We start from the raw sequence: 53,812 nt of genomic DNA on the forward strand, positions 1-53,812 counted from the left end.
GGTGATGCCGGGCGACAACATCGCCATCGAGGTGGAGCTCATCACCCCGGTGGCCATGGAGAAGGAGCTGCGCTTCGCGGTTCGCGAGGGTGGCCGCACGGTGGGCGCCGGCGTCGTGGCGGAAGTCGTCGAGTAGCCGAGACCCCCAACGGCTCCCTGGGTCCCCAGATGGGGAATTTTCAGGGAGCCGATGGGAATCCAGTTGCACACCCTGGGGCGGGATGGTAGACACCGCGCCCCTTCGTTCTGAAGAAACGGCTCTGTGAAATCCAGGGGATGTCGGTCGTAACGCCCTCCCGCGGCAGAGGCAGAGTTCGTCCAAAGAGGTTCTTGCGAATGGCGACACAGAAGATCCGCATCCGGCTGAAGGCGTACGACTCGAAGCTCCTGGACCAGAGTGCGGGTGAGATCGTCGAGACGGCCAAGCGCACGGGCGCGAAGGTGGCCGGTCCGATCCCCCTTCCCACGCGCATCAACAAGTTCACGGTGCTGCGGTCTCCGCACGTGGACAAGAAGAGCCGTGAGCAGTTCGAGATCCGCACGCACAAGCGCCTGCTCGATATCCTCGAGCCCACGCAGCAGACGCTGGATGCGCTGATGAAGCTGGATCTGTCGGCTGGCGTTGACGTCGAGATCAAGTCCTAGGAAGCGGGTGGGCGTTCGAGTGGTTTCACTCCGACCCCCGCGAGGAAAGTGCCATGGCGAAGTTTGACGTAGTCGACCTGGATTTGAAGAAGGTGTCGGAGATTGAGCTCTCCGACGATGTCTTCGGCACCGAGCCGAACGCCCACCTGTTCTACGAGGTGGCGAAGATGCAGCAGATCAACCGGCGCCGCGGCACGGTCGGGGTGAAGAACACCTCGCTGGTCAGTGGCGGCGGCAAGAAGCCCTGGAAGCAGAAGGGCACCGGCCGCGCTCGTCAGGGCTCCATCCGCGCTTCCCACTGGGTGGGCGGCGGCAAGGCGATGGCTCCCAAGGCGCGCGACTACTTCTACCGCCCGCCCCGCAAGGTGCGCCGCGGCGCCCTGAAGTCCGCGTTGTCCCTGCGGGCCCAGGAGAAGACGCTCATCATCCTGGACGGCTTCTCCCTGGATGCTCCGAAGAGCAAGCAGGCCTTCGAGGTCCTCACCAAGCGTCTGAAGCTCCAGAACGCCCTGGTGATTGACGACAAGGGCAACACCAACCTGCACCGCAGCGTGCGCAACCTGGCGAAGTTCGACGTGCTGCCGCCCGAGGGCCTGAACCTCGAGGCCGTTCTCCGGCACTCGCACCTCGTGCTCACGTCCGCGGCCGCGAAGACCCTCGAGGGGGCGCTGTCATGAATCTGAACGACGTCATCAAGGGCCCGCTCATCACGGAGAAGCTGGACAAGGCCCGCGAGAAGTTCCGCCAGTACTCGTTCATCGTCGACCGCAAGGCGACGAAGCACGACGTGGCCCGGGCGGTGGAGACGCTCTTCAAGGTCACCGTCGAGGGCGTGAACACCAACATCGTCCGCGGCAAGATCAAGCGGGTGGGTCGTAGCATCGGCAAGCGGCCCAACTTCAAGAAGGCGGTTGTGACGCTGAAGCAGGGCGACTCGATCGAACTCTTCGAGGGAGGGGCGGCCTGACGCCACGGCGTCGAGCCAGCCTGAGGAACACACCATGGGCATCAAGAAGTACAAGCCGACTAGCGCCGCCCGCCGTCTGATGACGGTGTCCGACTTCGCGGACATCACCAAGGACTCGCCCGAGAAGAGCCTCACCGAGCCGCTCAAGCGCTCCGGTGGTCGCAACGTTCACGGGCACATCACCCGCCGGCACCAGGGCGGCGGCCACAAGCGCCGCTACCGTGTCATCGACTTCAAGCGCCGGGACAAGGATGGCGTCCCCGCGAAGGTCGTGGCCGTCGAGTACGACCCGAACCGCACCGCCAACATCGCGCTGCTGCACTACGCGGACGGCGACAAGCGTTACATCCTCGCTCCGGTGGGTCTGAGCGTGGGTGACACGCTGTTCGCTGGCGAGGGCTCGGACATCCGGCCTGGCAACAGCCTGCCGCTGCAGAACATCCCGGTGGGTACGGTCATCCACAACGTGGAGCTGAAGCCGGGCCGTGGCGCCCAGGTCATCCGCTCCGCCGGCACGTCCGGACAGCTGATGGCGAAGGAGGAACGTTACGCGCAGGTGCGTATGCCCTCCGGCACCGTCCGCAAGGTCCTCATCGAGTGCCGCGCCACCGTGGGCCAGGTGGGCAACATCGAGCACGAAATCATCCGTATCGGCAAGGCGGGTAAGAGCCGCTGGCTGGGCATCCGTCCCACCGTCCGCGGTCTGGCGATGAACCCGGTCGACCACCCGCACGGCGGTGGTGAAGGCAAGTCCGGTCAGGGTAACCCGCACCCTGTGTCCCCGTGGGGCAAGAAGACCAAGGGACTCACCACGCGCACCAACAAGCGCACTGACAAGTTCATCGTCTCCGGCCGCCGCCAGGGCGCGCGCAGCCAGTAAGAGGATTCCATGGCTCGTTCGATCAAGAAGGGTCCGTTCGTAGACGACTTCCTCGTGAAGAAAATCGAGGACATGATCACGACGAACAAGAAGTCGGTCGTAAAGACGTGGTCCCGCCGCTCCACGATTCTTCCGGAGTTCGTGGGCCACACCTTCGCGGTGCACAACGGGAAGAAGTTCATCCCGGTGTTCGTCACGGAGAACATGGTTGGCCACAAGCTCGGCGAGTTCGCCCCGACGCGTACGTTCGGCGGTCACTCGGCGGAGAAGAAGGTCGCCAAGGCCCCGGGCAAGTAGCCTGGCGCATTGCCTGAGAGCCTGAGGAGAAGACCATGGAGTCGACTGCACATCTGCGTTTTCTGCGCATGAGCCCCCGCAAGATTTCTACCGTTGCGGAGCTCATCCGGGGCAAGCCTGTCGAGGCGGCCCTCAACATCCTGAAGTTCACCAAGCGCGCCGCGGCCAAGCCGGTGGAGATGCTCATCAAGAGCGCCGTGGCCAACGCGACTGACAAGTCCAAGGGCCAGGTCGACGTGGACACGCTCTACGTGAAGACCATCTCCGTGGACCAGGGTCCCACCCAGCGCCGGTTCATGCCGCGCGCCATGGGCCGGGCCACCCCCATCAAGAAGAAGACGGCCCACGTCCACGTGGTGCTCGCCGAGGCGAAGAAGTAGGACAGGACCCGTCGGGCCCTGCCCGGACGCTTCAAGGAGAATCACGTTGGGACAGAAAGTTCATCCGATCGGGTTCCGGCTTGGTGTCATCAAGACCTGGGACTCCAAGTGGTTCGAGCACAAGAACTACGCGCAGTGGCTCCACGAGGACATCCGCATCCGCGAGTTCGTGAAGAAGTCGCTGAATCACGCGGGCGTGTCGAAGGTGGAGATCGAGCGCGCGGCCAACAAGGTCAAGGTCAACGTGCACACCGCGCGGCCGGGCATCGTCATCGGCAAGCGTGGTGCGGGCATCGAGACGGTGAAGAAGGACCTCCAGCAGTTCACGAAGAACGAGGTCTTCCTCAACATCGTCGAGGTCCGCAAGGCGGAGACTGACGCGCAGCTGGTGGCGGAGAACATCGCCACGCAGCTCGAGCGCCGCATTGCCTTCCGCCGCGCCATGAAGAAGGCGCTGCAGACGGCGATGAAGTTCGGCGCCAAGGGCATCCGCGTGGCCTGCTCGGGCCGCCTCGGTGGCGCGGAGATGGCGCGCTACGAGTGGTACCGCGAGGGCCGCGTGCCCCTGCACACCCTGCGCGCGGACATTGACTACGGTTTCGCCGAGGCGAAGACGACCTACGGCAAGATCGGCTGCAAGGTCTGGGTCTGCAAGGGCGAGGTCCTCCCGGGCAAGGGTGGCCAGGCCCCCATGCCCTCCAACCGGTAACCAGCCCACCCGCGCCGGGCGCTCCCCCAAGGGGCGCCCGGGGCAGGGCGGCGAAGGACAGCGACGATGCTTCAGCCTGCTCGTACGAAGTACCGCAAGATGCACAAGGGCCGCATGCCTGGCAGTGCCCACCGGGGTAGCGACATGACCTACGGTGAGTACGGCCTGATGAGCCTCCAGCCGGGGTGGATCACCTCTCGGCAGATCGAGGCGGCTCGTATCGCGATGACGCGTCACGTGAAGCGTGGCGGCAAGATCTGGATCCGTATCTTCCCGGACAAGCCCATCACCAAGAAGCCCGCTGAGACCCGAATGGGTACCGGTAAGGGTGGCGTGGAGTACTACGTCGCGGTGGTGAAGCCCGGCCGCATCCTCTACGAGATGGAGGGGATGACGCCGGAAGTGGCCACTGGGGCGCTGAAGCTGGCGCAGGCGAAGCTGCCGGTGCTCACGAAGATCGTGACCCGCGCGGACCTGAGCCTCTAGGCACCGAGCGGCGGGGGCCGGTCCGTTGGACGGCTCCCTCTCGCATGGAGAGTGAAATGGCGACTGCGAAGGAATTGAAGGAACTGTCAGCGGACGACCTGAAGCAGCGCGCGGCCGAACTGCGTGCGACGCTGTTCCAGGACCAGCTGAAGCGGCGGACCGGTTCGCTGGACAACCCGGCTGAGCGCACCCAGCACCGGCGCGACCTGGCGCGGATCCTGACCGTGCTGACCCAGAAGACGAAGGCCCAGGGCTGAACACCCACGACTCCAAGCGCGCTCAGCTGATAGAGGAGCGCGTGCGGCCATCCGGGCACCAATGCCCGGGTGCATGAGAGACAGTGAGAGAGAAGATGGCTGAAGCGACCGAGACGCAGGCTGCCGAGACCTCCACCCGTGGCCGTCCCAAGACGCGCGTGGGGATTGTCACCTCCAACAAGATGCAGAAGACGGTGGTCGTCACCGTCCAGCGCCGGGCTCCGCACCCGAAGTACGGGAAGATCATGAGCCTGCGCGAGAAGTACAAGGCGCACGTGGAGGACCACGACTACCCCAAGAAGATCACCATCAACGAGGGTGATCGGGTCCGGATCGCCGAGACCAAGCCCGCTTCGAAGGACAAGCGTTGGCGCGTGGTCGAGGTGCTGGAGAAGAGCAAGAACGTCTAGCACGCATGTCCCTTCCGCGCGGCCGTGAGGCGGCGCGGGATGGTCACCGGCGACAGGAGATTTCCAGATGATTCAGATGACGAGCGTGCTCGACGTGGCGGACAACTCGGGCGCGAAGAAGGTGTTCTGCATCAAGGTGCTCGGCGGCTCGAAGCGCAAGTATGCGTCCATCGGCGACGTGATTGTCGTCTCGGTGCGCGAGGCGCTGCCCAACTCGAAGGTGAAGAAGGGTGACGTGGCCAAGGCCGTCATCGTTCGCACCAGGCGCGAGGTGGGTCGTCCGGACGGCAGCTACATCAAGTTCGATGGCAACTCCGCGGTCCTCATCAACAAGGACATGGAGCCCATTGGTACGCGTATCTTCGGGCCGGTGGCCCGTGAGCTCCGCGCCCGCAAGTTCATGAAGATCATCTCGCTGGCGCCCGAAGTCCTCTGAGAGGACAGCAGGCCGGACGGCGAGCAGCCAGAGAGAGGAAGCCATGCAGAAGCTGAAGGTGGGAGACACGGTCCAGGTCATGGCCGGGGCCGAGGCCTCCGAGAAGAACCCGGCGACCAAGCGCGGCAAGGTGCTGAAGATCGATCGCGAGGCTGAGCGCGTGACGGTCGAGGGCCTGCGCCTGGTCAAGCGTCACATGAAGAAGACGCCCCAGAGCCCTGAAGGCGGCATCGTCGAGAAGCCGGGCACGATCGCGCTGGCGAACGTGCAGGTGGTTTGCGTCAAGTGCGACAAGCCGACCCGGGTGGGCATCCGTACTGAAGGTGAAGAGGGCAAGAAGAAGCGGTTCTGCAAGAACTGCGACGCCCTGATTGACTAGGTGTCCGCGTTGGTGCATGTATGCGCGCCCTTTGCCCACCTCCGTGGTGGCGAAGGGCGGGTGTGCAGGCATGGAGGGCCCGTGGAGCAACAGGGGCCCTCGCGGTGTTTCCAGGTTCCAAACGAAGGACTGATCGGGCGTGCTGGGTCCACGACGGCGCCCCGAAGCAGAGGACAGGACGATGGCTGACGAGAAGAAGGCCGAGCAGAAGGAAAAGAAGGCGAAGCGGGGCAAGAAGGAAGAGGCCAAGAAGGTTGGCTTCGCCGCCAATATCGAGGAAGGCCTGGAGTCCAAGCCGGCCCGTCTGAAGGTGCGTTTCTTCAAGGAAGGTGTTCCGTCCCTCCTGAAGGAGCTGAGCCTGAAGAACCCGATGCAGGTTCCCCGGCTGGAGAAGATCGTCGTCAACATGGGTCTGGGCGAGGCGCTCGCCAACAACAAGATCCTGGAGTCGGCGGTGGACCAGCTCGCGGCGATCACCGGCCAGAAGCCGATCGTCACGCGCGCCCGGAAGTCCATCGCGAACTTCAAGCTGCGTCAGGGGCAGGCCATCGGTGCCGCCGTCACGCTGCGCGGCGACCGCATGTACGAATTCATGGACCGCCTCATCACCGTGGCGCTGCCGCGCGTGCGTGACTTCAAGGGCGTGTCCCCCAAGGCGTTCGACGGGAAGGGCAACTACACGCTCGGCGTGCGCGAGCAGATCATCTTCCCTGAGATCAACTACGACCAGATCGAGAAGGTGAAGGGGCTCAACATCAGCTTCGTCACCACTGCGGCCAACGACGAGCAGGGGCTGGCGCTGATGCGTCACTTCGGCATGCCGTTCCGTCAGTAAGCCCTCGAGCCAAGGACCCGACGAAACATGGCCAAGCTCTCCAAGATCGCCCAGGCAAAGCGCAAGCCGAAGTTCTCGGTGCGCCAGTACAACCGCTGCCCGCTGTGTGGCCGGCCGCGCGCGTTCCTGCGCAAGTTCAAGATGTGCCGTATCTGCCTCCGCAATCGCGCCCTCCGCGGCGAGATCACCGGCGTTACCAAGTCGTCCTGGTAGTCGGAAGGGCAGGGTGCCTGGCGGGCCTCACCGGCCGGCCAGGCACATCGAAGCAGGAAGTTCGTAGTGGCGGTCAACGCGAACCCCCGGGATGGGCCCGGCAGGCGCGGTGGCCGCGAACGCGAGGCGCTCGGTACGAGGCCTCGGTTTGGAAGGTACTCCATGCCGGTCAATGATCCCGTCGGCGACATGCTGACCCGCCTGCGCAACGCTTCGCGCGCGCGTCACGACAAGGTCGTCATCCCCCACTCGAAGCTCAAGCTCGAGATCATCAAGGTCCTCAAGGACGAGGGCTACATCGGCGAGTTCGTGGTGCACGAGCAGACGGTGCAGAACAAGCGCACGGTGTTCCCGGAGATCTCCGTGCAGCTGAAGTACGGTCCGGACCGCGCGCCTGCCATCACCGGTATCCGTCGCGTGTCGAAGCCGGGCCTGCGCCGCTACGCCGCCGTGCGTGAGATTCCGCAGGTGCTGGGTGGTCTGGGTATCTCCATCCTCTCCACCTCGCGTGGCATCATGGTGGATTCCGAGGCCCGCAAGCAGAAGGTCGGCGGCGAGCTGCTCTGCACCGTCTACTAGCCAGCCGCCCGGGTGCGGCGCCCCGTGAGGGAGCGCGCCCCAGGCACACAGGACCGAGGCAACCATGAGTCGGATTGGAAAACTGGCGATCAAGCTCGGCGACAAGACGAAGGCCGTCATCGCCGGCGAGCAGGTGAACTTCGAGGGCCCCAAGGGCAAGCTGTCCGTGAAGCTGCCTGGCAAGGTCAAGGTCGAGATCAAGGACGGCGAGATGACCGTGCAGCGCGAGGATGACTCGCGTGAGGCGCGCAGTCTGCACGGCCTGACCCGGACCATCCTCGCGAACGCGGCGAAGGGTGTGAGCACGGGCTTCGAGAAGAAGCTGGACATCCGCGGCGTTGGCTTCCGCGCCGAGGTGAAGGGCAAGGCCATTCACTTCGCGCTGGGCTACTCGCACCCGGTGGTCTTCAACCTGCCCGAGGGCGTGACCGCTGAAGTCGACAAGGCGCCGCGCAACGAGGACAGCCTGCCCACCGTGGGCCTGACGCTCCGTTCTTCGGACAAGGAAGTGCTGGGCGCGACGGCGGTGAACATCCGCTCGCTGCGTCCGCCGGAGCCCTACAAGGGCAAGGGCATCAAGTACTCCGAGGAGCGCATCCGCCGCAAGGAGGGCAAGACCGGTACGACCTAGTCGTCCCGTCTTTCCTGAGTGTTCCAAACTCCACCGGGTCCGCTGGACCTGGTGGCATCATCCGGCGGCGGAAGGCCGCATCGCCTCCGGACGGAAAAGGAAGCAGCCATGCCTACGAAGATCGAAGCCCGTCTCAAGAGGAAGAACCGCATCCGCAAGAAGCTGTCGGGCACGACAGAGCGGCCGCGGCTCACCGTCTACAAGAGCCTCAAGCACATCTACGCGCAGGTGGTGGACGACACCACGGGCAAGACGCTTGCGTTTGCTTCGTCGCTGTCCAAGGACCTGAAAGGTCAGGACGAGGGCGACAAGAAGGCGGACGCGAAGCGTGTTGGTTCCCTGATTGCGCAGAAGTGCAAGGCCGCCAACGTCGAAGCGGTGGTGTTCGACCGCAACGGCTTCCCTTATCACGGGCGCATCGCCGCCGTGGCCGACGCCGCGCGCGAGGCCGGGCTGAAGTTCTAAGAATTCGAAAGGAATCCCCCAAGTGGCAACTCCGATCAATCCGAACGATCTGGACCTCACCGACCGCGTGGTGAATATCAACCGCGTGGCCAAGGTCGTGAAGGGCGGCCGCCGTTTCTCGTTCGCCGCCCTGGTGGTGGTGGGGGACGGCGCCGGACACGTGGGCGTCGGCCTGGGTAAGGCCAACGAAGTCCCCGAGGCCATCCGCAAGGGTGGTGAGAACGCGAAGAAGAACCTGTTCCGCGTCCCGCTCGTGGGTCACACCATTCCGCACGAGGTGCTCGGGCACTTCGGCGCTGGCTGGGTGCTGCTGAAGCCGGCCAGCCAGGGTACGGGCGTCATCGCCGGCGGCGCGGTTCGCGCGGTGCTGGAGGCGGCGGGCATCCGGAACATCCTGACCAAGAGCCAGGGTTCACGGAACCCGCACAACGTGCTGAAGGCCACTGTCGCGGGCCTGAAGTTGCTGCGCAGCGCGGAGCAGGTTTCGCGTCTCCGTGGCAAGGACGTCGAGCCGGCGAAGCTCGCCGGGGAGCAGAGGGGCTAGCCCATGGCGCTCAAGGTAAAGCTGGTGAAGAGCTTTTCGGGGTCGTCCAGAGAGATGCTGGACACCATCCGTGGGCTGGGCCTGAAGAAGTTCGGTGACGAGCGGCTCCTCAAGGACACGCCTGCGATTCGCGGGATGGCGTTCAAGGTGAAGCACCTGGTCACCCTGGAAACCGTTTCCGACGAGGCACCGGCGCCCAAGCGCCGTAAGCCCGCCAAGATTGCCCTGCGGGAGCGGGCGATCGCGTATCAGGCCAAGCAGCACAAGGCCTGAGTCACGAGAGGATCGAGACGATGAGCACTCTGAACAAACTGCAGCGTCCGGCGCGCTCGTGGCACCGCAAGAAGCGCGTGGGCCGCGGCCAGGGTAGTGGTCTTGGCAAGACGGCCGGCCGCGGTGGTAAGGGCCAGAAGGCCCGCAGCGGCAACATGCGGTTCGAAGGCTTCGAGGGCGGCCAGAGCCCCCTGCAGCGGCGCCTGCCGAAGTTTGGCTTCACGCCGCCGAACCGGACCGTCTATGCGGTCGTCAACCTGTCGGACCTCGAGCAGCACTTCGATGCCGGCGCCACGGCGGACGTGGAGACGCTGCGCAAGGTCGGTCTGGTCAAGGGCCGCTACCACGGCGTGAAGCTGCTGGCCCGCGGCGAACTGACCAAGAAGGTCACCGTGGTCGTGCACAAGGCTTCTGAGGCGGCGAAGGCTGCCATCCAGAAGGCGGGCGGTGCCGTGGAAGAAATTCCGCTGGTGGCCCACAAGCCGGAGTCCGCGGCCAAGGCGCACGCTGGCAAGGGCGTCAAGGCTCCCCGGCAGCCCAAGGCCTGAGCGTGTCTGGCGCGCATCACTTGCTAGTGGTGCGCGCAGTTTCGCTTGTGTAGGCTTCTGCGCCCCTTTCCCGCTCGTGGAACAGGGGCGTTTTGTCGTCCTGGCAGAACCCTCTCGAAGAGGATGGCTACCCCGTGGCTCTGAACGCCTTCGCCAACGTCTTCCGTATCGCTGAGCTGCGCAGTCGGCTCGCGTATACGCTCGCGCTGCTCGCCGTCTATCGCATCGGCATCTTCATCAACACGCCAGGCGTGGACCGTTCGGCGATGAACGCGTTCATGGACGCCCAGAAGCAGTCGGGCGGCCTCGTCTCGCTGTTCAACCTCTTCTCCGGCGGCGCGCTGGAGCAGATGTCCATCTTCGGATTGGGCATCATGCCGTACGTCAGCGCCTCCATCATCATGCAGCTGCTCGCCGTCGTGGTACCCAGCCTGGAGCGGCTGCAGAAGGAGGGCGCCGGCGGCCGGCAGAAGATCAACCAGTACACCCGCTACGGCACGATCGCGCTGTCCATCGTGCAGGGCATTGGCATCTCGCGGTGGCTGGCGTCGCTGGGCCGCTCCGACGGTGGCCAGAGCGGCTTCAACCAGGTGGTCGTCCCCGACGATAGCGTCTGGTTCACCTTCATGACGGTGGTCAGCCTCACGGCTGGCACGGCCTTCATCATGTGGCTGGGTGAGCGCATCACCGAGCGCGGCATCGGCAACGGTATCTCGCTCATCATCTTCGCCGGTATCGTGGCGGGTCTGCTCCCGGGCGCGAAGCAGTTGATGGACCTGACCCGTCAGGACGTCATCTCGGTGGCCGAGGTGGTCGCGCTGGTCTTCTTCATGCTCGTCATCATCGCCGCGGTCGTCTATGTGGAGCGCGGCATGCGGCGCATCCCCATCCAGTACGCCAAGCGGATGGCGGGACGCCGGATGTTCGCCGGCCAGGCGACCTACTTCCCGATGAAGGTGAACACCTCGGGCGTGATTCCGCCCATCTTCGCGGGCGCCGTGTTGTCGTTCCCGGCCACGCTGGGGACCTGGTTCCCGTTCCTGCAGGGCTTCCAGCGCGCCATCGAAGGCAACCTGTGGATCTACAACGGGTTGTTCGTCGTGATGGTCATCTTCTTCGCCTACTTCTACACGGCGCTGACGTTCCGGCCGGACGACGTGGCGGACAACATCAAGAAGCAGGGTGGCTACATCCCGGGCATCCGTCCGGGCCGCCAGACGGCGGAGTTCATCGAGCGCGTGCTCAACCGGCTCACGTTTGGTGGCGCCATCTATCTGTCGGTCGTCTGCGTGATTCCGTCGGTCATCAGCGGCCTGCTGGGGGTGCGGTTCACCTTCGGCGGCACGGCGCTGCTGATTGTCGTGGGCGTGGCGCTGGATACGGTGCAGCAGATTGAGGGGCACCTCATCAGTCGTAACTACGAGGGCTTCGCCGGCCCTCGCGGCCCGCGCATCCGGGGCCGGGTGCGCGTGGCGGCCTGAGCCTCCGCGCGGGCGTTCCGGGCGCCTCTCCCCGTCGCGGGGAGGGGCGCCTCGTCGTTCCCAGGCTAGGTGTTGTTCAAGGATATTCGCTGGTGCACACGGAGCGCGCTCGGAGGTTTGAGTCCTACGACTTCCGTGCCTTCCTTCGGAGCTGAGAGGACACATGAACCTGATCCTGTTGGGGCCGCCGAACGCGGGGAAGGGGACGCAGGCGAAGCGACTGTTCGCCGACTTCCAAATCCCCCAGATCTCCACCGGGGACATCCTCCGCAAGGCAGTCGCGGAGGGCACGGAGCTGGGCAAGGTGGCCGGCCCGCTGATGGCGGCCGGGCAGTACGTCCCAGACGACGTCGTGATTGGTATCGTCGAAGAGCGCCTCAAGGAGGCGGACGTGGCCAAGGGCTTCGTCCTGGATGGCTTCCCACGCACGCCGGGACAGGCGGACGCGCTGGACAAGATGCTGAACCGCCTGGGCAAGCAGCTGAGCGCCGTCATCTCGCTCGAGGTGCCGCACGCGAAGCTGGTGGAGCGGGGCTCCGGACGGCGGGTCTGCCCGGCGGACGGCAGCGTCTACCACGTCTACCAGAGCCCCCCGAAGCGGGCGGGGTACTGTGACAAGTGCAACACCGGGCTCGTCCAGCGCCCGGATGACATGCCCGAGGTCATCGAAAAGCGGCTCCAGAAGTATGATTCGGAGACGGCGCCGCTGAAGGCCTTCTATGAGAAGAAGGGCCTGCTCAAGAGCGTGGACGGCGTGGGAACGCCCGAGGGAATCTACGAGGAGATCAGGGCCGCGGCGGGCAAGTCCTGATCCGCCTGGCGGTCAGGGGAGGGCCTGGTGGGGGCCCTCTCACCGGCTTGCCGTTCCAGGGGCGGAGCTTGCTCCTCCCGGGCACGGGGAGCTCCGACCTGGGGAGACCTGGACTCCCGTGAGGCTCGGGCGCAAGTTCACACCGCAGTCGGCAGCCAGGGGACTCGACCCAGGGATGACCCTTGACGGGGCTGACAGGAAGAGTTGATTTTTCCGTGACTGCGGGTGAAATAGACCGCCGTTATGTAGGGTTGGTAGGAATCCAAGTTTTGCAGTCGCGCGACGCTTGCCACTTGCGGACCAAAGTGCTATCCCGCCGCGCTTCCAAGAGGTTCGTGGTCCGGGGAAGAGAGTCTGACGCTTGCCGAAGGATGATTCCATCGAAGTTGAGGGGACCGTGATGGAGCCCCTCCCGAACGCGATGTTCCGCGTGGTGCTGGACAACGGCCACAAGGTGCTCGCGCACATCTCGGGCAAGATGAGGATGCACTTCATCCGCATCCTCCCGGGTGACAAAGTGAAGGTCGAGCTGTCTCCATACGACCTGACGCGCGGTCGGATCACGTACCGGGCGAAGTAGTAGGGTGTTCCCGCCTGGGAATGGTGGGCCGCTCGCTGGGCTTTTCTTTTGCTGAGGAAGGAAGTTCGCTCCAATGAAGGTTCGGGCGTCCGTCAAGAAGATTTGCGACAAGTGCAAGGTTGTTCGCCGTAAGGGAATCGTGCGCATCATTTGCGCCTCCAACCCCCGGCACAAGCAGCGCCAGGGCTAACGGCCAACCGGCCGTTGGCTTCAGACCAACTCCACTTAAGAAGGAAGACCGAAGATGGCTCGTATCGCCGGCATCGATCTGCCGCCCAACAAGCGCGCGGTGATCTCGCTCCAGTACATCTACGGGATCGGCAACAAGTCCGCGCAAGACATCATTGCCGCGGCGGGCATCGATCCCACGACCCGGACCAAGGACCTCACCGAGGAGCAGGCCCGTAAGATCCGCGAGATCATCGAGGCCAGCTACAAGGTGGAGGGCGACCTCCGGCGTGAAGTCACCATGAACATCAAGCGGCTGATGGACCTGGGTTGCTACCGGGGTCTTCGTCACCGCAAGGGCCTGCCGGTTCGTGGCCAGCGGACCCACACCAACGCGCGTACCCGCAAGGGTCCGAAGCGGGGCATCGTCCGGGCGAAGCCGGCGGCGGGCCGCTAAACGCAGCGCCGGTCCCATGAGGTACCGGCGTCGATCACCTCCTCTCAGGAGCAGCAATCCACATGGCTGACGAGATCAATACTTCGGCTGCGGCGCCCACGGGCACCGAGGGCGAGGCCCCTGCCGCGAAGAAGTCGAAGCGCAAGGGCAAGAAGAGCATCCTCAACGGCGTGGTCCACATCCAGTCCACGTTCAACAACACCATCATCACGATCACGGACGTGTCCGGGAACGTGATCTCCTGGTCGTCCGCCGGGGCGCGTGGCTTCAAGGGAAGCCGCAAGTCCACCCCGTTCGCGGCGCAGGTGGCCGCTGGCGACGCCGCGGCGAAGGCGATGGAGCACGGCCTGAAGAACGTGTCCGTGTTCGTGAAGGGCCCGGGCGCGGGCCGCGAGTCGGCGCTGCGCGCGCTGGCCGCCGCCGGTCTGAAGATCAACCTCATCCGCGACGTGACGCCCATCCCGCACAACGGGTGCCGTCAGCCCAAGCGTCGCCGCGTCTAACCCCTTCGTCAGGGCTGCCCTCACGCCCTGGTGTGTGGGCGGCTCCAGATCACCTCTAAGGACCCCTCAATGGCTCGTTACACTGCCAGCGTCTGCCGCATCTGCCGGCGCGAAAACCTGAAGATGTACCTCAAGGGCGACCGTTGCTACACGGACAAGTGCGCCATTGAGCGTCGCCCCTATCCCCCGGGTCAGCACGGCCAGGGCCGCGTGAAGTTCTCCGGCTACGGCGTGCAGCTGCGCGAGAAGCAGAAGGTCAAGCGCATGTACGGCCTGCTGGAGAACCAGTTCCGCGGCTACTACCACCGCGCGTCCGCCGCCAAGGGCAAGACGGGTGAGAACCTCCTGCAGCAGCTGGAGCTCCGTCTGGACAACGTGGTGTTCCGCATGGGCTTCGCGGACACGCGCAACGAGGCGCGCCAGCTGGTGCGTCACGGCCACTTCCAGGTGAACGGCCGCAAGGTGAACATTCCCTCGTTCGCCGTGAAGCCGGGTACCGCGGTGGAGGTGGTGGAGAAGAGCCGTAAGGTGCTCCGCATCTCCGAGGCGCTGGAGACGGTGGACCGCCGTGGCGTTCCGCAGTGGATCTCCCTGGACAAGAAGGCGTTCAAGGGCACGGTCACCACGGTTCCGAACCGTGAGGACCTGACGATGCCCATCTCCGAGCAGCTCATCGTCGAGCTCTACTCGAAGTAGGCACGCTGGATGTCGCAGTGGACGCCCTGGCCGAAAAGGCCGGGGCGTCTTGCTTTCAAGCAGTCGCAGTCCCCGCGTGCGCATCCTCCCGCCAGGCCGGTGGGTAAGTCGGTGGTGCGGCACGACTTGAGGAGCGGTACACCATGGCTGATACGTTTGTTGCGAAGAACTGGCGTGACCTGATCAAGCCCCGTCGCATGGAGGTGGATCAGGACAGTGCGACCCCCACCTACGGCAAGTTCGTCGCGGAGCCGCTCGAGCGCGGTTTCGGTACGACGCTGGGCAACTCGCTCCGCCGGGTGCTGCTGTCGTCGCTGCAGGGCGCCGCCATCACCTCCGTGAAGATTGAAGGCGTGGACCACGAGTTCACCACCATCCCCGAGGTGTCCGAGGACGTCACGGACGTCGTGCTGAACCTGAAGGAAGTCCTCCTTCGGATGCACACGAACGAGACGAAGACGCTCCGCATCGAGGCGGAGGGCCCCAAGGAGGTCAAGGCCGGTGACATCATCACCGACCCGGACACGGAGATCCTCAACCCGGGCCACCACATCTGCACCATCTCCGAGGGCGGCAAGCTCCGCATGGAGCTGACGTGCCGCCGCGGCCGTGGCTACACGCCGGCCAACGTGAACAAGGTGGCGGGTGCGCCCATCGGCACCATCCCCATCGACTCGCTGTTCTCGCCCATCCGCAAGGTGAACTACCAGGTCACCAACGCGCGCGTCGGCCAGGTCACCGATTTCGACAAGCTGGCGCTCGAGGTCTGGACGGACGGCTCCGTGTCGCCGCAGGACGCGGTGGCGTACGCGGCGAAGATCATCAAGGAGCAGCTCACCGTCTTCGTGAACTTCGACGAGACGGAGGAGCCCGTCGTCGCCGAGGCGCCGAAGGAAGAGGCGAAGCTGAACGAGAACCTGTTCCGTTCGGTGGATGAGCTCGAGCTGTCGGTCCGCTCGGCGAACTGCCTGCAGCAGGCGAACATCAAGTCCATCGGCGACCTCGTGCAGCGCACCGAGGCCGAGATGCTCAAGACGAAGAACTTCGGCCGCAAGTCTCTGAAGGAGATCAAGGAGATCCTCGCGGAGATGGGCCTGTCGCTGGGCATGAAGCTGGAGAACTGGCCGCCGAAGCAGGCGCCGGCTCCCGCGCAGCCGAAGGCGTAGTAGGGTTCACTCAGGGCCTCCCCACGCGGCCGCGGGTACGGCAGTCAGCGGCGCGAGGGGAGGGGGCTGGGACGTCTTCCGGTCCGAATGACAGCGGTGGGCCCCGTGCCGGGTCCTCCCATCCCACCCGGTACCTGACACGGCCGGAGTGGTGGAGTCCCACAAGGACTCTGGAGCACGACGATGCGCCACAAGGTCGGACAGAGGAAGCTTCACCGCACCACGAGCCACCGGCTCGCGATGCTCAACAATATGGTGACCTCACTGCTGGAGCACCAGGCCATCCGCACCACGCTTCCCAAGGCCAAGGAGGCCCGGAAGATCGCGGAGCGGATCATCACCCTGGGCAAGCGTGGCGGCCTCGCCAACGTTCGCCTGGCGGCGCGTACGGTCAAGGACCGCGACGTGCTGCAGAAGGTGTTCAGCGAGTACAAGGACCGGTACGCCACCCGTCCCGGTGGCTACACCCGCATCGTTCGGCTCGGCTTCCGCCGGGGCGACGCCGCGGAGATGGCCCTCCTGGAGCTCGTGGACCGGCCGGAGAAGGCCGCTCCTGTCGACACCGAGGCGGCGGCTGAGCCTGCGGAAGAGACGAAGGCGGAGTAGTCCCGTACGGACGGCATCCCTGGCCCCTTCGTGAGGAGGGGCCTGGAGCAACGCGAGGGCGCGCTTCCGAGAGGAAGGGCGCCCTTCGTGTGTCCACGGCGGACTACCGCTGCGGCTTGCGAAGGCGCTCCCAGGCGGCGTTGAGGTCCTCGGTCAGGTCCGCGCTGTCATCCCGGCTGCGCATCTGGATGGACTGGAAGCGGAGGTCCGCGGGCGCGGCGCCGCTGGAGCCCATCAGCTGCTTGGGGGTGATGGTGATGAACTCACCCGGGGCCACCGTCAGCACCGCCGCCTGGTACTGCCCATTGACGGTGAGGGTGACGTCGTACCAGGGCTCCTTGCTCTCGTTCCAGATGGTGACCGAGGGCCGGTCCAACCTGTCACTGAGCACCAGGCGCGCGTCCATGTCCCCCTTGCGCACTGTGCTGCCTGGGCACGCAATGGCCAGGCTCATCACCGTCATCATCAGCCAGCCGGCGATGATGGACGCCTTGTACTTGAAGAAGCGGTCGCTCTGGCGGAAGTCCGCGACCAGCTCTTTGAGGATGGAGAGGCCGTTGAGGAGGTGGTTCGAGGCATCCCCCGCCAGCCGCTTCCCCAGCGGACCGTCTGGCTTCTCCTTCTGGAGGGGCTCGGCGCGCGCGGCGGACATCACCCGCAGATTGGACTGGCTGGGTGCGCGCGGCATGCCGGGGTTCGTCGGCGTGCGCGGCTGAGAGCCAGACGGAGACGCCGCCCGAGGAGGCTGCGTTCCAGGCGGAGGGGGCTTGCGACCGTCGCTCATCGGGCAATGAGTGTAGAGGGCTGGGCCCGTGGATGGCTACTGTGCCTTGAGTTGCTGAAGCGCACGGGACGCCACCGCGTTTTCAGGCTGGGTCTCCAGCACCTTCATCAGCCAGCGCTCGGCCTCGCTGGCCGCCGTCTTCCGCGCCTCTGCACGCGAGGCCTTCATCGCCTGCTCGGTGTAGAGCAGCCCCAAGCGCAGGCTGAACTCCATGTTCTCCGGGTCCTTTTCGACCACGCGGCGCAGCTCGCGCTCGGCGGCGGCGAAGTCGCCCTCCAGTTGGTACACGAGCGCCAGCTTGCCTCGCGTCGCCACGGCCTCCGGTGCCAGGGAGGTGGCCACGGTGAAGGACTCGCGGGCGGCCGTGAGGTCCCTGCGTTCCAGGTGGAGGTCTCCCAGGTGGAACCAGGCGGTCTCGAGCAGTGGGTGGAGCGCCACGGCTTTTTCGAAGGAGGCGCGGGCCGCGTCGGGACGCTGGCGCGCCAGGTAGAGCTCGCCCAGGTAGAAGTGGTTCTTGCCGTCGCGGGGGGCGCGCTCGATGGCCTGCTTGAACTCATCCACCGCGCGTCCCGCGTCATCCAGGCGTTGGTAGGCCAGGCCCAGCAACGCATGCACCACCGCGACGTCCGGGTAGTCGAGCAGGATCTCCTCGAAGGCGAGGATGGCGTGCTGGGGCGCATCCAGGTCCTTGAGGTAGCGCATGCCTTCTTCCAGCTTCGCCTCGGCGGCCTTGGGGAAGCCGGAGAACGGGTCCGCGATCTGCTCCATCAGCGCCCGCGCGGTGGTGACTTCGGCCGGCGTGGGCTGGCCCCGCACCACCGTGCCGAGCGCCTCCACGGCCCCGGGCGCGTCTCCCGTGCGGTGCAGCGCCTTGGCCAGCGGCAGGCGCCAGGCGGTGCGGTCCGGCGCCAACGCCGTGGCGCGCCGCAGGGGCCCGAGCGCCTCCGGGTACTGTTCGGACTCCAGCCGCGCGAGCCCCAGCCGGTAGTGGAACTCCGCGGTGTCCGGTGCCAACGCCGTGGCGCGCTCGAAGGCGGCGACGCTGGGGGCCCCCGCGTCGCGAGCGCGTGAGAAGAGGGCGAGGCCCAGCATGTACTGGTCGCTCGCGCGCTCACCCGCCGCGATTCGCTTCTGGAGCTCCGCGATCCACGCGTCCGTCTGCCCCGCCTTCACGTAGGCCTCGGTGAGCGAGCGCGCCACGTCCAGGTCGTCCGGCGACTGCCGGTGCAGGTCCGTCAGCAGCCCCAGCGCCTTCGTGGGCTGATGCTCGTCCAGGTAGGCCCGCGCCTGGGAAAGCGGATCGGTGGGGCGCGTCTTGGCGGAGTGGGTGGAGGTGGTGCTGCAGCCAGCCAGGAGGCCTACGCCGAGCACCGCGGCGCGAATCCAGGGACGGGAACGGAGGTGGCGGATGGTCATCTCGGAGAGGCTTCTCAGGAGGAGGAGACTGCGCGGGCGCGCGTGCCGCTGACGCCCTCGACGCCCGCGGCGGCCACGGCGTCATCCACGTCGCCGCCCTTGCCCCCGAGGGACAGGCTGTCCGCGATGATGACGGCGCGGACGGCTCGGGCCAGGCCTTCGCGGTCGCCTTCGGCGAACGTGGTCGTGTCGATGGGCTTGCCAATCTTCACGCGGATGGGACCGGGGGTGATGTTCCAGGTGGACTTGGGCATCAGGTTGCCGGAGCCCTCGATGGTGACGGGGCAGACGGGGACGCGGGCCTTCAGCGCCAGGGCGAAGGGGCCCTTCTTGAAGGGCAGGACGCGGCCGTCCGTCGAGCGGGTGCCTTCCGGATACAGGAAGATGCTGGTGCCGCCGCGAATCTTGGCCGCTGCCGCGTTGAGCGAGGCAATGGCCTTGGAGCGGTTGGACCGGTTGACGAAGACGTGGCCCGCGAGCGCCAGGTACCAGCCGATGAGGGGCACCCACTTGAGCTGCGACTTGGCGACGTAGCGGAACGGGACGGCGACGGCCATGAAGTGCGCCGGGATGTCGATGGTGGACTGGTGGTTGGCCACGTAGATGGTGGGCCGATTCGGGTCCACGTTCTCCTGGCCGATGACTTCCAGCGTCGCGCCCCCTGCCCACAGCAGGACGGGCGACCAGAGCTCTCGCGCCACCCAGATGGAGCGCGATGGGTTGAGCGTGAGCAGCATCGCCAGGATGGCCAGGTGGAAACAGACGAGCGTCCAGACACCCGCCACGAAAATGCAAAAGAGCTTGCGCATCCCTCAGCCCGCCTCCTGGGGGCCGATGTTCAAGGCCGGAAGGTGCCCGGGCCCGCGGGCTTGCCCGCCGAAGCTCCCTGGCCAGACGCTCAGGCGGCGACTCCCAGGCGGGAGGACGGTGGCACCTGTCACGCGTTGAACGGGACGACGGGGGGGCATGCACTTCTTCTACCACGTCCTACCTACACGTTGTTTCTGGTGCGCGCCGCTCGGCGGGGTTACAAGCAGGGGTGGTGTGGCCAGGAAAAAGTTCATCGCCATCGCGGGCAACATCGGCGCCGGAAAGACGGAGCTGACGTCCTTCCTCTGCCGGAAGTACGGGTTGACGCCCTCCTTCGAACCCAACGACCAGAACCCCTATCTGGCGGACTTCTACAAGGACATGAAGACGTGGGCGTTCCGCTCGCAGCTCTTCTTCCTGACGCACAAGTTCCGCCTGCACCGGGAGCTGGAGCGCACCTCCGGGACGGTGCTTCAGGACCGCACCCTCTATGAGGACGCGGAGATCTTCGCCAAGAACCTCCACCGGCAGCGGCTCATCGACAAGCGGGACTGGAAGACGTACTGCGAGCTGTACGAGACGATTTCGGAGTCGTTGCGGCCCCCCGACCTCATGATCTACCTCCGCTGCCCGGTGCAGACGATTCGTGAGCGCATCCGCATCCGCGGCCGGGCCATGGAGCGGGACATCCCCACCCGGTACCTGCAGCGCCTCAACGCCCTCTATGAGGAGTGGTTCGAGGGCTACCGCCTGTCGCCGGTGCTCGTGCTTCCCACGGACAAGCTCGACTATTTGACCAACCTGGTGGACCGCGTGGACCTCTTCCGGCAGATCGAGAAGCACCTGTGATGGAGGTCTACCTGCTGGCGACGGAGCAGGAGGGCCCGGCTCCCATCGAGGCACTGCGCGCGTCCTTCGCGAACGATGAGGTGGAGTTCACCCCGGACGCGGACGACGAGGGTTTCACGCTGCGGGCGGACGGCTCCGAGGTGCTGGTGCGCCTGACGCGGGGCTCCGAGGGCCTGCCGCGCTTCCGCAAGGAGGTGTTCAGCGGCAGCCCGGACGCCTTCGAGCGGCTGGGGCGCGCCACGGCCTACTACCATCTGTCCGTGGAGCCGGGTGGGGCGCAGCCCACGCTGCCTGTCTTCGAGGCGCTGTGGGCCGTGCGCACGCTGCTGGAGCACGTGCAGGGCGTGCTGGTGGACCTCACCGCCTTCAAGCTCCACGAGCCCGACGACGTGGTGGAAATCACGGAGCTGGACTTCGACATCCGCGACCACGTCCACCTCCATGCCGTGGAGGCGACGGAGGGGGACACGCCCCTGTGGGTGCACTCGCACGGGATGGAGAAGTTCGGGGCTCGGGACCTGGAAATCTTCCACCTGGCCGAGAAGGACCTGCTGGCCGCGGAGAGCTTCCTTCACGAGCTGTGCACCGACCTGGCCTTCGGGCAGGGGCCGGCGCTGCGCACCCAGGTGGGCACCAGCGAGGGGCAGGTCTTCACGCTCGTGCCCTCGGAGGAGGCCCGCGCCAACCTGCTGGGCGTCCCCCTGGACACCTTCGAGGGACACGAGGGGCTCTTCCTCACCGTGGTGTCCCCGCTGGGCCGGCACAACACGTCCCAGCTGCTGGAGCCCTATCGCGAGCGCTTCGAGAAGGAGCCGGAGGAGCAGACCCAGGCCATGCGGCGCGAGGCCCAGCTGGTGCTCCCGTCCTTCCTGGCGCGCTTCCAGCGCAAGGGGCTGATGGAGCCGCTCACCTTCCTGGTGCGCGCACCCTTCGACACCCATCCCGACGGGAACACCGTCACGGAAAACTTGTGGCTGGAGGTCATGGGCCGGGACGAGGGCTCCGTGGTGGGCAAGCTCGTGGATGGCGCAGTGCATACAACCGAGTGGCGCAAGGGCGCCCACGTGGAGGTCGCGGAGACCCAGGTCAACGCGCTGGCCATCAGCCGGGAAGGCCGGGCGTTGGATGAGCGGGAACTCCGTGAACTCCTGAACGCCGAACGGCCGATGTAGCAAGCGGTGCCGGGGGGCCTTGCCCGGCCATTGCGGGGCGCTAGGCTCCGCGCCCCATGCCCGCCCTCCTGCTGCTCACCGGTCCTTCCGCGGGGCGTCGTCACGACGTGCTCGCGGAGGCGACGATTGGCCGCAGTCCGTCGTGTGAAATCCCGCTGGATGACCATCAAGTCTCCCGCAAGCACGCGCTGATCTCCGTCCTCGACGGGCAGTCGCACCTCCGCGACTTGCGCTCGCGCAACGGGACGTTCGTCAACGGCGAGCGCCTCATGGGCGAAGTGGTGCTCAAGCCCGGTGACCAGGTGCGCGTGGGCGCGACGACGGCTCTCTTCGAGCCGCCCCCGGTGACCCTGGTGGCCGATGGGCCGGAGAAGGTCGGCCAGGTTCCGATTGAAGAAGTGCTGCCTCACGTGGGCACGGCGGCGGCGATGTACTCGGCGGGCATTGCCTTGTTGGGGGCAACCAGTGGCGCACTGGTGCTGCGACGCCTGGCGGACGAGGTCGCGCACGCGCTCAATGCCGACCGCGCGGCCGCGCTGCTGGGCAGCAGTGATGGCTTGCTCACCGCCGCGGTGGCGGGCGCGGAGGCGCTTACGATGCCGCGCGCGCTGGCGCAGGCCGCGCTGGAGCGGAAGGAGCTCGTCCAGACGGATGACATCCTCTGCGCGCCCCTGGTTGCCTCGGGCGGCATGCCCTTCGGCGTGCTGTACGTGACGCGGGCGGAGCCGAAGTTCAGCGAAGGGGAGGGCCAGTTGCTCGCGGCGCTGGGACGGTTGGGTGGCGAGGCCTACACCACCGTGCGCTCCCGCGTGGAGGCGGAGCCGCCCGTGGCCGCGCTCTCTGGTACGTCCCGACCGCTGCGGGCCTTGTTGGAGCTGGCGCGCCGGGTGGCCGCCAGCGCCGCGCCGGTGGTGATTCATGGCGAGCCGGGCGTGGGCAAGGCGCTGCTGGCCCGCTTCGTCCATGCGCGCTCGCCTCGAGCCCTGGGGCCCTTCATCGTGGTGGACTGCCGGGAGCCCGCCGAGGCCGTTGAGGAGGCGCTGTTCGGCAGGGCGAGCGCGCCCGGGCACCCGCCCGTCGTGTCCGCGCTGCTGCGCGCGGATGGGGGCTCGCTGGTGCTGCTCCACGTGGAGTCGCTCGCGCGGCCCGCTTCGGAGCGACTGGCGCGGGCCCTGGCGCGTCGCGCGGCGCCCGCGCGGCAAGGCGGCGAGGAGCCCGTGGACGTGCGGGTGCTGGCCACCGCGCCCGCGTCGGTGTCGTTGCTGGCGGCGCGTGGTGACGTGGAGTCCGCGTTGGCTCGGGTGCTGTCGGGCTTCGAGCTGGACGCTCCGCCCATCCGTGAGCGGCGCGCGGACGTGCTGCCGCTGCTGGAGCAGTTCGCGGCGCGCGCGGCCCGCCGGATTCGCAAGGAACCACCGACGCTCAGCCCCGAGGCCCGGCGGCTGCTGCTGGAGTACGCGTGGCCGCAGAACCTGCGCGAGCTGGAGTTGGTGGGCGAGCGACTGGGCCTGTTGTACGCGTCAAGCCGCGTGGGCGCGCTTCAACTGCCCCCGGAGTTCCAGGAGGGCGGCGAAGGCGACAAGACGCTGCAGGGGCGCGTGGCCCGGCTGGAGCGCGATGCCATCGCCGAGGCCCTGCGCGAGGCGTCGGGGAAGAAGGTGCTCGCCGCGGAGCTGCTCGGCATCAGCCGGCCCACGCTGGACAAGAAGATGGAGGAGTACGGCCTCGCGGTGGAGCGGGGTCGCCGGGAATGAGCGCGCCCGCGCGGCCTACGACTTCCGCCGGCTGAGCAGCACGCCAGTGAGCACCAGCCCCGCGCCAAGCACCTGCACCCAGGTGGGGCGCTCTCCGCGCACGGCCCACGCCGTGAGGGCGGCCACCACGGGGATGCCGGTGTTGTAGAGGCCCGCGCGGCTGCTGCCCACCTGCTGCACGGTGCGGCCCCAGATGAAGTACGCGAGCACCAGCGGCACCAGCGCCGAGTACACGACGCCCGCCCAGGCGCCGGCGGTGATGTGCTCGGTCTCCAGGCGCAGCAGCTCGGGCACGCCCGCGAGCACCACGCCCGGCGCGCCCGTCAGCATGCTGATGGCGGTGATGCGCAGCGCGGACACCTCCGGGCTCACGGTGCGGATGCCCACCGTGTAGAGCGCCCAGCAGAGGCTGGCGCCGACGATGAGCCCGTCACCCAGCGAGGACGCGCCATGTTGGGACGCGCCGCGTCCCCCCAGCACCAGCAGCATCCCCACCACGCCCAGACCCAGTGCCACGACGAGCGGGCGGGTGAGCCGCTCCACGCCGAACAGGGCACCGAGCGTGGCCACCAGCACCGGCGTCACCGCTGTCAGCATCCCGCTGTTCGCCACCGAGGTGTTCGCCAGGCCGAGGATGAAGCACAACTGGTACACGGTGTTGCCCACCAGCCCGAGCCCCAGCAGCTTGAGGAACACCGGGCGGGGAAGCGGCTTCCAGCCTTCGACGCCGAGGAGCAACGCGCCCATGGCCAACGCCGCGATGGTGAAGCGCAGCGACATGAAGGCCAGGGGAGGGAGCGTCTCCATCGCCTCCTTCACCACCGTGTAGTTGGTGCCCCAGACAATCACGACGCCGACGATGGCCAGGTCGGACGCGGAGAAGCCGCGCGAAGGGGCAGGCACGACGGCGGTGGTGGACGTGGACACGGCGGCAGGGGAATAGGCCCGAGGGGCCGCGCGCGCAAGCCGACGTTGAGAGGCGGGCATGCTAAACGCCTGGGCATGGACCTACGCTTTTCGGAAGAGGTGCGCCGCGCGCTCGAGGCCGGCCAACCGCTGGTGGCCCTGGAGACGAGCGTCGTGGCCCAGGGCCTTCCCTATCCGGACAACCTGGCCGCCGCCCGGGCATGTGAGGAGGCCATCCGCCGCGCTGGCGCCGTTCCCGCCGCCACCGCCATCATCGATGGGCAATTGTGCATCGGGCTGGAGGAGTCGGAGTTGCGCCGGCTGGCGGAGGGCAAGGAGCGCCTGCTCAAGCTGGGCTCCCGGGACCTGGCCGTCGCCATGGCCACGCGCGCCACGGGTGGCACCACCGTGAGCGCCACGTGTGAAATGGCCGCAGCCGCGGGCATCCGTGTCTTCTCCACCGGCGGCATTGGTGGGGTGCACCGCGGGGCGTCGGAGCACTTCGACATCTCCCAGGACATCGCCGCGCTGGCGCGGTTCCCTGTCGCAGTGGTGTGCGCGGGCGCCAAGTCCGTGCTGGACCTGCCCAAGACGATGGAGCTGTTGGAGACGGCCGGCGTGCCCGTCATCGGGGTGGGGACGGACGAGCTGCCGTCCTTCTACAGCCGTGGCTCCGGCATCCCCCTGGAGCACCGCGCGGATGACGTGGACACGGCCGCCCGCATCGCCCGCGCCCGCTTCGAGTCGCTGAAGCAGGGCGGGGTGCTCTACACCGTGCCTCCGCCCGAGGAGACATCCCTGCCTCGCAACGAGGTGGAGCTGCACATCGCCGCGACGCTCGCCGACGCGGACCGGCAGGGCATCCGCGGCAAGGGCGTGACGCCTTTCCTCCTGTCGGAGATGGCGAAGCGCACCGGGGGCAAGACGCTCAAGGCCAACCTGGCGCTGCTCACCCACAACGCGCGCTTCGCCGGGCAGCTCGCCGTGGCGTACGCCCGCGCGCGCTGAGCGCCCGGCCGCGGGCCGCCGCTACCGCTGGAACCAGCGCACCAGGTCTTCCAGCTCGCGGCGGTCCACCTCGTCAAAGGTGCCCGGGTGCTCGGAGTCAATGTCGAGCACGGCGAGCAGCTCCCGGTTGCGGCCGAACACCGGCACGACAATCTCCGACGTCGAGCGTCCGTCGCAGGTGATGTGGCCCGGGAAGGCGTGGACGTCCGCCACCACCATCGTCTCGCCCTTCGCCGCGGCGGCGCCGCACACGCCCTTGCCGAAGGGGATTTCCAGGCACCCGAGCGTGCCCTGGTAGGGGCCCACGCGGAGCAGCTTGCCCGGCGTGACGACGCGGTAGAAGCCCGTCCACAGGTGCCCGAAGGCGTGGTGCAGCAGGCAGCTCATGGTGGCCATGCCGGTGATGTCGTCGTCGATGCCCTCGAGCACCGCGCGCGCGTGCTGCTTCAGCTCGGCGTAGGCTTCGGCCTTGGGCATGCCGCGCAGATCCAGAGTGACTTCCGCCATGATGGGACCTCGCAAGGCGACCCCCGGGAGCGTCAGGCCCCGGTAGGGTCAGCGTCCCCTCCATAGCTTGATTCGCTTTCCGCCGCACAGGAGCCGACATGCATTCGCTCACCCTCGATTCGAATACCTGGCTGCTCGTCCTCACGGGCGCGGGGGTCTCCGCTGAGAGCGGAGTTCCCACCTTCCGTGGGATGAGCGGACTCTGGGAGGACCAGCCCGTGGAGGCCGTGGCGTCGCCCGAGGGCTTCCGGAAGGACCCGTCGCGGGTGTGGCGCTTCTACTCGGAGCGACGCAAGGGCGCCGCCGCCGTCCACCCCAATCCGGGCCACGAGGCGCTCGTCGCCTGGGAGCGTCACCTGGGGGACCGCTTCCTGCTCGCCACCCAGAACGTCGATGGCCTGCACTCCCGCGCCGGAAGTCAGCGGGTGGTGGAGATGCACGGCAACCTCTTCAAGACGCGCTGCAGCCGCTGCGAGCGGCCCCCCTTCGACGACGCCACCGTGTACCCCACGGGGTCGGTGCCCGAGTGCGATGCGTGTGGCCAGCAGTTGCGGCCCCACATCGTCTGGTTCGGCGAATACCTGGACCCGGCGGACATCCAGCGCATCGAGGACTTCTCGCTGCGGGCCGCCACCTCGGGTGGACGTCTCATCTTCCTGGCGGCGGGGACCTCCGGCGCCGTGTACCCGGCCGCTGGAATCGTGGACCAGGTGCGAAAGGCCGGCGGGGAGACGTGGCTCGTCAACCTGGACCCGGCGGAGAACTCCAACCGCTTCGAGCACCGCGTCGTGGGCAAGAGCGGGGAGGTCCTCCCGGGCCTCGCGAAGCTCGCCTGACGCGAGGGGGCGGAAGGACCGGGGGGCACCGCGGCGCTTCCGCGTGCCCCCTGGTGGGGACTACTCGAAGACGGAGATGTCCGGCCCGGACGGGCTCGACGGCTTCGGCGGCGGGCGCGGCGAACGTCCGGGGCCCGCGGCGCGCACAGGCTCCAGCACCACATTCGCCGTCTGTGTGTTCCCAGCCACCCGGCGCAGGTTGAGCGTGAGCTCCTTGTCCTGGTGCCCCGGCATGCGGAAGCTGAAGGAGTGCACCTTGTCGCGGCGGAGCTGGAGCTTCGTGGGCGTGGTGCCCACCATCTCCTCGCCTTCGTAGATGGATGCGCCGGACGGCGTCGAGGCGAGGCTCACGGTGAGGAGGGACGGCTCCTCGGGTGTTCCTGTCGCGACCTGCGTCGTGGTCGGTGAGGCATCGCGGGGGACGTTCACCACCACCGGCGTCGCGGGGGCGCTGCCGTCACCCTGGTTGCCCAGGACCACGGCCGCGCCAATGCCCAGGAGGACGAGCGGCACGGCGACCAGGGCCACCTTCTTGCCGGTGGACATGCCCTCCGGCTCGGGGGGCGGAGGAGGCGGCGCGGACCTGGACGTCTGCGAGCGCCCGCGGCTGGGGGAGGACGCGGCGCCCCCACCGCCGCCCTGGGTCCTGGCGACGACGACGTTGGACGGCGTGGAGCCCCGGCCCAGGGTCGGCGCGGCGCCCACCCGCGAGGAGCGGATGCCGCTCTGGCTGCCCTGACGGCTGGAGCGGCTGCGGCTGTTGCTGCCGCGCTCGCTGGCGCTGGAGACGCCGCCGCTCGGCATGGCGTCGAGCTCCTCGGAGGTGAGGTCCGCTACGGTGTCCAGCATCGCGTCGATGAACTCCTGCGCGTTCTGGTACCGGTCCTCCTTCTCCGGGGCGAGCGCCTTCTTGAAGAAGGCATCCAGCGCGGCCGGCACCGGGGCGCCCTGGCGCTTGGTGTTGACGGCGGGCACCGGCTGGGTGAGCGACGCCGTCAGCGCCTTGCGCACCGTGTTCGCGCCGAAGGGCGAGCTGCCGGTGAGGCAGAAGTAGAGCACGCCCGCCATGGAGTAGAGGTCGGAGCGCTGGTCCACGGACTCGCCGCCGGCCTGCTCGGGCGGCATGTACTGGGGCGTGCCCAGCACCTGCCCGGTGGAGGTGAGCTGCTCCTCCTCCTCTGCCTCCATGGCCTTCACCAGGCCGAAGTCCAGCACCTTGACGAAGTCCTGGCCGCTGAGCTGCTGCACCATGATGTTGTGCGGCTTCAAGTCGCGGTGGACGCAGCCCTCCGCGTGCGCGTGCGCCAGCCCCTGCGACGCCTGCTCCACGAGGCTCAAGGCCCGGCGCAGGGACATGGGGCCCTGGCGCTTCACCGTCTCCTTCAGGCTTTCGCCTTCCAGCAGCTCCATCACGTAGTAGCAGGTGCCGTCCGGCGACCGGCCGAAGTCGAAGATGGTGATGACGTTGGGGTGGCGCAGCCGGCTGGCGAGCTCCGCCTCCCGGCGAAAGCGCTCGAAGAACTGGGGCGCGGCGGCCAGCGACGGGTTGAGCGTCTTCACCGCCACCGGGCGCTGCACGGACGTCTGGGTGGCGCGGAACACCATGCCCATGCCGCCCTGGCCCAGGACGCTTTCGATTTTATAACGGCCGTCGAGCACCTGGCCGAGGAGCTGGAGGCTCTGGCCTGAGCAGAGGTGGTCGACGCCGTCGGTGCTTCCGCAATGGGGACAGGGGGCAGCCATGTGGGGCCAGAGTATAGACAGGCCCCGGCCCAACCCGGAAAGCCCCTGTGGGGCCCCAGAGCGAACGGGCAGGCACATCCGACATTCCCGAGGAGCCCGCGGGCTGTTACATCCCCGGCGCCATGAGCCTCGTCATCGCCCAGGACCTCTGTCTCTCGTACGGAAAGAAGGTCCTCTTCGATCAGGACAGCTTCACGCTGGGTCCCAGGGACCGGGTGGGCCTCGTAGGGGCCAACGGGACAGGCAAGAGCTCGCTGATGAAAATCCTGGCGGGCGTGGCCCAGCCCGACTCGGGGACGGTGCAGTACAGCCGCAAGGCCCGGGCGGGCTACCTGCCGCAAGAGATCGCCGGCCTGCCGGAGGGCACCGTGGTGGAGGCGGTGATGAGCACCGTGCCCGGCCGCGATGCGATGGAGGCGCGCCTCAAGGAGACCGAGGAGGCGCTCGCCGCCGCCACGGACGAGGAGGACCAGCTGGAGCTGTCCCAGTCCCTGGCGGACCTGCACGCGGAGCTGGACGACTTCGAGAACCGCTACGGCCGCCACCACGCCGAGCGCATCCTCAAGGGCCTGGGCTTCCGCGACGCGGACCTGGCCAAGCCCACCTCCGCGCTGTCCGGCGGTTGGCGGATGCGCGCGGCCCTGGCGGGGCTGCTGCTCCAGGACCCGGACCTGCTCCTGCTGGACGAGCCCACCAACCACCTGGACGTGCCCACGCTCACCTGGTTCGACGACTTCATGCGCCGCTCCACCAAGGCGCTGGTGCTCATCTCCCACGACAAGGACTTCCTCAACCGGCAGATCAACCGGGTGGTGTCCCTGGAAGTGGAGGGCGTGCGCGAGTACGCGGGGAACTACGACGAGTACAAGCGCCTGCGCGCAGAGGAGAAGGAGCTGCTCCGGGCCCGCGCCGAGAAGGTGGAGTCACGCCGCGCGGAGCTGCAGGGCTTCATCGACCGCTTCGGCGCGAAGGCCACCAAGGCGCGGCAGGCGCAGAGCCGCGCCAAGATGTTGGAGAAGCTGGAGAAGGTGCAGGTCCTGGAGGAGCGGACGTCGATGAAGTTCCGCTTCCCCGAGGTCGAGCGGAGCGGGCGCGACGTGGTGACGCTGGAGGGCATCACCAAGCGGTACGGCGCGCAGACCATCTACGACGGCCTCACCGGGCGCGTGGAGCGGGGGCAGCGCATCGCCGTGGTGGGCGCGAACGGCGCGGGCAAGACGACGCTCCTGAAGATGGTCGCTGGTGAGCTGACGCCGGACACCGGGACGGTGACGCTGGGGCACAACGTGGTGGTGGGCTATTACGCGCAGCACCACGCGGACAAGCTGAACCGGCAGAACACCATCATCGAAGAGGTGCGCCCGCTGGCCGCGGACAAGCCGGAGAGCTACGTGCGCGGCGTGCTGGGCGCGTTCCTCTTCAGCGGCGACGACGTGGAGAAGCCCATTGGCGTGCTGAGCGGGGGTGAGCGCGCGCGGGTGGCGCTGGCCAAGCTGCTGCTGGTGCCGTCCAACTTCCTGCTGATGGACGAGCCCACCAACCACCTGGACCTGGACTCGGCCGAGATGCTGATTGAAGCGCTGAAGAGCTACGGCGGCACGTTGCTGTTCGTCAGCCACAGCCGGAGCTTCATCAACGGCCTGTCGTCGCACGTGTGGGAGGTGGCGGACGGGAAGCTCACGCCGCACCCGGGCAACCTGGACGACTACCTGTACCACCAGCAGAAGCTCCAGCAGGCGGCGGCGGAGGCCGCGGCCCTCGCGGCGGGCCAGGCGCGGGGCGACAAGGTGGCCTCCGGGCCGATGACGGAGAAGGACCGCAAGCGGCTGGAGGCGGAGGCGCGCCAGCGCCGCAGCGTGGTGGAGGGGCCCCTCAAGAAGGAGATCGCGAAGCTGGAGGCCCGCATCGCCGAGGTGGAGGCCGGGCAGAAGGAGCGCGAGGCGCAGCTCGCGGACCCGGCCCTCTACAACGACTTCGCGCGCGCCAAGCCGCTGATGGACACGCACCGCGCGAGCAAGGAGGAGCTGGAAGACCTCTATGCCCGCTGGGAGGCCGCGCAGGAGAAGCTGGCCGAGGCGACCGCGTCACTGGGGTGAGGCCTGGCGGATATCCGCCGTGAGTCAGAAGCGAAAGGTGGGGCGGGAGCCGGACATCATCTGCTTGAGCAGCCACATCATGCCAGCGGAGACGAAGCCGCCAACGTTGAGCACGGGCCCCCGCCGACTGGGGACGACGAGGGGGATGCCCTTGCCGCTGTCCATCTCTTCCGTGAACGGGGTTGCGCCACTCGGCGCGCAGCTTCCACAGTAGAGGGCTTCCTCCCATACAAAACCATGCGCTGGCAGCATGTCTCGCCGGCACGCGGTGCAGCACGGCTTCCCTTCGATTCGCACCGTGGGCCGGAGGTCGAGCGGCGCGCTGCGGTACGTCTCCACGGCGGCTTGGAGTTGCTGGAGTTCGCCCGCATCCAGGGCAACCCCCGCGCAGCCCGAGCACACCTCCATGGGGACGCCGAACACCTCCACCACGGGCAGGGGCGCCTGGCCGCAGCGCGGGCAGGCGGGGGCGCGCGTCGAGCAGTGGGGACACTCCGGAACGAACTGGAGCTCACCGTGGCAGGCCTTGCAGCTTCCCGGCCGGTCCTTCGAGCGGCGCAGGAGCGCGTCCGAGACGGCGCCGCCCATGACCTTCGCGAGCGCATCGCCCTCGAACCACACTGCGCCGCAGTCACCGCAGGTCTCCAGGGGAAGCTCACCGCTCGGACTGGGCTGCATCGCGGACTGGCAGAAGGGGCATGCGCTCATGGGGATCACCCTATAGGCGCGCGCCCTCAGGAGCGAAAGCGGTGTCGCTACGCGCGGAGCCGCTTGCGGCGCTCCCGCTTGGCGCGGGCCTCCACGTGGGACGGCTTGCCCCCGTCGCGCAGCTCGTCGGGCATGGGCAAGGACTGCGACGGCCGCTTCCCGGCGGGCAGGCCCTCCACGGAGGTGGCGTCCGCGGGCTGCTCGGTGGGGAGGGCGGGGAACCGGATGACGAACGTGGTGCCTTCGCCCACCTTGCTCTGCACGGAGATGCTGCCGCCGTGGTTCTTCACGATGCGCTGGCAGATGGCCAGCCCCAGGCCGGTGCCCTTCTGCTTCGTCGTGTAGAAGGGCACGAAGATGTGCGGGTGCTGGTCCGGAGGAATGCCGGGGCCGTTGTCGGACACCTGCACCTCCACGAACTCGGCGCCGGCGCTGCGCAGCTCCCCGAAGCGCTCCGGCTTCTCCGTGCGCACGCTGATGCGGCCCTCGCGCGTCCCGAGCGCCTGCACCGCGTTCTGCACCAGGTTGATGAGCACCTGCTTGAGCTGCTCCGCGTCGCCGTCCACGCGCGGCAGCATCAAGTCCAGCTCCACGGCCAGGTGGAGGTTGGAGGGCACGTCGTTCTGGATGAGCCGCATGGTGCGCGTCACCACCTCGTTGAGGTCGGTGGTGCCGAAGCTCTGCTTCATCGGACGCGCGTAGTCGAGGAACGCCGTCACTACGCCGTTGAGCCGGTTGACCTCCTCGACGATGACGTCGAGGAACTCGGCGTCCTCGCCGTGGAACTGCGCCGGGTCCAGGCACTGCGCAGCGCCCTTGATGGCGCCCAGCGGATTGCGAATTTCGTGCGCCAGGCCCGCCGCCATCTCACCCAGCGCGGCCAGGCGGTCCCGCTCGCGGATCTTCTCGTAGAGCTTGGAGTTCTCCAGCACCGTCGCCAGCCGCTCCGCCACCTCCAGGATGATGGCGATTTCGTCGGACGCGAAGGCCTCCGGCACCCGTTCGTCCCACAGGTTGAGGAACCCGATGACGCGGTCATTGCCCATCAGCGGCACGGCGATGCCGGCCTTCACCTGCACCAGCGCCGCGCGCGTGTCGTTGAGCCGCTTGAGCTCGTCCCGGTAGCGCTTGCCCTCCACCGCCTGCAGCCGCATGGTGGCCATGCGGCGCTCCACGTTCTCCCGCAGCACCGCCTTTTGTCCGCTGGCCGCCGCGAAGAGCAGCCCGCGCGCCACCGCCGTGTCCAGGAAGGCCACCGGCAGCGGGCCCCGCGAGTCCAGCAGCCGGTACCCGGGCCGGTCCTCCGCCAGCAGGTACACGGAGGCGTGCGTCACGCGGCCCGTTTCATGGAGCGTGTCCAGCACCAGCCGGGCCAGCTCGGAGATCTCGATGACGTTCGCGATGCGCACGCGCAGCGAGCCCAGCGAGTCCAGGAGGGCGAAGCGCTCGCGGAAGAAGATGCGCACCACCATCTCCTCCACCTTCACCTTCAGGGGCTCCAGGAGGATGAGGATGACGAACGCGGCCACCACCGTGTTGAAGAGGAAGAGGCCGGTGTTCTCCTTCCCCCACGCCGTCAGCACCGTGAAGACGGCGGCCAGGATGCTGGCCAGCACCGTCTGCGAGGCAATCTTGCCCAGCAGCTCGTGCAGGTCCATGAGCCGCAGCCGCAGCAGCGTGTGGGCCAGGAAGAACAGGTACAGCGTGGAGAAGACCGAGCCCAGCGTGGGGAAGGGGATGCCGAAGCTGACCAGGAAATCCAGCGCGGAGAAGAGGATGGCCGCGCCCGCGCCGATGGCCAGGTACGCCAGCCGGAACTTCTCGATGCGCGACTCCGTGGTGCGGACCCGGTGGAGCAGCAAGGAGCCGTAGGTCAGCAGCGTGCCCAGCACCCACACGCCCATGCCCACCCGGGCCCAGAGCTTGTCGGCCAGGGGGGTGACGGCCACGGTCAGCCCCAGCACGGCGGACAGCAGGGCGAGCCGGCGGCCCACCAGGTTCGTCCCCTTGCTGACGCCCAGGAACTCCAGGAAGAAGGCGACGGCCGCGCCCGGCACCAGCGAACCCACCAATAGGGTGGCGCCCACGAAGATGCGGGATGTCCACGGGTAGTCGCCGGCCGGGAAGATGCTGTGAAAGAAGAGCGAAAGGTAGTAGCCGGCGACCGTCAGCGCGAAGACGGAGTACAGCGTCAGTACCCTGGGCCTGCCGGGCCGCAGCAACATGGACACGCCCAGGGCGAGCCCGATGATGGATGCCAGCAGCGCGCTCTGTGTCCGGATGTCCATGAGGAGGCGGACAGTCTAACCTGTGTCAGTCTCCGGAAATTTTCCATGACCTGCTGATTGTCCTGGGGCGAGCCCGCGCGCATCTCCCTGGGAACCCGCCCCCGCGTATGAAGCCCTTCCTTTCCAAACTCGCCGTCGCCGCCTCCGCGCTCCTGATGACCGCGCAGGCCCCCGCCCCGCAGGCGGTTTCGTCCACCCCGGCCGAGCCCGAGGCGTCCGAAGCGCCGGCCCAGCACCCCAGCAACGCGCCTCCCGAAGCGCAGCTGTCACCTCCTCCCGATTCGGAGAAGGCGCCGCTGCCGGTGGGCTACGTGGAGGTGCTCAACCCCGCCTTCCCCAATGCCGCGCCGCCCACGCCGGTGGTGCACCGGGGCCGCCGCTACGGGCTGGAGGACCTGGCGCCGTACTTCGGCGAGGGCAAGAAGCAGGAGGCCCGTGACGCGTTCGACCGTGGACAGTACCCGCGCGCCCGCGAGCTGCTGAAGGACGAGGGCGACAGCCCGCCGGTGCGCTACCTGCGCGCTTTGGCTGCCGTCCGCGCCGGGGATGACGCGTCCGCCGCCACGGAGTTCGCCGCGCTGGCCCCGGACTACCCCGCGCTGAAGGACCGCTGCCTGACGCATGGCGGCGTGGCGCTGGAGAGCCTGCGCCGCTTCGACGAAGCCGCGGTGCTGCTGGAGCAGGTGCCGCCGGAGTCCAAGCTGTACGTGGACGCGCGGCTGGCCCTGTCACGCGTGCTGCGCAAGAAGAAGGACGCCGAGGGCGCCATGGCCGCGCTGGAGCCGCTCACGTCTCGCGCGGCGCCCAGCTGGGGCCGCAACGTGGGCGCCGAGGCGCTGATGGCCATCGCCGACATCGCCGCGGAGAAGAGGGACAGGGCCGCCGAGCGCGCCGCGCTGTGGCGCCTGTGGGCCGCGCATCCGTTGTCCGCCCTGTCGAAGCAGGCCGAGCGGCGCCTCAAGGGGCAGGCGCCGCCGTTGGAGGCGAAGGTGGGGCGCGGCGAGGCGCTGGTGGAGCTGCACCGCAACAAGGCCGGCCTGGCGCAGCTGGAGCCGCTGCTGCCGAAGCTGAAGCTCCCGGACCCGCTGGCCTGCCGCGCGCACTTCGTCTTCGGCAAGGGCCTGCGCAAGGAGCGCCAGCACACGCGCGCCATCCAGGTGCTGACGCCGGTGGCGGAGCAGTGCCAGGACCGCGACCTGCTGGCGCGCGTGTTGTACGTGCTCGGCTCGTCGCGCTCCATCGTGGACCAGGCGCGGGGCATGGAGACCTACGAGCGGCTGGCGCGCGAGTTCCCGGACCACTCGTTCGCGGATGACGGCCTCTTCTACGCCGCCGACCTCTACCTGAAGACGGGCCGCCCGAAGGAGGCCATGGCCCGCCTGGACACGCTGGCCCGGCTGTACCCGCAGGGAGACTTCCTGGGCGAGGCGCTCTTCAAGGCGTTCTGGATTGCCCGCACCACCGGCGTGGAGGACTCCGGCCTGTCGTTCCTGGACCGCATCGAGGCGCAGTTCGCCAAGGCGGACGAGAGCTACGACGTGGAGCGCGCGCGCTACTGGCGGGCGCGGACGATGCAGGAGAAGGGCAACATCCAGGGCGCGGCGGAGCTGTTCGAGAAGCTCTCCGTGGACCACCCGGCGACCTACTATGGGCTGATGGCGCGCTCGCAGCTGGCGAAGGTGGACCCGCCGCGGCTGGAGAAGGTGTCCGCTGAGGTCTTCACCGTGCCCGAGGCCGTCAGCCCCTGGCCGCTGTTCGCCGGCCCCATGGGCGAGGACCCGCACTTCCGCGCGGGCGTGGAGCTGTACCGCCTGGGCTTCAAGGAAGCCGTGTCGTCCGAGATGCTGGCCGTCAACCGGACGAACCTGCCCGCGGAGTCCGTGCGCCTGCTGGTGCTGGTGCTGCACGAGGCCGGGGACGAGCGCTCCGCCCACGCGGTGGCGCGGCTGGCGCTGCGCAAGGACCTGAGCGGGCCCATCACCGCGGAGACGCGCGTGGTGTGGGAGGTGGCCTATCCCAACGCCTTCCGCGACCTCATCGAGAAGCACACCGCGGACGCGGGCGTGGAGCCGGACCTGCTCCAGGCGCTGATGCGGGAGGAGAGCGCGCTGGACCCCAAGGCGCTCTCATGGGCGGGAGCGATGGGCCTCACCCAGTTGATGCCGTCCACCGCGAAGGGCGTGGCGCGCGAGCTGAAGCTCAAGCGCTTCAGGGTGGACCAGCTGCTCCAGCCCGACCTCAACATCCGCATGGGAGCCCACTACCTGGGCGGCTTGCTCAAGCGCTTCAAGGGGCACACGCCCTACGCGGTGGGCAGCTACAACGCGGGGCCCGGCGCGGTGAATCGTTGGAGGTCCGACAGGCCGGACCTGGCGCTGGACGCGTGGGTGGAGGAGATCCCCATCTCCGAGACGCGCGGCTACATCAAGCGCGTGCTGCGCTCCTTCAACACGTACCAACTGCTGTACGGACGGGCGCCCAAGCTGCCCGTGCTCAAGAGCGCCGCGAAGTAGGTGCGCCGTCGCCATCCGGGCGCTTGCTGGGTGGTGTCGGTAGAGAATTCGTGCGGAATGGAGCGCGAAGGCCGCGGGTTATGTCCACGCCCTGAAAAAGGGTGCCTGCGTGTGGGGGTCCCCCTATGCAACTGGCCGGAAACGTGACACATGGCCAAGGCCGCACCCTCACACGGCGTGGCAACCAGCTCAATTCATGAAGCTGGTAGAGAAAGACGAAGAGAAGCGTAATGGCGACTGGTACCGTGAAGTGGTTCAACGACGCGAAGGGCTTTGGGTTCATCATGCAGGACGGCGGTGGCGAGGATCTTTTCTGCCACCACACTGCGATTCAGACCCAGGGCTTCCGCACGCTGCAGGAAGGCCAGAAGGTCGAGTTCGACGTGGCCCGTGGCCCCAAGGGCCTGCAGGCTCAGAACGTTCGCCCGGTCTGAGTACCTCCTGAGCGCTCCTAGCGCTCAGTCCGAAGGCTCAGTCTCCCCGAGGGAGGCTGGGCCTTTTCCTTTTTGTCACCCCGATGTTCCGGGGCTCGCCTGGAACTTGCCCGGCGGCTCCCATAGACTCGGGGCGTGGGCGCCCCGTCGAACAGTGGAGACGGTGGGAAGAATGCGCTCTTGCGCGCGCTCCCCTCCGTCGAGCAGCTCCTGCGGCGCCCGTCGCTGGAGCCCCTGTTGAGTGGAGTCCCCAGGGCCCGTGCCGTGGCCGCGCTTCGGCTGGCGGTCGACCGGGCCCGGGGCCGGCTGGTGGCCTCGGGCGGGCCGGGCTTCGAGGACGCGGACGTCCAGCACGCCCTGGACACGCTGGCCGCACCGGGGCTGCGGCCCGTGCTCAACGCCACCGGGGTGGTGCTGCACACCAACCTGGGACGCGCACCCCTGGCGGCCTCGGCCGTGGCGCGCGTGGCGGAGGTGGCCCGGGGTTACTCCAACCTCGAGTACGATTTGGATGAAGGAGCGCGGGGCAGCCGCTACGCGCCGCTCGTGGGGCTGCTGCGCTCGCTGACGGGCGCGGAGGACGCGGTCGTCGTCAACAACTGCGCGGGCGCGGTGCTGCTGGTGTTGGCGGCGCTGGCGTCCGGCCGCGAGTGCGTGGTGTCGCGCGGTGAGCTGGTGGAGATTGGCGGTGGCTTCCGTGTCCCGGAGGTGATGCGGCAGTCGGGCGCGAAGCTGGTGGAGGTGGGCACCACCAACCGGACGCGGCTGTCGGATTACTCGGCGGCGCTGGGCCCGGAGTCAGCGCTGCTGGTGAAGGTGCACCGCTCCAACTTCGCGTTGGTGGGCTTCACGGAAGAGGTGGAGGTCGCGGAGCTGTCGGCGCTGGGCCGCGCTCGCGGCGTGCCGGTGTTCCAGGACCTGGGCGCGGGCGCGCTGGCGCCGTTGAAGGGCGAAGGCCTGAGCCGCGAGCTCACGGTGGCCCAGGCCGTCGCGGCGGGCGCGGATGTGGTGGCCTTTTCGGGAGACAAGCTGTTGGGTGGGCCCCAGGCGGGCGTCGTGGTGGGCCGGGCCGCGCTGGTGGCGCGCATCAAGGCCCACCCGCTGATGCGGGCCCTGCGGGTGGACAAGCTGACGGTCGCCGCGCTCGAGGCCACCCTGGTGCTGTACCGGGATGGCCGGGCGGAGGAGGTGCCGGTGCACCGCCTGCTTGCCCAGTCGCCGGAGGACCTGCGCGCCCGGGCGGTACGGCTGGAGGGCCTCCTGGCGGGGCAGGGTGTGCGTGCGCGGGTGGCCAGCGTGGTGGGACAGGTGGGTGGGGGTGCCCTGCCGCTGGCCGGGTTGCCGTCCTCCGCGTGCATCCTCACCCTGGAGAAGCCGGAAACATTCCTGGACCGCCTGCGCGGAGGAAGGTCGCCGGTTATTGGCAGGATCGCGGATGGCGAGGTGCTCCTCGACGTCCGGTGTCTCGAGGAGGAGGAGCTCCAGGCGGTCGCGGATGCCGTCGCGGCCGCCATTCCAGGGAACCCGCCATGATCAACAGCGCCGTGCTTGTCCTCAACCGGTACTACCAGCCGGTGCATGTCACCTCGGTGAAGCGGGCGTTCACGCTCCTGTACCTGGGGGTGGCCAAGGCCATCGACTCGCAGTACCGGCTCTACGAGTTCGCGGACTGGGCGGAGCTGAGCGCGACGCAGGACTGCATCACCACCATCGAGCGCACCATCCGCGTTCCCCGTGTCCTGGTGCTCAGCGCGTATGACCATCTGCCCCGAGGGCGGGTGCGCTTCTCCCGGCTCAACATCTACGCGCGCGACAACGACACCTGCCAGTACTGCGGGAAGAGCCTGCCGCGCAGCGAGCTGAACCTGGACCACGTCATGCCGCGCACGCAAGGGGGCAAGACGACGTGGGAGAACGTCGTGTGCTCCTGCGTCCCCTGCAACCTGAGGAAGGGTGGGCGGACGCCAGAGCAGGCCCACATGAAGCTGCTCAAGAAGCCCGTGCGCCCGCGCTGGACGCCGCTGTTCCGCGGTGCCAGCCGCAAGGTGACGTACCGGGAGTGGCTGCCGTTCCTGCACCTGGCGGACGCGTCGTACTGGAACGTCGAGCTGCTCGACGAGTAGCGCCTGCCTGCCTGGCAGCCGGGCTCGCCACAGGGGCAGGAAACACCGGGAGTGACGGGTTTCCGGCGCCCGCGCGGGCCGGGATGTTCCACTGAACGGATGCGGAAGGTCGGGGAGTCGACGCGACCCTGGGTTCGGGATTTGATGGGGGGGCATGTCCCAACCCTCGCGAGCGCCCCGGACCGAATCCCGTGTCCTGGGCCCCACGGAGCCAGGCCCCATGGTCTCCGGCCCTCCTGGTCTGTCACGCCGTCCTCGCCCCCGGCGCATCATCGCCGTGGGAGGCGGGAAGGGCGGCATTGGCAAGTCCATGGTGTCCGCCAACCTGGGGGTGGCCCTGGCCCAGTCGGGCGCCAACGTGCTGCTCGTGGACGTGGACCTGGGCGGCGCCAACCTGCACACGTGCCTGGGCGTCGGCCAACCCACCGCGACGCTGTCCGACTTCCTGCGGCGGAACAAGGCGCAGCTGGAAGAGGTCATCATCCCCACCGGCATCCCGAGGCTTTCGCTGATCGCCGGGGCGCAGGACGCGCTGGATGCGGCCAACCTCAAGTACGCGCAGAAGCAGAAGCTGCTGCGGACGTTGATGGGCACGTCGGCGGACTACCTCATCCTGGACCTGGGCGCGGGGACGAGCTTCAACACCATCGACTTCTTCATCCTCGCCGACCACGGCGTGCTGGTGATGCTGCCCGAGCCCACGTCGGTGGAGAACGCCTACCGCTTCGCGAAGGCGGCCTTCTTCCGCAAGCTCCAGCAGGTGGAGTCGCAGTACGGCATCGAGGACCTGGTGGAGGACGCGCTCACCACCCGCGAGGGGGCGCTGCGCACGCTGCATGACGTGCTGGCGCAGGCCCGGCGCAAGGACCCGGCCATCGCGGAGCGCCTGGAGCGGGAGCTGTCCGCGTTCCGCATCCGGCTCGTGGTGAACCAGGCGCGCACGGATGCGGACCTGTCCGTGGGCGCGTCCGTGGCCGCCGCATGGAAGAAGTTCTTTGGCATCGAAATGGATGTCCTGGGGGCCATCCGCTACGACGACGAGGCGTGGCGCGCGGTGCGCAAGCGCAAGCCCGTCCTCCTGGAGCGGCCGGATTCCGCGGCGGCCACTGCCATTCAGGGCATCGCAACGCGTATCCTCGCACTCGACGGCTCCCCCCAGCGCTCCACACCATGAAGCCCTTCGAGCAGCAGACCTATTACGAGATTCTCGAAGTCCCCGTCACCGCGCCGATGGAGGAGATTCGGGCGGCGTACGAACGGCTCAGTGAGCTGTATTCGCCGGACTCCATCGCCGTCTATGCGCTCGTGGACGAGGGCCAGGTGGATGGGCTCCGCGCTCGGATGGCCGAGGCGCTGGAGATTCTCTCCGACGAAGAGCTGCGCGCCGAGTACGACAAGGACCTGGGGCTCCCGGCCCGCCGGTTGATGGATGCGGCGGCGACGGGGGGCTCGGTGGCTCACGCCGACGCGCCGGTGGAAAAGCGTGCGGAGCCGGAGCTTGTTGGGGTTGCCGCACCCGGCGCGGAAGATCAGACTGGCCTCCTTTCGACGCAGGTCCCCGAAGCGGGGACGAACGGGAGGCCAGGGGCAGTGCGAGACGTGCCGGTGGAGGACTCGGAGACCGCGAGCACGGAGCGGGACGGGGAAGGGGAGGCCGCGGACAAGGCGACGGAGCCTCGGGTGGAGCCGCTGCCCGCGACCTTGGGACAGGCGGACTTCCGGGCGTCGTTCTTCCGTGGGTTCTCGTTCGCGTATGTGTCCAGCTCGTTGCAGGACACGCAGCGGATGGGGAGCGCGGTGGACGTCCCCGTGGCGTCGATTCAGCCCCAGGCTTCGGGGGAGGGGACGGGCACGGAGGCCGCGAGCGCTGAGTCGCAGCGCGAGGCTCCGCCCCCTCCGGTTCCAGCAAGCACCAGCCTGGTGCCGGCGGCTCCCCCGGAGCCCTCCAGCCCGGCGCCCGAGGCCGAGGCCGAGTCGGCCGCCATCGTCCCTGTGCGTCCGGAACCCTCCGCGGAGGCGCAAGCCGAGCCCGGCCGGGCCGGGGCGCGTCCTGGACGGCCCCTGGGAGACGCGCCGCAGCTCGCCCAGGACTCCGCTATCGCCACGGCGGAGGCGGCGCTGGCGCAGGTGTCCCAGGTCGCGTCGCGGGCCCGGGAGCCGCGGCCTCGCATTCCGGAAATCCCGTCCGACGCCGAGTTCAACGGCGAGCTGCTCCGTCAGGTCCGCGAGGCCCGGGGGATGACCCTCCAGCAGGTGGCCGACCGCACCCGCATCACGCGCAGTCACCTGGAGAACGTCGAGGCGGACCGCTACACGTCGCTCCCGCCCGCGGTCTACCTGCGAGGTATCCTGATGAACCTCGCCCGCGAGCTGGGGTTGGATCCACTCCGCGTCTCCAAGAGCTACCTCGCCCTGTCTTCTGAGAAGGCAGGCCGGAAGTAGGGGCGCCCCCGAAAGTGCTCGGATGTCACCGGCGTTGCGAGGAAAGTTGACTCGCCTTCAGCCGCTGCCTAAGTAGGTAGCACGATGACGGACGAGGAAAAGGTCAAGGCGATGCGGCTCGCCCGTGCGATTGCCTCGGATATCTCGCTCTACAACGAGCAGAAGATCATCAAGGGAATCGAACAGGACAACCTCTTCGAGGTCCTCAAGGAGGAGCTCGAAGAGGGCCGCGATCTCTACAAGAGCCGCGTCAGCCAGGAGATCTTCACGAAGATGAACTTCTTTGAGCGGGCGATCAACGACATCGTCCTGCGCTCGAAGGCGCATGTGAAGTCGAAGATCTGGTAACCCCCTCCCCGTGGTAGCGCCCGACACGCGAGAGTTCCGCGCTCCGCCCGAAGCTCGCGGCGAGCGCGTCGATCAGTACCTCGCGCGCGCGTTCCCGGCCCTCACGCGCTCCCGCATCCACGGCCTCATCGAGGCCGGGCATGTGCTCACGGACGGCCAGCCGGCCAAGCCGGCCCGGCGTCTGCGCGGCGGTGAGCTGCTCGTCCTCCACATCCCCGCGCCCGTTCCCGCCGTCCCGTTGGCGGAGGAGCTCCCGCTCGCGCTGCTGCACGAGGACCGCGACCTGGTCGTCGTCGACAAGGCGGCGGGCATGGTCGTCCACCCCGGCGCGGGCCACGCCTCTGGCACCCTGGTCAACGCGCTGCTGCACCGGGTGAAGGACCTGGCCGGCGTCGGGGGCGAGCTGCGGCCCGGCATCGTCCACCGGCTCGACAAGGACACCACCGGCTGCCTCGTCGTGGCGAAGAACGAGCAGGCGCTGGTGGCGCTCCAGAAGGCCTTCAAGACGCGCGCGGTGGAGAAGACGTACCTGGCGCTGGTGCACGGCGTGCCGCCCGCGGAAGGGCGCATCGAGACGCTCTACGGCCGTCACCCCATCCACCGCCAGCGCTTCACGGGCAAGTTGAAGGAGGGCAAGAGCGCCGTCACCGTGTACCGCGTCCTCGAAGCCTTCGAAGGCGCCGCGCTGGTGGAGGTGGACCTGCTCACCGGCCGCACGCACCAGATTCGCGTGCACCTGTCCGAAGCCGGCCACCCCCTGCTGTGCGACGCGCTCTACGGCGCCGGGCGCAAGCCGAAGGGCGCCGCGGCGCAGGCCCAGGAGCGGCTGGGGCGTCAGGCGCTCCATGCGTGGCGCCTGTCCTTCGCGCACCCGCGCACGGGCAAGGTGCTGAAGCTGGAGGCGCCCATACCCGCGGACCTGGAGGCGGCCCTGGCGCTGCTCCGGGCCACCGCCCCCTCGCCGGAGGCGCCGCCCGCCACCCGAAAGCAGCCCGCGCCCCGGAAGGCGGCGGGCGGCGCGAAGCGGACTACAGGCCGGACACGCTGAGCGACTGCTGGCGCTTGGACAGCACCTTCACGGGCTGGATGGCCATCACCCGCATGAAGACGGCCAGCAGCTCCGGGTCGAACTTGTTCCGCATCTCCGACCACATCAGCATCAGCGCCACCTCGGGGCCGTAGGCATCCCGGTACGGGCGCTTCGAGGTGAGGGCGTCGTACGCGTCGCAGATGGCGATGATCTTCGCGTACGCCCCGAGGTTCGTCTTCGGGATGATCATCTGGATGTTGCCGCGGGAGTCGCGCACGGCGGTACCGAAGTCCGTCTTGTGCTCGAACGTCGTCACCACGCGCAGCAAGGTGGAGCGGCTGAAGCCCTTCTCCATCAGGATGTTGCGCACGGAGATGAGCGGCGCGCGCTGCACCGTCTGCTTCTCCTCGGGCGTCAGCGCGCCGCGCTTCGTCGACAGCTCCTCCGACAGCGTGGCCATGCCGGCGTCGTGGAAGAGGGCGATGTAGCCCAGGTCGCGCAGCTGCGGCTTCGTCAGGCCCAGCTCCGCGCCGAAGACGACGCTCATGAGGCACACGTTGACCTGGTGGTACACGAGGTAGTCGTCCTCGCGCCGCATGGTCGTCATGCCCAGGAAGTGCGTCCGCTGCTCGTAGGAGATGTCGACGAAGTCCTGCACCAGGCGCAGCGCCTTGGAGGCGTTGATGGGCTTCCCGGCGCGCACCGACTCCAGGTACTTCGTGAGGAAGAACACGGCGCGCGCGTAGATGGTCATCGCGTACTTCTTGCGGTCCACCTTCTGGTCGCCCGGGTTGTCCAGGTCCTTGTTCAGCTTCTCCTTCAGCTTGGAGAACTTGGCCACCCGCATGTTGAGCAGCTTGCGGTTGGACAGGCCGTCCTCGTCGGCCGCGGCCGTCTGCTCCTTGCTGAAGATCCAGATGAAGTTCTTCAGGTCCGGAACGGTGACGGGCTTGGTGAGCGTGAAGCCACCCACGTCCTTCGAGCGCAGCTCCGCCAGCAGGTAGCGCTGGTTCTCGATGGAGTTGAGGTCCACCTTCACCAGCATGCCGTTCAGGTAGAACGACTCCTTGACGCCCGTGAGCTCCAGGCGGCCTTCCTTGCCGATGATTTGATTGATGATGTCCTGGAGCTGGTGCAGCGGCTTCTGGAAGACCGCGTTCTCCGGGTCATACATCTTCACCGAGCGCACCAGCATGTACATGCCGGCCACCAGCGAGCGCGCCAGTCCCTGGAGCTTCTCGTTGTGCTCGCGGCCGAACTCGCTGGTGTTCTCGTCCTGCGACTGGGTGATTTTCAGGTTGTCGGCCATGCGCCTATGCCTCCTCCGACAGCGCCGAGTCTCCGAAGAGCGTCTTCTTCGTCTGGTACATCGCCTTGCGAGCCGAGGTGAGGACCTCCAACGGCTGGTTCTTGTCCTCCACCACCGCCTGCAACATCTTGTAGCCCTGGATGGAGCACGCGCCGCCCAGGCCGTGGATGGCCAGCAGCTTGTCCTCCAGCACGCGCTTCTTGTTGAGCAGCGACGGCTTCGTCGCGAGCATCTGCTGCATCATCGACAGGGCGCCCGGGGTGCCCGTGGAGCCGATGGCCGCGTACACCGCGGCGCGCTCGTCGGGCGTCTTCTTGTCGAAGCCGGGCTCCCGCACCAGGCGCATCAGGTCCACGTAGCCCTTGTCGCGGTCGAACTCCGGCAGCAGCTTCGCCGCCAGCATGCGCACCTGGGAGATGGGGTCCGCGAGCGCGTCCACGATGATGCGCCGGGCCTCGCCCGTGCGGCCGCGGCCGATGATGTTGAGCACCTCCAGCTTCACCACCAGGTTGGGGCTCTTGAGCACCTGGCCGAACATCTTCACCCGCTCCGGGTGGTTGCTCTTCTCCAGGATGTAGACCATGTCGCGCACTGTCTGCGGCCGGTCTGACATCAGGCGCGCGACGAAGGGCTCGGGCAGCTCGCGCGCGAACCCCGCGAGCGCGTCACACAGCAGGGTGCGGTTGTCGGCGACCTCGATGCTCTCCAGCACCGACAGCAGGGGGATGATGGAGTCCCGGTCCAACCCCTGGAGGTAGCGCGACACGTCCGCGGGGTTCTTCGGCCGCGTCGTCTTGAGCGACTCGCCCACGCGCATCAGGCGCTGCTCCTCACCCATCTTGTGGAGGAAGTTCTCCAGCATCTTCGCCAGGTCCTCGCTGCCCTCGCGCTGGGACAGCGCGCGCAGCTTGAGGACGATCTGGTTGACGGTGCCGAAGTCGTCCTGGAGGAGGAGCATGTCCAGGAGCTGCACGAAGATCTCCTCGAGCAGGGACGCGTCATCCACGCCGCCTTCCACCACCTGGAACACGGCGCTCACCAGCTTGGGGAACAGCCGGGCGTTCTCCTCCTCGGAGACCTCGCGCTGCAGCTTCGCCTTCAGCTCGTCCGAGGCGTGCCGTCCGCCCACCACGAGGCCGCGAATCTGCTCCACGCCGTCCAGCCTGGCGTCCAGGTCCTCCGCGGACACACGCGCGAAGCGCAGGTAGTCATCCGAGTTCGTCGTCAGGCGCGAGTAGAGGTAGCCCACCACCTTGTCGACCTCGACCTGGACCTCCTCCTCGGAGGCGTTCTCCATGGAGAAGCCTTCCACCACCACGTACTCCACGTGCTCCATGCTCGCGCGCCACAGTTGCGCCAGCACGTCCTCCGCGCCGCGCTCCGGCTCCGACAGGGCGATGAGCGTGAAGGTGGTCAGCTCCTCCACGGTGAGACCCGGGCGGAAGATGAGCTGCCGGATGCCGTCGCGGAAGAACTTGTAGGGCAGCGGGGTGTCTTCGGAGAACAGCGCCTCACCGAGGAGCAGGAAGTTCTGCTGCTCCACCTTCATCGACAGGGGGCCGAACTTCTCCGTGTAGGAGGCAATCGACTCGAGCGCCTTCCCGAGGAACTCCGGGAAACGCGACTCGTTGTGGCGATACATCCCGATTTGTTTGATGCCCTTGAGCAGGTGGAAGGCGAACGTCTTCGCCAACTCAACCTTCTCGCGTGCCTCGGGCGAAAGCTGATGCTCCGCGTTGGATTCCTGGATGGCTTTAGGGGGGTGGGCCATGCTGTCACCCGAGCCTAACCCGATTTTGGACGGCCACCCAGGACACGGCCCGTGGAAGTCCCAGGGCTTGGGTGGGGTCCCGGTGACGGGGATGAGAATGACGGGGATTTCCGGTTGTGTTGCCACATGCGTCATCCGCCGGAGCGGGGCGACGTCCATGGCGCGGTTGCTGACGTGCTCACTGCTGCTGCTCTCGCTGACGGGGTGTTTCCGGATGAGCCTCCGCTCCGGAGCGCCGCGCGGAGGGGCGCCCGAACAACAAACGGGCGTGAGCCTGGTCGCCGGACTGACGACCTCCAACGTGGTGACGCCGGAGTGCCAGCACGGCTTCTCCCGCGTGGATGTGTATTGGCCGTGGTGGGGCCCCGTCGTCTTCGCGGCGACCTTCGGCATCGTCGCGCCGCTGCGCACGGAGTACGTGTGCGCGGAGGCCGCGGGGGCCGCTGGCGTCGCGCCGCCCGAGCACGTGCCGCCCTCCCACTCGCCGCTCTGAGGGCGCTGGCCCGGGTGGGTGCGCGCCGCCTCCTGGACGGGGTTTCAGGAGGCACGCCGCACCCGCCCCGGAAATGAGCGGGGCGGCGAGGAATGCGCCTCGCCGCCCCGGGGTGTCTCAGCGGTGTTTCAACCGACCTACGCTTCCTTCTGCGGCGGCGGGGACACGGCGGCGCTCGGGCCCTTGAGGGCGGAGCGCAGCAGGAACAGCGTGAGGCCGCCGAAGAAGAGCAGGCCCCAGAGGTTGGACCACAGCGGGTGGGCGTGCTCGCTCTCGCCCACCAGGTTGAGGAAGCCGCCCAGGCCGCCCTGGTTGCCCAGCAGGGCAGGCAGGTTCAGCGCGCGGGTGCCTGCTCCGTCGGTGGCGATCTCCAGGAAGGCGATGAGCACACCCGCGATGGAGCCGCCGGCGATGAAGCCGGAGGAGAGCAGGGTGCCTGGCGAGAAGTCGGACTCACCGCCGCGGATGCGGTCCACGAAGTAGCGCACCATGCCGCCCACGAAGAGCGGCGCGCTGCTGCTGATGGGCAGGTACACGCCCACCGCGAAGGGCAGGGAGGACACGCCGCACAGCTCCAACATCAGCGCGATGAACACGCCCAGGAGCACCAGATCCCACGGCAGCTTCTGGGTGAGGATGCCGTCGATGATGAGCGCGAAGAGCTGCGCCTTGGGCGCCGCGTAGCGCGTCAGCTGCTGGCCTTCGTAGACGCTGATGCGACCGCCGATGCCCGGGTCCACCACGTACTGGATGGTGTCGGACGCATCGAGCAGGTACTTGCCCGCGGGCACCGGCGTGTCCGCGCCGCGCACATAGCCTTCCTTGTAGGTGCGCTCCGGGCCGTCCGTGACGGCGCCCAGGTCCGCCACCTTGATGGGGGCGCCGCTGGGGACGTTGAGCGTCACCGCGCCCAGGTCCTGCGAGGACACGTCGCGCCAACTGCGCAGCTCCGGCGTGGCGCCCTGCGTGTTCAGCTCGTAGCCCTGCGCCCAGACGGCCTTGCGCAGCGCCGCCACGTCCAGGCCGCGCGCGGCCAGGGTGTCGGCGGAGACGGCCCAGGGGAAGGTGTGCTGGACGCGCGTCTCGTTGGAGAACTCCGTCACCTTCACGCCCGGGTGGGGTTCGGGGATGGTGACGGTGGCGCCGCGGTTGAGCGTCACCAGCACCAGGCCGATGAACATCGCGCTGGTGAGCACGCCGACGAAGAGCGCCATCTGCTGGCGCCGGGGCGTGCCGCCCACCAGGAAGGCCGTCTTGAGGTCCTGCGCGGTGGTGCCGCCGTTGGACGCGGCGATGCCGACGATGGCCGCCGTGGTGAGGGCCATGAAGCGGTCCTCGGACGACGTCCAGCCCATGAGCAGGTACACGAGGCAGGTGATGAGCAGCGTGGCCACCACCATGCCGGAGATGGGGTTGGACGAGCTGCCAATCTCTCCGGTGATGCGCGCGCTCACCGTGACGAAGAAGAAGCCGAAGATGACGATGAGGATGGCGGAGATGAAGTTCACCTCCAGCGGCGGCGCCAGCCAGATGGCCAGCACCAGCATCGCGCTGCCGCCCAGCACCAGCGTGATGGGCAGGTCCTGCTCCGTGCGCAAGAGCTGCGGCACGGCGCCCTGGCCCCGCGACGCCGTCAGCGTCTCCAGGCTGCGCTTGAAGGCCCCGACGATGGTGGGCAACGAGCGGATGAGGCTGATGAGGCCGCCCGTCGCCACGGCGCCCGCGCCGATGTAGAGCACGTAGGCGTTGCGAATCTCGTCCGGCGACATGTCCCGGATGAGCTGGCCGTTGTGCATCAGCAGCGGCGTCTCCAGCCCGCCGCCGAAGAAGGAGATGGCCGGGATGAGGATGAGGTAGCTCAGCACACCACCGGCGAAGGTGATGGCCGCCACGCGGGGGCCGATGATGTACCCCACGCCCAGCAGCTCCGGGCTCACCTCGGTGGAGACGGTGGCGCTCTTGAGCCCCTGCAGCGGCGTGCTCAGCACCTCGCGGAACAGCTTCATGCCGGAGTAGGCGAGCTTGTAGACGCCGCCCACCACGAAGCCGGTGATGACGGTGCGGGCGTTGGTGCCGCCCTGCTCGCCGACGATGAGCACGTCCGCGCTGGCGGTGCCTTCCGGGTAGGGCAGCCTGCCGTGCTCCTGGACGATGAGGCCCTGGCGCAGCGGAATCATCATCAGCACGCCCAGCACGCCGCCCAGCGCCGCGGTGAGGAAGGCGTGGGTGAGGCTGATGTCGTAGCCCAGCAGCAGCAGGGCGGGGAGCGCGGCGGCCACGCCGAAGGCGAGCGACTCACCGGCCGACCCCGTCGTCTGGACGATGGTGTTCTCCAGGATGCTGGAGTTGCCCAGGGCCCGGAAGATGGCGATGGAGAGCACCGCGACGGGAATGGACGCGGAGACCGTGAGGCCCACCTTGATGGCCAGGTACACGGACGAGGCGGCGAACACGATGCCCAGCACCGAGCCGAGCACCAGGGCCCGCATCGTCATCTCCGCCGGAGACCTGTCGGGGGGGACGTACGGAGTGTGGGCGACTGTCGCGAGCGTTTGCGCGACAGGGACGCGATCCTCGGAGATCGGCGGCGAACCGTGGGCCAAGCGGGGGGCTCCTTCGAAGGGAAACCGGCCCCTTCTAGCAGGCCCACGGCTGGCCGTGAAACAACGCCTTCAAATGGGAAGCGCCCCCGCCAGCAGGGCGGAGGCGCTTCGAGGCGGGCCAGCCCCGGAATGCCGGGGCAGCTGGCCGCGTCAACCCCGGCTCACTGCTGGACGGCGACGGCCTCCGGGTCCACCTCGGCCATGAGCGCGGCCAGCTCCGACTTGAGCTTGTCCTTGGCGCGAATCTCCAGCTGGCGGGCGCGCTCGCGCGAGAAGCCGAAGTGCTCACCCAGCTCCTTGAGCGTCATGGGGCGCTCGTTCATGACGCGCTGCTCGATGATGAAGCGCTCGCGCGGGTCCAGGCGCATCAGCGCGGTGCGGACGCGGGCGTTGATGAGGCCCGCCTCCTCCTTGTCCGCGAACTCGTCATCCTGCGGGGCCGCGGCGCTCACCACGAAGTCCACGTGGCTGTTGCCGCCGTCCTCGCCCATGGGCGCGTCCAGCGACAAGTCCCGGCCACCCATGCGCTGCTCCATCTCCCGCACCTCGCCCGGCTTCACGTGAAGCCGGCGGGCGATGTCATCCACGTTCACCGCCGCGTCGCCGCTGCCGAACTTCTCCAGCTCGCGGCGCGTGCGGGCCAGACTGAAGAACAGCTTCCGCTGCGCCTGGGTGGTCCCCAGCTTCACGAGCGACCAGCTCTTGAGGATGTAGTTCTGGATGTACGCGCGAATCCACCACACCGCATAGGAGATGAGGCGGATGCCCTTGTCCGGATCGAACTTCTGCACGGCCTTCATCAGGCCGATGTTCCCCTCCTGGATGAGGTCGGACATCTTGATGCCGTAGGAGCGGTACTCGTAGGCGACCTTCACCACGAAGCGCAGGTTGGCGGTCACCATCCGGTGCCCGGCCGCCAGGTCGCCCTTGAGGAAGCGGCGCGCGAGCTCCTGCTCCTCCTCCACCTTGAGGAGGGAGTAGTGGTTGATCTCCGAGAGGTACATCGCCAGGGAGCCGGAGTTGGACGACTGCTCGGTGGATGCCTGCATGAAATATTTCTCCGACGGTGGGCCTCGCGGGGAGGCCAAAGATGGATGGATTTCGTCTGACGACGTGACAACGGGAGCTTGAGCAACGGAAATGCCAACCTGCCCCAAAGGGTCATCCCCAATGTCTGCGAGGGGTTGGCGCGCTCCAGCGGCGTCTGCGAAGCCGCAATCCTGTAACCGTTACGTTGCACCGGCATGAATCGCCGGATGCGCTAGCTGTAGGAGATTCAGAACTGTTCGCATTCGGGCCTCCGGGGGCTGCGCAGGGCCGTGCTCCCAGTGGGGGCGCGGCCGTTGGAGCGATGCCCGTCCCACGACGTGGCCGCCCCGCCGGAAAAGGCGTAACGACGCCTCACGCCGCTGACACGCCCAGGCCGCCGGCACGCGAGGTGGGCGGCCGGCCAGACAGGCGCGGGGACTGAAGCCAGGGTGTCAGGAAGCGCGCGCTTGGGGCGGGCGGGTGCCTTCGCTGGCGACGCGCTGGGGCTGCGTGAGAACAGCCCGCCTCAGGTCCGCCAGCAGCCGCGTGGCCTCTCCCTGCAGGAGCGGGCGGCCGCCGAAGCGGGCTTCCAGGTAGCGCCGGGTGACGGGCGCCAGGGCGGGGGCCAGCGGATGCCGCTCCCGGGCAAGCCGCGCGTCCAGCGCTTCCAGTGTCTCCCCGTCGACCCGTGTGATGCGCGCGGAGGTGAGCTGCGCCTCCACCGCGTCCGCGAAGCGCGTGGCCTCCAGCGGTCGCTCACGCGACAGGAACCGGGTCAGCAACCGCCAGGCGGTATAGGCCGCGGCGGCGGCGAGCAGCGCTACACCGAAGGCCCGGGGAGGCGGCGCACGGCCAGGCGGCTCGTCCTTCTTCGGCACCTCGTGTGAGCGACTGAGCGAGCGGAGGACCGTCAGCTGATCTCGGAAGTTGTAGTCCAGGACGACGTCGCGCCACTGCGACTCCACGACCTCGTAGAAGTTGATGAGCTGCTCCAGCAGGCGCGGAGACTGGCTCGCGCGGTGGGCCGGCGGTGTCGCGTCCACGGTGATGAAGCCGCGTCCCGGCACCAGCACGTGCGTCCAGGCATGCGCGTCACCCGCGCGGACCACGTAGCCGCCCGTCACGCGCTCGCCGCCGAAGAAGCCGGTGGCCAGCCGCGCCCGCATGCCCTGGGTGCGCAGCATCAACGTGAGCGCGGTGGCGAAGTGCTCGCAGTGTCCCTGCTTGCGCTGGAAGAGGAAGTCGGCGACCGGGTCTGGCACGTCGCCGCTCAGCTCCAGCGTGTAGCTGTATTCGCGTTGCAGCCACGCGGACAGCTTCCGCGCGGCGGCCAGCGGGTCGCGCTCGCCGTTCAGCACCCGCGCGGCCGTCTGGGCGACGCGGACGTCCAGCCCCTCCGGCAGCGCCAGCAAAGCGTCCTGCTCCTCCGGGGGCAGGTCCTGGAGGTCGTCACCGCTGGCGCCGGGCGGGAGGCTGTAGGCCTCATAGGAATACGAGATGCCGGAGTCGCGGAAGCGCACCTCGCCGCCGCCCAGTTCGTGGATTTGGGTGCGCCGGGAGCCCTGCCGCGTGTTCGCCACGGCGTTGCCCAGCCGCGAGGGTGTCTCCATCGCCACCAGCGTGCGCGCGCCGTACGCGGGCATCAGCTCCACGCGCTGGTGGACCAGGTTCTCCCGTCCCGGCCGCAGCGTCGTCATGAACCCGGCGCCGTCGCTGGTGGTGCGCGCGCTGGACCACTCCTGGCCGTCGAAGACGTCATAGGTGCGGCCCACCCAGTACGCGTCGAGCGCGTCCTTCTCCGGGTCCGGGGACAGGGTGGCGCGCAGCACGATGCGCGGGTTGCCCTTGATGGTGCCCGCGCCGCCCAGTCGCACGGTGTTGGAGAAGCCCGCGGTGGCCACGCCCAGGCCAGGCGAGGCGCTGGGGCCAATCATGTTCCAGTTGAGGCGGGGGAAGAGGATGAAGAAGGCCACCGCGCCCACCACGGCGAAGCCCACGCCCGTGGCCAGCGGGCCCATCACCGCGCGCACCGGGACCGGCTCGCCTTCGGGGACGGCGGACTCCACCACGCCCAGCGCCAGGGCGATGCTGGCCAGCACGCCGAAGCCAATCAGGAAGAGGCCGTAGACGAGCTCACCGGAGAGGGCCGCGCCGCCCGCCACCATCAACAGGCCGGACAGGTGGACCTGGCCGTCGGTGGTCGCGTCCGGCGTGGACAGCAGGCGCTGCGCGGAGATGAGGCCCGCGAAGGCACAGGCCGCCACCACCAGGTTGAGCGAGCCCGCGAGCACGTTCGTGCCCAGCGTCAGCGCCACGGCCAGCAGCAGCAGCGCCGTGAGCTTCACCCGGTTGGAGAAGGGGCGCCGCCCCGCCAGCGCGACCACCAGGGCCACGCCGTAGAGGACCAACGACCAGATGGGGAGCTGGCCGGACACCGCCATGGACGCGAAGGCGAACCCGGAGCCCAGGTCCCGCAGCACCAGCCTCAGCCGCGTGCCCTTCCTCATGCCGCCTCCTCGTCACCGCGAGGGCGCTCGTGCCCCAGCCACGCCAGCACCCGCAGCAGGCGCCGCTCCTGGGCCATACCCGCGGCGGGGCGGAGGCGCTCCTCTGGCGTGTCCAGGCCCACCTCGTGTCCTTCCTCGATGAGCCGGCTGGCCAGGGCGGCCACTTCCTCGCAGCGGCGCTCGAGCGCCTCCGCGTCGAGCCCGTCCGCCACCGTCAGCATGAAGGTGCGCCGCTCCTCGCGCTCGCGCTCCACCCGCAGCAGCTTCCCGGCGGAGGCGCTCTTCATCCAGTGGATGCGCCGGGCGTCCTCACCCGGCGCCAGCTCCCGCAGACCGCTCAAGTCTCCGTTGCCGTCATTGCGGCGGGGATTGCCCGCGTCGCCCACGGGGCCTTGCTCCGGCGCGCCCGGGTCCTGGCAGGCGTAGGTCCGCCGCGGGTAGACGAGCAGCGTGCTCTCCAGCGGAAACGTGCGCGTCTTGGCGAACAGCCCCAGCGGCCAGGTGGTGGTGACGCGCACGCCCGTGAGCAGCACGGGCCCGCGCTGGGGCGCGGTGAGGTCCGCTCGCACGACGTGGTCCACCCCCGCGGGCAGGTAGCCCACGCCGCCCACGCCGGTGAGCGGCGAGTCCGCCTCCGACAGCGTGAGCGCGAAGGCGTGGCCCTGGCCGCGGGAGACGGCCCACCGGAAGGCGAAGGGCTCCTGGGCGAAGGCCGCGTCCGCGCCCACGCGGCGCACCGACAGGTAGCGCAGGCACCGCTCGGACAGGACGCCCGACACCACCACCATGCTCAGCAGCAGGCCCAGCAGCAGGTAGAGGAGGTTGTTGCCGGTGTTGAGGGCGCCCAGGCCCACGCCGAACGTCACGACCAGATAGGTGCGTCCGATGCGCGTCACCTTCAGGGTGCGCGGCGGGCGGAGCCGCGAGCGGACCCGGGCCCACCATGACGGCAGCCGGGGCTTCACCGGGGCGCCGGGACCTTTCGGGCGATCTCCTCCAGCAGGTGCGCCGCCTCGTCGCGCGCGGCCACGCCCTGCACGGCGCTGCGCAGCAGGATTCGGTGGGCCCAGCAGGGCACCAGCGCCGCGCGGACGTCTCCGGGCGTGGCGAAGTCCCGGGCCTCCCACAGCGCGTTGGCCCGCGCGGCCGCGCCCAGCGCGAGCACCGCGCGGGTGGAGGCGCCTCGCTCCAGGTCCCCATGTGAGCGCGTGGCAGTGGCCAGCCGCACCACGTAGTCCGCCACCGAAGCGTCCAGCCGGAGCGCCGCCGCGAACGCGCGCAGCGACGCCAGCTCCTCGGGACCGGAGACGCTCTCCACCGCGTCCAGGGGCGGCGCGCCGTCGCGGGTGACGAGCAGCCCGGCCTCCACCTCCGGCGTCGGGTGGCCCAGGGACATGCGCACCATGAAGCGGTCCAGCTGCGAGTCCGGCAGCGGGTAGGTGCCGGAGAAGTCCACCGGGTTCTGCGTGGCCACCACCGTGAAGGGCGCGGGCAGCACGTGCGTGGCGCCGTCCAGGGAGACCTGCCCCTGCGCCATGGCCTCCAGCAGCGCGGACTGGGTGCGCGGCGGGGCGCGGTTCAGCTCATCCGCCAGCACGAGCTGCCGGAAGAGGGGACCGGGGCGGAACTGGAAGGTGGCCGTCTGCGCGTGGAAGACCTGGGCGCCCAGCACGTCGGCGGGCATCAGGTCCGCGGTGAACTGGACGCGGGCGAAGCTCAGGCCACAGGCCTTGGCCAGGGCCTCGGCGAGCGTCGTCTTGCCCACACCCGGGACGTCCTCCAGCAGCACATGGCCGCCGGCGACCAGGGACGTCACCACGAGCTGGAGCTGGGCGGACTTTCCCTGAACCGCGCGGCCCAGCTGGGTGGCGATGCGTTCCATCGCCGAGCGCGCGTTTGCGGGGGAAGGCACCGGGGAGAGGGCGCGGGCG

General features: G+C 68.5%; 59 protein-coding genes and 1 pseudogene (1 of these 60 cut by a window edge). 45 read left to right on the forward strand and 15 right to left on the reverse strand.

What is annotated here, in order from left to right; genetic code table 11:
* The 30 genes and pseudogenes from tuf to rplQ all read left to right on the forward strand — a co-directional run.
* A pseudogene (gene tuf / locus HV826_RS24550) lies at nucleotides 1-136 on the forward strand (elongation factor Tu); the annotation flags it as partial.
* 200 nt (nucleotides 137-336) lie between these two features.
* On the forward strand, nucleotides 337-645 hold the full coding sequence (gene rpsJ / locus HV826_RS24555; RefSeq protein WP_002633608.1) for a 30S ribosomal protein S10: 309 nt from the start codon (nucleotides 337-339) through the stop codon (nucleotides 643-645).
* Between the two features lie 53 nt (nucleotides 646-698).
* Complete coding sequence (gene rplD, locus HV826_RS24560; protein WP_002633607.1) at nucleotides 699-1,322, forward strand: 50S ribosomal protein L4; 624 nt, start codon at nucleotides 699-701, stop codon at nucleotides 1,320-1,322.
* Nucleotides 1,319-1,612 (forward strand): 50S ribosomal protein L23, encoded by a 294-nt coding sequence (locus HV826_RS24565; RefSeq protein WP_002633606.1) that lies wholly within the window; start codon nucleotides 1,319-1,321, stop codon nucleotides 1,610-1,612. The genes rplD and HV826_RS24565 overlap by 4 nt, the downstream gene beginning before the upstream one ends.
* Before the next feature lie 34 nt (nucleotides 1,613-1,646).
* Nucleotides 1,647-2,492: a 50S ribosomal protein L2 gene (gene rplB, locus HV826_RS24570; RefSeq protein WP_176419433.1), complete on the forward strand. Its 846-nt coding sequence runs from the start codon at nucleotides 1,647-1,649 to the stop codon at nucleotides 2,490-2,492.
* Nucleotides 2,493-2,501: 9 nt separating this feature from the next.
* Nucleotides 2,502-2,789, forward strand: coding sequence for a 30S ribosomal protein S19 (gene rpsS, locus HV826_RS24575; protein WP_163779819.1), 288 nt, complete (start codon nucleotides 2,502-2,504; stop codon nucleotides 2,787-2,789).
* Nucleotides 2,790-2,824: 35 nt separating this feature from the next.
* Entirely contained in the window at nucleotides 2,825-3,169 is a 345-nt protein-coding gene (rplV, locus tag HV826_RS24580; RefSeq protein WP_163779821.1) for a 50S ribosomal protein L22, read from the forward strand.
* Nucleotides 3,170-3,215: 46 nt separating this feature from the next.
* The gene (gene rpsC / locus HV826_RS24585) at nucleotides 3,216-3,878 is read left to right on the forward strand and encodes a 30S ribosomal protein S3 (protein WP_002633602.1); all 663 of its coding nucleotides are present in this window, start codon (nucleotides 3,216-3,218) and stop codon (nucleotides 3,876-3,878) included.
* A 66-nt stretch (nucleotides 3,879-3,944) separates the two neighbouring features.
* The gene (rplP, locus tag HV826_RS24590) at nucleotides 3,945-4,364 is read left to right on the forward strand and encodes a 50S ribosomal protein L16 (protein ID WP_163779823.1); all 420 of its coding nucleotides are present in this window, start codon (nucleotides 3,945-3,947) and stop codon (nucleotides 4,362-4,364) included.
* Nucleotides 4,365-4,408: 44 nt separating this feature from the next.
* Entirely contained in the window at nucleotides 4,409-4,621 is a 213-nt protein-coding gene (gene rpmC, locus HV826_RS24595) for a 50S ribosomal protein L29 (protein WP_176419434.1), read from the forward strand.
* Between the two features lie 95 nt (nucleotides 4,622-4,716).
* Entirely contained in the window at nucleotides 4,717-5,031 is a 315-nt protein-coding gene (gene rpsQ / locus HV826_RS24600) for a 30S ribosomal protein S17 (RefSeq protein ID WP_163779828.1), read from the forward strand.
* Between the two features lie 67 nt (nucleotides 5,032-5,098).
* Nucleotides 5,099-5,467, forward strand: coding sequence for a 50S ribosomal protein L14 (gene rplN, locus HV826_RS24605; RefSeq protein ID WP_163779830.1), 369 nt, complete (start codon nucleotides 5,099-5,101; stop codon nucleotides 5,465-5,467).
* A 43-nt stretch (nucleotides 5,468-5,510) separates the two neighbouring features.
* Nucleotides 5,511-5,846, forward strand: coding sequence for a 50S ribosomal protein L24 (gene rplX / locus HV826_RS24610; protein WP_002633597.1), 336 nt, complete (start codon nucleotides 5,511-5,513; stop codon nucleotides 5,844-5,846).
* Between the two features lie 181 nt (nucleotides 5,847-6,027).
* On the forward strand, nucleotides 6,028-6,681 hold the full coding sequence (gene rplE, locus HV826_RS24615) for a 50S ribosomal protein L5 (RefSeq protein ID WP_140791180.1): 654 nt from the start codon (nucleotides 6,028-6,030) through the stop codon (nucleotides 6,679-6,681).
* Between the two features lie 27 nt (nucleotides 6,682-6,708).
* Nucleotides 6,709-6,894 (forward strand): type Z 30S ribosomal protein S14, encoded by a 186-nt coding sequence (locus HV826_RS24620; protein ID WP_002633595.1) that lies wholly within the window; start codon nucleotides 6,709-6,711, stop codon nucleotides 6,892-6,894.
* Nucleotides 6,895-7,056: 162 nt separating this feature from the next.
* Nucleotides 7,057-7,473, forward strand: a complete 417-nt coding sequence (gene rpsH / locus HV826_RS24625) for a 30S ribosomal protein S8 (RefSeq protein WP_140791182.1) — start codon at nucleotides 7,057-7,059, stop codon at nucleotides 7,471-7,473.
* 64 nt (nucleotides 7,474-7,537) lie between these two features.
* On the forward strand, nucleotides 7,538-8,104 hold the full coding sequence (gene rplF / locus HV826_RS24630) for a 50S ribosomal protein L6 (RefSeq protein ID WP_176419435.1): 567 nt from the start codon (nucleotides 7,538-7,540) through the stop codon (nucleotides 8,102-8,104).
* Between the two features lie 108 nt (nucleotides 8,105-8,212).
* The gene (gene rplR / locus HV826_RS24635; RefSeq protein WP_002633592.1) at nucleotides 8,213-8,569 is read left to right on the forward strand and encodes a 50S ribosomal protein L18; all 357 of its coding nucleotides are present in this window, start codon (nucleotides 8,213-8,215) and stop codon (nucleotides 8,567-8,569) included.
* A 22-nt stretch (nucleotides 8,570-8,591) separates the two neighbouring features.
* Nucleotides 8,592-9,113: a 30S ribosomal protein S5 gene (gene rpsE, locus HV826_RS24640; RefSeq protein ID WP_140791186.1), complete on the forward strand. Its 522-nt coding sequence runs from the start codon at nucleotides 8,592-8,594 to the stop codon at nucleotides 9,111-9,113.
* A gap of 3 nt (nucleotides 9,114-9,116) precedes the next feature.
* Nucleotides 9,117-9,386, forward strand: coding sequence for a 50S ribosomal protein L30 (rpmD, locus tag HV826_RS24645; protein ID WP_176419436.1), 270 nt, complete (start codon nucleotides 9,117-9,119; stop codon nucleotides 9,384-9,386).
* A gap of 20 nt (nucleotides 9,387-9,406) precedes the next feature.
* Entirely contained in the window at nucleotides 9,407-9,934 is a 528-nt protein-coding gene (gene rplO / locus HV826_RS24650) for a 50S ribosomal protein L15 (RefSeq protein WP_140791189.1), read from the forward strand.
* 134 nt (nucleotides 9,935-10,068) lie between these two features.
* Nucleotides 10,069-11,415, forward strand: a complete 1,347-nt coding sequence (gene secY, locus HV826_RS24655; RefSeq protein WP_176419437.1) for a preprotein translocase subunit SecY — start codon at nucleotides 10,069-10,071, stop codon at nucleotides 11,413-11,415.
* Nucleotides 11,416-11,578: 163 nt separating this feature from the next.
* Complete coding sequence (locus tag HV826_RS24660) at nucleotides 11,579-12,226, forward strand: adenylate kinase (RefSeq protein ID WP_176419438.1); 648 nt, start codon at nucleotides 11,579-11,581, stop codon at nucleotides 12,224-12,226.
* 361 nt (nucleotides 12,227-12,587) lie between these two features.
* The gene (gene infA, locus HV826_RS24665; protein ID WP_002614803.1) at nucleotides 12,588-12,806 is read left to right on the forward strand and encodes a translation initiation factor IF-1; all 219 of its coding nucleotides are present in this window, start codon (nucleotides 12,588-12,590) and stop codon (nucleotides 12,804-12,806) included.
* A gap of 73 nt (nucleotides 12,807-12,879) precedes the next feature.
* Nucleotides 12,880-12,996, forward strand: a complete 117-nt coding sequence (gene rpmJ, locus HV826_RS24670; RefSeq protein WP_043321360.1) for a 50S ribosomal protein L36 — start codon at nucleotides 12,880-12,882, stop codon at nucleotides 12,994-12,996.
* Nucleotides 12,997-13,050: 54 nt separating this feature from the next.
* The gene (rpsM, locus tag HV826_RS24675; RefSeq protein ID WP_013939888.1) at nucleotides 13,051-13,431 is read left to right on the forward strand and encodes a 30S ribosomal protein S13; all 381 of its coding nucleotides are present in this window, start codon (nucleotides 13,051-13,053) and stop codon (nucleotides 13,429-13,431) included.
* Nucleotides 13,432-13,493: 62 nt separating this feature from the next.
* Complete coding sequence (gene rpsK, locus HV826_RS24680; protein ID WP_140791196.1) at nucleotides 13,494-13,934, forward strand: 30S ribosomal protein S11; 441 nt, start codon at nucleotides 13,494-13,496, stop codon at nucleotides 13,932-13,934.
* A 69-nt stretch (nucleotides 13,935-14,003) separates the two neighbouring features.
* On the forward strand, nucleotides 14,004-14,630 hold the full coding sequence (gene rpsD, locus HV826_RS24685; protein WP_013939890.1) for a 30S ribosomal protein S4: 627 nt from the start codon (nucleotides 14,004-14,006) through the stop codon (nucleotides 14,628-14,630).
* Nucleotides 14,631-14,773: 143 nt separating this feature from the next.
* Complete coding sequence (locus tag HV826_RS24690; protein ID WP_163779837.1) at nucleotides 14,774-15,796, forward strand: DNA-directed RNA polymerase subunit alpha; 1,023 nt, start codon at nucleotides 14,774-14,776, stop codon at nucleotides 15,794-15,796.
* Between the two features lie 183 nt (nucleotides 15,797-15,979).
* The gene (rplQ, locus tag HV826_RS24695) at nucleotides 15,980-16,402 is read left to right on the forward strand and encodes a 50S ribosomal protein L17 (protein ID WP_176419439.1); all 423 of its coding nucleotides are present in this window, start codon (nucleotides 15,980-15,982) and stop codon (nucleotides 16,400-16,402) included.
* Nucleotides 16,403-16,505: 103 nt separating this feature from the next.
* Here the strand turns inward: rplQ and HV826_RS24700 are convergent, their stop codons facing one another.
* From HV826_RS24700 to HV826_RS24710, 3 genes are all read right to left on the reverse strand, one after another.
* Complete coding sequence (locus HV826_RS24700; protein WP_255208195.1) at nucleotides 16,506-17,090, reverse strand: hypothetical protein; 585 nt, start codon at nucleotides 17,088-17,090, stop codon at nucleotides 16,506-16,508.
* Nucleotides 17,091-17,222: 132 nt separating this feature from the next.
* Nucleotides 17,223-18,602 (reverse strand): lipopolysaccharide assembly protein LapB, encoded by a 1,380-nt coding sequence (locus HV826_RS24705; RefSeq protein WP_176419441.1) that lies wholly within the window; start codon nucleotides 18,600-18,602, stop codon nucleotides 17,223-17,225.
* Nucleotides 18,603-18,616: 14 nt separating this feature from the next.
* Nucleotides 18,617-19,411, reverse strand: a complete 795-nt coding sequence (locus HV826_RS24710; protein ID WP_176419442.1) for a 1-acyl-sn-glycerol-3-phosphate acyltransferase — start codon at nucleotides 19,409-19,411, stop codon at nucleotides 18,617-18,619.
* Between the two features lie 235 nt (nucleotides 19,412-19,646).
* Here HV826_RS24710 and HV826_RS24715 point away from each other — a divergent pair, with 235 nt between their 5' ends.
* Genes HV826_RS24715 through HV826_RS24725 form a run of 3 tightly spaced genes read left to right on the forward strand, consistent with a single transcriptional unit; the run spans nucleotide 19,647 to nucleotide 23,187 of the window.
* A complete protein-coding gene (locus HV826_RS24715; RefSeq protein ID WP_011553366.1) occupies nucleotides 19,647-20,261 on the forward strand; it encodes a deoxynucleoside kinase in 615 nt (204 codons plus the stop codon).
* Nucleotides 20,258-21,433 carry a DUF2314 domain-containing protein gene (locus HV826_RS24720; RefSeq protein ID WP_176419443.1) on the forward strand — a complete coding sequence of 392 codons (1,176 nt, stop codon included), beginning with the start codon at nucleotides 20,258-20,260 and terminating at the stop codon, nucleotides 21,431-21,433. The genes HV826_RS24715 and HV826_RS24720 overlap by 4 nt, the downstream gene beginning before the upstream one ends.
* A 56-nt stretch (nucleotides 21,434-21,489) precedes the next feature.
* A complete protein-coding gene (locus HV826_RS24725) occupies nucleotides 21,490-23,187 on the forward strand; it encodes an FHA domain-containing protein (RefSeq protein ID WP_176419444.1) in 1,698 nt (565 codons plus the stop codon).
* 15 nt (nucleotides 23,188-23,202) lie between these two features.
* Here the strand turns inward: HV826_RS24725 and HV826_RS24730 are convergent, their stop codons facing one another.
* Nucleotides 23,203-24,114, reverse strand: coding sequence for a DMT family transporter (locus HV826_RS24730; RefSeq protein ID WP_176419466.1), 912 nt, complete (start codon nucleotides 24,112-24,114; stop codon nucleotides 23,203-23,205).
* Nucleotides 24,115-24,189: 75 nt separating this feature from the next.
* On the opposite strand from HV826_RS24730, the gene HV826_RS24735 reads away from it, so the two are divergent.
* Nucleotides 24,190-25,101, forward strand: coding sequence for a pseudouridine-5'-phosphate glycosidase (locus HV826_RS24735; protein ID WP_176419445.1), 912 nt, complete (start codon nucleotides 24,190-24,192; stop codon nucleotides 25,099-25,101).
* Between the two features lie 21 nt (nucleotides 25,102-25,122).
* On the opposite strand, the gene HV826_RS24740 is transcribed toward HV826_RS24735, so the two are convergent.
* On the reverse strand, nucleotides 25,123-25,608 hold the full coding sequence (locus HV826_RS24740; protein WP_176419446.1) for a GAF domain-containing protein: 486 nt from the start codon (nucleotides 25,606-25,608) through the stop codon (nucleotides 25,123-25,125).
* Between the two features lie 98 nt (nucleotides 25,609-25,706).
* On the opposite strand from HV826_RS24740, the gene HV826_RS24745 reads away from it, so the two are divergent.
* Entirely contained in the window at nucleotides 25,707-26,444 is a 738-nt protein-coding gene (locus HV826_RS24745) for an NAD-dependent deacylase (protein ID WP_176419447.1), read from the forward strand.
* A 60-nt stretch (nucleotides 26,445-26,504) separates the two neighbouring features.
* Here HV826_RS24745 and HV826_RS24750 read toward each other — a convergent pair whose 3' ends face one another.
* The gene (locus HV826_RS24750) at nucleotides 26,505-28,187 is read right to left on the reverse strand and encodes a serine/threonine-protein kinase (protein ID WP_176419448.1); all 1,683 of its coding nucleotides are present in this window, start codon (nucleotides 28,185-28,187) and stop codon (nucleotides 26,505-26,507) included.
* A gap of 122 nt (nucleotides 28,188-28,309) precedes the next feature.
* Here HV826_RS24750 and HV826_RS24755 point away from each other — a divergent pair, with 122 nt between their 5' ends.
* Complete coding sequence (locus HV826_RS24755) at nucleotides 28,310-30,283, forward strand: ABC-F family ATP-binding cassette domain-containing protein (RefSeq protein ID WP_176419449.1); 1,974 nt, start codon at nucleotides 28,310-28,312, stop codon at nucleotides 30,281-30,283.
* A gap of 24 nt (nucleotides 30,284-30,307) precedes the next feature.
* Here the strand turns inward: HV826_RS24755 and HV826_RS24760 are convergent, their stop codons facing one another.
* On the reverse strand, nucleotides 30,308-30,991 hold the full coding sequence (locus HV826_RS24760; RefSeq protein ID WP_176419450.1) for a zf-TFIIB domain-containing protein: 684 nt from the start codon (nucleotides 30,989-30,991) through the stop codon (nucleotides 30,308-30,310).
* Nucleotides 30,992-31,038: 47 nt separating this feature from the next.
* Nucleotides 31,039-33,279 carry an ATP-binding protein gene (locus tag HV826_RS24765; RefSeq protein WP_176419451.1) on the reverse strand — a complete coding sequence of 747 codons (2,241 nt, stop codon included), beginning with the start codon at nucleotides 33,277-33,279 and terminating at the stop codon, nucleotides 31,039-31,041.
* 107 nt (nucleotides 33,280-33,386) lie between these two features.
* On the opposite strand from HV826_RS24765, the gene HV826_RS24770 reads away from it, so the two are divergent.
* The 8 genes from HV826_RS24770 (at nucleotide 33,387) to HV826_RS24805 (ending at nucleotide 42,187) form a co-directional block, all read left to right on the forward strand.
* A complete protein-coding gene (locus HV826_RS24770) occupies nucleotides 33,387-35,792 on the forward strand; it encodes a transglycosylase SLT domain-containing protein (protein WP_176419452.1) in 2,406 nt (801 codons plus the stop codon).
* A 230-nt stretch (nucleotides 35,793-36,022) separates the two neighbouring features.
* Complete coding sequence (locus HV826_RS24775) at nucleotides 36,023-36,226, forward strand: cold-shock protein (protein ID WP_011553379.1); 204 nt, start codon at nucleotides 36,023-36,025, stop codon at nucleotides 36,224-36,226.
* Nucleotides 36,227-36,361: 135 nt separating this feature from the next.
* Nucleotides 36,362-37,759 (forward strand): L-seryl-tRNA(Sec) selenium transferase, encoded by a 1,398-nt coding sequence (selA, locus tag HV826_RS24780; RefSeq protein WP_176419453.1) that lies wholly within the window; start codon nucleotides 36,362-36,364, stop codon nucleotides 37,757-37,759.
* The gene (locus HV826_RS24785) at nucleotides 37,756-38,349 is read left to right on the forward strand and encodes an HNH endonuclease (protein WP_163783077.1); all 594 of its coding nucleotides are present in this window, start codon (nucleotides 37,756-37,758) and stop codon (nucleotides 38,347-38,349) included. The genes selA and HV826_RS24785 overlap by 4 nt, the downstream gene beginning before the upstream one ends.
* 220 nt (nucleotides 38,350-38,569) lie before the next feature.
* Nucleotides 38,570-39,523, forward strand: coding sequence for a P-loop NTPase (locus HV826_RS24790; protein ID WP_176419467.1), 954 nt, complete (start codon nucleotides 38,570-38,572; stop codon nucleotides 39,521-39,523).
* A complete protein-coding gene (locus HV826_RS24795; protein WP_176419454.1) occupies nucleotides 39,520-40,791 on the forward strand; it encodes a helix-turn-helix domain-containing protein in 1,272 nt (423 codons plus the stop codon). Before HV826_RS24790 ends, HV826_RS24795 begins: the two co-directional genes overlap by 4 nt.
* Nucleotides 40,792-40,875: 84 nt before the next feature.
* Nucleotides 40,876-41,139 (forward strand): hypothetical protein, encoded by a 264-nt coding sequence (locus tag HV826_RS24800; protein WP_176419455.1) that lies wholly within the window; start codon nucleotides 40,876-40,878, stop codon nucleotides 41,137-41,139.
* Between the two features lie 10 nt (nucleotides 41,140-41,149).
* Entirely contained in the window at nucleotides 41,150-42,187 is a 1,038-nt protein-coding gene (locus HV826_RS24805; RefSeq protein ID WP_176419456.1) for an RluA family pseudouridine synthase, read from the forward strand.
* On the opposite strand, the gene HV826_RS24810 is transcribed toward HV826_RS24805, so the two are convergent.
* The gene (locus HV826_RS24810; RefSeq protein ID WP_176419457.1) at nucleotides 42,168-43,478 is read right to left on the reverse strand and encodes an HD-GYP domain-containing protein; all 1,311 of its coding nucleotides are present in this window, start codon (nucleotides 43,476-43,478) and stop codon (nucleotides 42,168-42,170) included. The genes HV826_RS24805 and HV826_RS24810 overlap by 20 nt on opposite strands.
* Nucleotides 43,479-43,482: 4 nt before the next feature.
* Complete coding sequence (locus tag HV826_RS24815) at nucleotides 43,483-45,249, reverse strand: HEAT repeat domain-containing protein (RefSeq protein WP_176419458.1); 1,767 nt, start codon at nucleotides 45,247-45,249, stop codon at nucleotides 43,483-43,485.
* Between the two features lie 157 nt (nucleotides 45,250-45,406).
* Here HV826_RS24815 and HV826_RS24820 point away from each other — a divergent pair, with 157 nt between their 5' ends.
* Nucleotides 45,407-45,742 carry a hypothetical protein gene (locus HV826_RS24820; protein ID WP_176419459.1) on the forward strand — a complete coding sequence of 112 codons (336 nt, stop codon included), beginning with the start codon at nucleotides 45,407-45,409 and terminating at the stop codon, nucleotides 45,740-45,742.
* Nucleotides 45,743-45,879: 137 nt separating this feature from the next.
* Here the strand turns inward: HV826_RS24820 and HV826_RS24825 are convergent, their stop codons facing one another.
* The 5 genes from HV826_RS24825 to HV826_RS24845 form a co-directional block, all read right to left on the reverse strand.
* Nucleotides 45,880-48,345, reverse strand: a complete 2,466-nt coding sequence (locus tag HV826_RS24825; protein ID WP_176419460.1) for an OPT family oligopeptide transporter — start codon at nucleotides 48,343-48,345, stop codon at nucleotides 45,880-45,882.
* Nucleotides 48,346-48,506: 161 nt separating this feature from the next.
* Nucleotides 48,507-49,394, reverse strand: a complete 888-nt coding sequence (locus HV826_RS24830; protein WP_176410570.1) for an RNA polymerase factor sigma-32 — start codon at nucleotides 49,392-49,394, stop codon at nucleotides 48,507-48,509.
* Nucleotides 49,395-49,826: 432 nt separating this feature from the next.
* Nucleotides 49,827-51,881, reverse strand: coding sequence for a DUF3488 and transglutaminase-like domain-containing protein (locus tag HV826_RS24835; RefSeq protein ID WP_176419461.1), 2,055 nt, complete (start codon nucleotides 51,879-51,881; stop codon nucleotides 49,827-49,829).
* Complete coding sequence (locus HV826_RS24840; protein WP_176419462.1) at nucleotides 51,878-52,846, reverse strand: DUF58 domain-containing protein; 969 nt, start codon at nucleotides 52,844-52,846, stop codon at nucleotides 51,878-51,880. Before HV826_RS24840 ends, HV826_RS24835 begins: the two co-directional genes overlap by 4 nt.
* Nucleotides 52,843-53,812: the 3' portion of a MoxR family ATPase gene (locus HV826_RS24845; RefSeq protein ID WP_176419463.1), read on the reverse strand. 11 nt of this gene lie beyond the right edge of the window; 970 of the gene's 981 nt are visible here — the last part of the coding sequence; its start codon lies beyond the right edge, outside the window; its stop codon occupies nucleotides 52,843-52,845. The genes HV826_RS24840 and HV826_RS24845 overlap by 4 nt, the downstream gene beginning before the upstream one ends.

The organism is Myxococcus sp. AM010, from assembly GCF_013372585.1.
Classification (GTDB): Bacteria; Myxococcota; Myxococcia; order Myxococcales; family Myxococcaceae; genus Myxococcus; species Myxococcus vastator.

What these genes read in the sequence shown, in the direction of transcription:
- rplR (WP_002633592.1), top strand. Translation starts at nt 8,213, where the DNA reads ATGCCTACGAAGATCGAAGCCCGTCTCAAGAGGAAGAACCGCATCCGC.
- rplD (WP_002633607.1), top strand. Translation starts at nt 699, where the DNA reads ATGGCGAAGTTTGACGTAGTCGACCTGGATTTGAAGAAGGTGTCGGAG.
- HV826_RS24830 (WP_176410570.1), bottom strand. Translation starts at nt 49,394, where the DNA reads ATGCAGGCATCCACCGAGCAGTCGTCCAACTCCGGCTCCCTGGCGATG.
- HV826_RS24710 (WP_176419442.1), bottom strand. Translation starts at nt 19,411, where the DNA reads ATGCGCAAGCTCTTTTGCATTTTCGTGGCGGGTGTCTGGACGCTCGTC.
- rplP (WP_163779823.1), top strand. Translation starts at nt 3,945, where the DNA reads ATGCTTCAGCCTGCTCGTACGAAGTACCGCAAGATGCACAAGGGCCGC.
- rpsQ (WP_163779828.1), top strand. Translation starts at nt 4,717, where the DNA reads ATGGCTGAAGCGACCGAGACGCAGGCTGCCGAGACCTCCACCCGTGGC.
- HV826_RS24620 (WP_002633595.1), top strand. Translation starts at nt 6,709, where the DNA reads ATGGCCAAGCTCTCCAAGATCGCCCAGGCAAAGCGCAAGCCGAAGTTC.
- HV826_RS24700 (WP_255208195.1), bottom strand. Translation starts at nt 17,090, where the DNA reads ATGCCGCGCGCACCCAGCCAGTCCAATCTGCGGGTGATGTCCGCCGCG.
- HV826_RS24735 (WP_176419445.1), top strand. Translation starts at nt 24,190, where the DNA reads ATGGACCTACGCTTTTCGGAAGAGGTGCGCCGCGCGCTCGAGGCCGGC.
- HV826_RS24790 (WP_176419467.1), top strand. Translation starts at nt 38,570, where the DNA reads ATGGTCTCCGGCCCTCCTGGTCTGTCACGCCGTCCTCGCCCCCGGCGC.
- rpsK (WP_140791196.1), top strand. Translation starts at nt 13,494, where the DNA reads ATGGCTGACGAGATCAATACTTCGGCTGCGGCGCCCACGGGCACCGAG.
- rpsJ (WP_002633608.1), top strand. Translation starts at nt 337, where the DNA reads ATGGCGACACAGAAGATCCGCATCCGGCTGAAGGCGTACGACTCGAAG.
- HV826_RS24785 (WP_163783077.1), top strand. Translation starts at nt 37,756, where the DNA reads ATGATCAACAGCGCCGTGCTTGTCCTCAACCGGTACTACCAGCCGGTG.
- rplN (WP_163779830.1), top strand. Translation starts at nt 5,099, where the DNA reads ATGATTCAGATGACGAGCGTGCTCGACGTGGCGGACAACTCGGGCGCG.
- rpmD (WP_176419436.1), top strand. Translation starts at nt 9,117, where the DNA reads ATGGCGCTCAAGGTAAAGCTGGTGAAGAGCTTTTCGGGGTCGTCCAGA.
- rpsS (WP_163779819.1), top strand. Translation starts at nt 2,502, where the DNA reads ATGGCTCGTTCGATCAAGAAGGGTCCGTTCGTAGACGACTTCCTCGTG.
- HV826_RS24835 (WP_176419461.1), bottom strand. Translation starts at nt 51,881, where the DNA reads ATGAGGAAGGGCACGCGGCTGAGGCTGGTGCTGCGGGACCTGGGCTCC.
- rplF (WP_176419435.1), top strand. Translation starts at nt 7,538, where the DNA reads ATGAGTCGGATTGGAAAACTGGCGATCAAGCTCGGCGACAAGACGAAG.
- rplQ (WP_176419439.1), top strand. Translation starts at nt 15,980, where the DNA reads ATGCGCCACAAGGTCGGACAGAGGAAGCTTCACCGCACCACGAGCCAC.
- HV826_RS24820 (WP_176419459.1), top strand. Translation starts at nt 45,407, where the DNA reads ATGGCGCGGTTGCTGACGTGCTCACTGCTGCTGCTCTCGCTGACGGGG.
- rplB (WP_176419433.1), top strand. Translation starts at nt 1,647, where the DNA reads ATGGGCATCAAGAAGTACAAGCCGACTAGCGCCGCCCGCCGTCTGATG.
- HV826_RS24750 (WP_176419448.1), bottom strand. Translation starts at nt 28,187, where the DNA reads ATGGCTGCCCCCTGTCCCCATTGCGGAAGCACCGACGGCGTCGACCAC.
- rpsD (WP_013939890.1), top strand. Translation starts at nt 14,004, where the DNA reads ATGGCTCGTTACACTGCCAGCGTCTGCCGCATCTGCCGGCGCGAAAAC.
- HV826_RS24740 (WP_176419446.1), bottom strand. Translation starts at nt 25,608, where the DNA reads ATGGCGGAAGTCACTCTGGATCTGCGCGGCATGCCCAAGGCCGAAGCC.
- HV826_RS24815 (WP_176419458.1), bottom strand. Translation starts at nt 45,249, where the DNA reads ATGGCCCACCCCCCTAAAGCCATCCAGGAATCCAACGCGGAGCATCAG.
- HV826_RS24795 (WP_176419454.1), top strand. Translation starts at nt 39,520, where the DNA reads ATGAAGCCCTTCGAGCAGCAGACCTATTACGAGATTCTCGAAGTCCCC.
- HV826_RS24775 (WP_011553379.1), top strand. Translation starts at nt 36,023, where the DNA reads ATGGCGACTGGTACCGTGAAGTGGTTCAACGACGCGAAGGGCTTTGGG.
- rplE (WP_140791180.1), top strand. Translation starts at nt 6,028, where the DNA reads ATGGCTGACGAGAAGAAGGCCGAGCAGAAGGAAAAGAAGGCGAAGCGG.
- rplV (WP_163779821.1), top strand. Translation starts at nt 2,825, where the DNA reads ATGGAGTCGACTGCACATCTGCGTTTTCTGCGCATGAGCCCCCGCAAG.
- HV826_RS24705 (WP_176419441.1), bottom strand. Translation starts at nt 18,602, where the DNA reads ATGACCATCCGCCACCTCCGTTCCCGTCCCTGGATTCGCGCCGCGGTG.
- HV826_RS24760 (WP_176419450.1), bottom strand. Translation starts at nt 30,991, where the DNA reads ATGAGCGCATGCCCCTTCTGCCAGTCCGCGATGCAGCCCAGTCCGAGC.
- rpmC (WP_176419434.1), top strand. Translation starts at nt 4,409, where the DNA reads ATGGAGAGTGAAATGGCGACTGCGAAGGAATTGAAGGAACTGTCAGCG.
- HV826_RS24770 (WP_176419452.1), top strand. Translation starts at nt 33,387, where the DNA reads ATGAAGCCCTTCCTTTCCAAACTCGCCGTCGCCGCCTCCGCGCTCCTG.
- rplX (WP_002633597.1), top strand. Translation starts at nt 5,511, where the DNA reads ATGCAGAAGCTGAAGGTGGGAGACACGGTCCAGGTCATGGCCGGGGCC.
- HV826_RS24660 (WP_176419438.1), top strand. Translation starts at nt 11,579, where the DNA reads ATGAACCTGATCCTGTTGGGGCCGCCGAACGCGGGGAAGGGGACGCAG.
- HV826_RS24565 (WP_002633606.1), top strand. Translation starts at nt 1,319, where the DNA reads ATGAATCTGAACGACGTCATCAAGGGCCCGCTCATCACGGAGAAGCTG.
- HV826_RS24725 (WP_176419444.1), top strand. Translation starts at nt 21,490, where the DNA reads ATGCCCGCCCTCCTGCTGCTCACCGGTCCTTCCGCGGGGCGTCGTCAC.
- rpsM (WP_013939888.1), top strand. Translation starts at nt 13,051, where the DNA reads ATGGCTCGTATCGCCGGCATCGATCTGCCGCCCAACAAGCGCGCGGTG.
- rpsH (WP_140791182.1), top strand. Translation starts at nt 7,057, where the DNA reads ATGCCGGTCAATGATCCCGTCGGCGACATGCTGACCCGCCTGCGCAAC.
- HV826_RS24690 (WP_163779837.1), top strand. Translation starts at nt 14,774, where the DNA reads ATGGCTGATACGTTTGTTGCGAAGAACTGGCGTGACCTGATCAAGCCC.
- HV826_RS24800 (WP_176419455.1), top strand. Translation starts at nt 40,876, where the DNA reads ATGACGGACGAGGAAAAGGTCAAGGCGATGCGGCTCGCCCGTGCGATT.
- HV826_RS24810 (WP_176419457.1), bottom strand. Translation starts at nt 43,478, where the DNA reads ATGGCCGACAACCTGAAAATCACCCAGTCGCAGGACGAGAACACCAGC.
- HV826_RS24765 (WP_176419451.1), bottom strand. Translation starts at nt 33,279, where the DNA reads ATGGACATCCGGACACAGAGCGCGCTGCTGGCATCCATCATCGGGCTC.
- rplO (WP_140791189.1), top strand. Translation starts at nt 9,407, where the DNA reads ATGAGCACTCTGAACAAACTGCAGCGTCCGGCGCGCTCGTGGCACCGC.
- rpmJ (WP_043321360.1), top strand. Translation starts at nt 12,880, where the DNA reads ATGAAGGTTCGGGCGTCCGTCAAGAAGATTTGCGACAAGTGCAAGGTT.
- HV826_RS24745 (WP_176419447.1), top strand. Translation starts at nt 25,707, where the DNA reads ATGCATTCGCTCACCCTCGATTCGAATACCTGGCTGCTCGTCCTCACG.
- HV826_RS24755 (WP_176419449.1), top strand. Translation starts at nt 28,310, where the DNA reads ATGAGCCTCGTCATCGCCCAGGACCTCTGTCTCTCGTACGGAAAGAAG.